Source organism: Agrobacterium sp. fls2-241-TYG-188a, assembly GCF_030209845.1.
This window is the reverse complement of the sequence record NZ_JARVRD010000008.1, coordinates 54855-111279: the sequence shown is the minus strand read 5'-3', so window position 1 is coordinate 111279 and position 56425 is coordinate 54855. Positions and strand designations below refer to the sequence as shown.

Sequence of the window (56425 nt, the reverse complement as noted above, 5' to 3'; positions counted from 1 at the left end):
GGTGGTGTCGTACCGCCCGGCGCGGTCTTTCTCCATTCCGAGTTCCCGGGTTCGTTCGACAGCCGGTACTTCGGTCCTCTGCCGATGGATTGCATCCTTGGATTGGCGCATGAGGTCTGGACCTATGCACTGTGATTTCTTCCGAACGGGTGTCCTCGTCGCATTATCTGCCAGCGCCGGATGGATCGGTTGGAGTGGTCATGCGCTCCTTCTGCCCGTCGCAGGTGCCTTCCCCGTGCTTTGGTCCCTTGCACGAACGCGACTTCAGGCGGCCTTGATCTCCGCAGCGTATTTCCTCGCTGCATCGCGTGGACTATCGCGGGGCGTGGCGAACTTCTATGGTCAGGATATCTGGCCGGCACTTCTGCTCTGGTTCGTCGCCTCTTCCGCGTATGTGGCAGTCCATGTGTTGCTCTGGACCAATCGCGAGGGCTGGCAGAAATCTTTGCGATACATCGCGGCGTGTCTGGTGATGGCGGTGCCACCTTTTGGCATTCTAGGATGGGCACATCCGATCACCGTTGCGGGTATTCTGTTTCCCGGCTGGGGATGGTGGGGTCTAGCCGTGATGGCAGCCGGCCTGGGCGTCATGACAACGCGATACAGGCCGGCTGCAGCCATGGCCATGATAGGCTTCTGGCTCTGGTCCGCCGCTCAGTGGACGCCGCCAAATCTACCTGCGTCGTGGACGGGTGTCGACCTCAAAATGGGCGCATCTCTAGGACGCGAAGCTGGTCTCAACCGGCAAAAGGAGCTGATCGACGTTGCTCTTGCCCAACCGACGGGCACAACCGTTGTGCTGCCGGAAAGTGCTCTCGGTTTCTGGACGCCGACGGCTGCTCGCTTCTGGCAGAAAGCGCTCACCGGGACCGATATCACGGTCATCGCTGGAGCGGCACTCATCGATGGTCGCGGCTACGACAACGTGCTCGTGACGATATCCGCTGAGAGGACAGAGATTCTCTACCGGGAGCGAATGCCGGTGCCCGGATCGATGTGGCAGCCTTGGAGAGCCTGGATTGGTGGTGATGGTGAAGCTGGCGCGCGGGCCCATTTCTTCGCCAATCCCGTCGTTGAGGTTGCCAGCGCAAAAGTCGCGCCGCTGATCTGCTACGAACAACTTCTCGTCTGGCCGGTTTTGCAATCGGCCTTTCACCGCCCCGACGTTATCATTGCAGTGGGAAACGGTTGGTGGACCGCGGGGACGTCGATCATCGACATTCAACGGGCAAGCAGCGAGGCCTGGACCCGCCTTTTTGATCTTCGTCTCGTCATCTCTTTTAACCTTTGAAACATGGAGCTCACATGCTTGATGCTGTGTTGATCAAAGAATGTACCGATCCTTCGTTGAAGCCTGCAATCGTTGAGCAGTTCGTCAAGGCGGTAGGGTCGGACGATCCGCTTGCCATAACGGTGAAGTCCGGTGGCCGTCTGATCCTCATTCCCAAGCCGAAAACACCCGAGGAAGCGATCGAGATCGTTCGTGAGAACATTGCTGGCTCTATCGTGCGGGTTGGTCTTACCCAGATCCCAGCGGGCATAGGGATTAAGGACGCGTCGGAGCTGAATTTGGATTTGGTCGATCCCTGCGCCAATCTGCGGATGGGCACAGGGATGTTCGCCAAGATCCTCCGCATCGTTGCGAAGTGGTATGGAAATCCGACAAGCGAAGAGGTTTTCCCACAGCTGTTCGATGACGCTGTCCACGCTTGGCGTACCGGCAAGTTCGAGGGTGGGGGTGTGTTTCAGGCTGAGGATCCGGGTGGGGCGGTCGTGCAGCGTTCGGAGGTGACGACCGAAAATACTGGCAAAGGCGAAGATTCACTGGCTAAGAAGCCGGAGGATGCCAGTATTCGGATCGATCTGAAGAGGATCGAGAATAGGATGCGACCATGATTAAGAATGGACGCGTGATGAATTAAAAATGGACGGAACACGACTTCAAAATTGACGCGATCGGTTGCGGGGCTCGGCAGCGGAGCCGATTCCTTAAGTGAGGCTACCTCTAGTTTCTGTAAGCCTTCGGAAAGACAATATCTTGATCTACCAGAACATTGAATTTGTAGCCTGGCCGGATCCTGACGGTAGGCTGGACATTGAGATTCTTTGAAATTGTCTGCTCGGCCACTCTTCCGAAACTTTCGGCAAAATTCCTGCGTGCCGCATCAGAGGCCGTATCCTGTGTGGCCAGTGTCGAGTTCTCCGGCATCGACATGTCGATCCCTGTGCCGATGATGGCGACAAGCGCGGCGGACCCAAAGGTGCGCCAAAAATGACGATCAACCTTGTCTTGAAAACCTCCATACCCCTCGGCATCCGTGCCGGACATGCCGCCGATCTTAAGTGTCGACCCGTTGGGGAAAATCAGGTCGGTCCAAACGACGAGTACGCGCTCCTGGCCGAATGATACCTTGGAGTCATAGCGACCAAAAAGCTTCGCCCCCTGCGGGATGAGCAGCCGGTAGCCTGTGGCACTGTCGTAGACATTCTGGCTGACTTGCGCCGAAATCCTGCCCGGAAGATCTGAATTCAAGCCGGTCATCATCGTGGCCGGGATCACCGATCCACGCTTTAACTCGTAAGGCGAGAGCTGCGGTACCATCTGGTTCGGCAGGTAGCCAAGAACCTTGATGTCCTGATTGAAAAAGTCTTCCTTCGAAGTCTGACCGTTCTGGTCAACGTGCTGACCGAGCAGTCCGGACTTCATCGCGGCGCTATAGAGGTCGGATGCACTGTTCGTCGTGGCGTTGAGTGGTTGGCGGGCGTCGGTCTTGGTTTCGGAAGCGCTCTTCTGGACCTCGGCAACGTCAACCTTGAGCGGAGAATCAAGCGCTGTCGCCCGGGCCTGGAGGCTTGCCATCCTCTGACGCTGCGCTTCGCGAATGACCTGCTCGTCCTGCTCGCGCTTCAGCCGCGCCCTCCACTCGGCTTCCGGCTCGAGCTGCGATCGCCGTTCCGTCCGGATCTCGTTTCGCCGCTCCACGACAGCATCTCTCACCGGCTCGCGTTCGACGATGACGGGCGTCGGCTGAAATACTTCTCGTTGCTCCGGTTCGCCTATGATCCCGTCCATCACGCCTCGTTTGAGCTGATCGCCAAACGTTGTCGCCGGCGACGCGGAGGTGGTGTCGACCTCGTTCCCACGGTTGAAGGAGAGACCGCGCCACGACAGGCCGACGATCACGACGCCGAAGAACAGAACGATGATGACGATCGCGACGATAATCGGCAGGCGATTGAGGCGTCGCATGCTCTGTTGATTGTCAGCATTGCCCATCGTTCCGAGCTGAAGTGATTGAACCATGATCTCCCCTCCCCTCAGTTTCGCTGCATGATCGAAAGCGGACTGGTGGGCGTCGCGCCCGCTGACGTCGCGGTATAGGCCCGGCCGAGCGCAATGACCGGCGTGCTGATCCGTGCAAGGACCTGCCCATCTAAGCTGTCGATCGACCACGCAACCTCGATCGGCTTCTGATCCTTGCCGACTTTTCCATCGGCGATAACCGTGTATCCCCATCCCTTCAGTGCAGCCTCAAGAGCAGCCGAATATTCAGAGGTGTCCTTGTCCATTTTGAGCGTTGTGGTACCGGCCGGGCCGACGTGTTCGGCAAGGCGGCTTGCCATGTCGCCGGCGATTGCACTTGCGGTGGCGCCGGTGACCGCAATCGGTGTGGTATTGGTGGTCAGGGTTTCATCCGCTGTCTGGCAACCGGGAAGGATGAAGGAGATGATAATAGCGGCGAGCGTCTTTCTCATAGGTCAGCCTCCCCGCCGGATCGTTATTTTCTGCTGGCGCCAACCGACCCCTGAGATGAGCACGGCCTTGTCGACGGCGTAGTCGACGATCATCATGTCGTTCTTCATGCGATAGTTGACGATACGGTTCTGGCCGCCGCTGACAACGAACAGCCCTGGCGCGTCTTGGCCGGAGATGGAGCGAGGAAACTGAATGTAGGTCTTGGCGCCGTCGGAATAGACGCGCTTCGGCCGCCATGAGGCGCCACCACTGATCGAGTAGGAGAAATTCAGCTTGTCGGGGGCGGTCCCCGGAATGCCCCCGGTCTCAAGCCGGGCGCTGATGTCGGCCAGCTTGGTCGACACCCCTTCCGGGTATTCGAAGCCGATCCGGGCCATGTATTGGCTGGGATGGGATTTGAGCTGGATATGGTAGGTCCGCCGGGACGTCGTCACGACCATAGACGTGATGAGGCCGGCCTCCGACGGCTTGACGATCAGATGGATCGCCTGCCCGCCAGTTGCACCCGACGTCGCCGGCTCGACTTTCCAACGGACGGTGTCACCGACAAGTACATCGCGGACGATCTCGCCGCCCTGCAGCTCGATATCGCAGACCTGAAGTGGCGAGCACACCACGGAGGGCTGGGTTTCGCCAAACAGAAAAATGACTTTGCCGTCTGGCCCGGTCGTCACCAGACCCGGCGTCCCCCGCCATTTCCGCGAGATATTAGTCCCCTTCACCTCGTTCGACGTCATGCTCTGCGCGACTGCGCAATCCGCAAAGACGAGGCCGGCCATGCAGCCGGCGGCCGCGATCAATCCTGTTCTGTGCATGTGATTTCCCCTGCCCTTAAAGCTGTGCGGTCCAGTCAAAGTCCTGGACATAAAGACCGATCGGGTTGAGGCGGATGATCGCCTCGTCCTGTGGTGCGGTCAGCGCGACCGTGGCGATGCCGCGAAACCGGCGCGTGCCGGTTTCCTTGCCCTTGCGGTCGCGTTCGTATTCGGTCCAGTCGATCTGGTAGGTCTGCTTGGAGAGCGCGACGATGTTGTTGACCTCGACGGCGACAGTCGATGTCTTGGCCTTCTCAAACGGCGAGTTGCCGCGAAACCAGGCATTGATTTTCTGGGTCGATGGATCGGATGTCCGGAGAAGCGCATAGGTCCGGTCGATATATTGCTTCTGCACTACCGCGTCGGGCGTGATCGACTTCAGGCTCGTGATGAAATTGCCCAGTGTCGCGCGCACGACGCGGGAATCGGCATACTCGATCTGCTGCGGGAAGCCGGCCGTTATCGACGTGCCGAGCTTGTCGACTTCGACGATGTAGGGCACGAGCTTGACCTGCGTACTGAGATACATGGCATAGGTGAAGCCGATCACGGCCATCAAAAATCCAAGAATGCCGACAGTCCGCCATGCCCGCGCGGACTGGACGTAGGATCCGTATCGTTCTGTCCATTCCTGCCGCGCGGCAAGGTAAGGGCTATCGGGCGGCCGGTGTGCTGCCATCGCTTTTTGCCTTCCTGTTGATTACTTGTCGTTTCGTTCCGGCGGCGTCTTCGGCCCGCTTTGTCCGGTTCGGCTCTGATCGAGCTTGGCGTTGGCGAGCCCCATGATCGAGCCCGCGTAAGCGCCGGGCGAACCGATCGCCTTCTCCTTGGCGGCTGAGCCAGCTGCTTTTCCGGCTGATCCGATCCCGGCTCCCATGCCGCGTAGTGCTGCGCCGGCAAATGAGGATCCAGCCGCGCGCGCTGACTGAGCCGCCGCGGCGCCGGCTCCGACGGCGCCGGCGGCTAGAGAGGCTGCTCCAATTGCAAATGATGCGGCCTGTCCACCGTGACGGATGGTCTCCATTCCACCTGTGGCCGATGCCCCTTGAACGACGCCCTGGATAATCGTTGGCACGTACATGGCGATAATGAAGACCACGACCGCTATCCCGGCGATCGCCAATGCGGTCTGAAACTGGTCCCCGACGTCCGGCCGGTTCGCCAACCCGATTAAGACCTCGGAACCGATCCGGGAAATCATGACCAGAGCCATGAGCTTCATTCCAACCGAAAATGCATAGATGAGGTAGCGGATGGCAAAGTCCTTGGTGAAGGACGAGCCTCCCAATCCGAGCATGATCATTCCCGCGAGCAGACCGAGATACATCTCGACCATCACAGATACAAAGATCGCAGCAACGAGCGAGAATGCGATCACTGTTACGACCATCGCGAAGGCCGCCGAGATGGCGAGCGCGTTGTCCTCAAACAGCCCGAATTGCACCTTCTCTGACATCTTGGTCGCAACTGCCAAGCCTGCATTGAAAACATCGGCTGGCGAAGCCGTGCCTCCGCCAGCGCCGATTTGAAACAGGCTATCGACGACCGCCTTCGCGAACGTCGGACCCTGCGCGAGAACGAATGCGAAGAATCCCACGAACATGATGCGCCTGACCAGTTCAGCAAACCAGCTGTCGAGTGACGCGGCCTGAAGCGCCAGCCAGACTGCGGCAATACCGATTTCGATCGTTGCGAGGATCCAGAATAGAGATCTCGCCGCATCCATGACGGTGGTTTCCCAACCCTTAGCGGCAGTGGTGATCTCGTTCTGGAGAGCTGTCAGGACCGACCCCTCCTGCGCTATAGCGGGCTGCACCGATACGACGATGAATGCGAAGAGCATCGCAATGCCACTGATCTTTTTGAGCTCAGAGGTCATGCGGTCACCACTCGATCTTCATCTTCTCGCCGCCCGACGTCGGATACTCCTTCGTCGACCCGAAGAACTTTTGGCGCCGCTCTTGAGCTTCCTGTCTCTCCGAGATCATGAGCCAGAGGCCTGTTGCGCCGGAGGTTATTAGTGTGGCGAGGATGGCCAGGATCAGTTTCGTTCTCACCATTCTACCTTCATCCTTTCGCCGCCGGACGTTGAGGGAGCAGTTGATTTGAAGAATTCCTCACGGCGGGCCTGCGCGAGGTCCTTGTCAGTCTGCTCGGTTTGCAGCCAGGTCCCCATCATCGTCATCTGCTGGGAAACCAGGCCACGCAGCTTCTGCATCTGCGAAACCTGCTGGGCTGCGATTTGGTGTCCGACCTGGAGCGCCTTCATCTGGCCGTTGGCTGACTCCGACATGGATCTCAGCGAACTCATTGTGCCTTCTTCCGTGTCGAACTGATCCGCTGTCAGGCTCGCTGCCTTCAGCGTGCTGCCGATCGTGTCCCGGTTCGTATCCGACCAGGATTGGTAGGTGCTCGAGAAGGATTCGGCATTTGGCAGGTTGATTTTGAGGTCCGCATAGCTCTTGAACCGCTGTTGAAGGACATCGTCGGCATTGCCCATCGAAAACGAGATGCTTTGCCCCTGGTCGACAATGCTGCGCAGACGGTTGAGATCGCTTTCGACCTGTCCCCAGACATGATCAGGGAGCTGCGCCGTGTTCTGGAGCATGTTCTCATAGATCTTCAGCTGATTCTGGATCTGCTCTGCCAATTGCGTGATCTGGGTCAGCTGGTTATCGACCTGGAGACCGGAGCTTTTGAGAAGGTCGATGAGCTGAGCATTGTTGGCAAGCTGCGTCCATTCGGTAGCAGCGCCCGTTGCAGATCCCGCTTGGGCGGACGCAACTGGGTATAGCGCGATTACCGCGGTCATTGTTGCGATGAGCCAGTTACTGGACGTTGAGGTGCGACGTGGCATCGTGAACTCCCCTCGATTCAAGCCAATGGGTAGGCCAGTCCTGGCCGTATTCCGCCTTCAGCGCGCGGATCCGCTTCAGGTCTTCCTTTCCAGATGCGCCGACAAAGCTTAGTGCCACCGGCCCAAGCGACATATCGAAGAGCCGCCGTCCGTCTGGCGTGGCGACGTAATATTCGCGCTTCGGGATAGCACCCGAGACGATCTCGATCTGGCGCTCGTTGAAACCGATCCGCTCATAGAATTCGCGGGTGCCCGGTTCTCGCGCCGCACCATTCGGCAAGCAGATCTTGGTTGGGCAGGATTCTTTCAGCACGTCGATGATGCCGGACCGTTCGGCGTCTGAGATCGATTGCGTCGCCAGAACAACAGCGCAATTGGCCTTGCGGAGAACCTTCAGCCACTCCCGGATCTTGTCACGGAACACGGGATGACCGAGCATCAGCCAAGCCTCATCCAGAAGTATCAGGCTCGGAGTGCCATCGAGCCGCTTCTCGATCCGGTGGAAGAGATAGGTGAGGACAGGTACGAGATTGCGCTCGCCCATGTTCATGAGCTGCTCGATCTCGAAGCATTGGAAGGCGCGAAGCGTGAGACCATCTTCCTCAGCATCTAGAAGCTGACCCATAAGACCGTCGACAGTGTAGTGGTGCAGCGCATCCTTAATCTCGCGCATCTGCACACCGCTGACGAAGTCCGAAAGCGATTTTCCCGGCGCGGTCGCCATCAGGCTGATCTGGCGTGAGATTGCATTGCGATGGTTTGGCGTGATGGTGACGCCCTGCAGGGCGACGAGCATTTCGATCCACTCGATCGCCCAAGCTCGGTCGCCATCCGTTGAAAGATCAAAGAGCGGGCAGAACGCTAGTGCTCTCCCCTCCCCGTTCTGGTCATTGCCGATGTCGTAGTGGTCGCCGCCGGCAGCAAGCGTCAAGGGAAGGAGCGAGTTGCCCTTGTCGAACGCGAAGATTTGCGCGAACTCGTAACGACGGAATTGCGCGGCGATCAGTGCGAGAAGCGTCGATTTACCCGAGCCCGTCGGCCCAAAGATCAGGGTGTGGCCGACGTCGTCGACATGTAGGTTGAGACGAAACGGCGTTGAGCCCGAGGCCACCTGCATCAACGGCGGTGAATTAGGCGGATAGAACGGGCATGGGGCCACCGTATTGCCCGACCATACCGAGTTCAGCGGAACGAGGTCCGCCAGATTGCTTGTGTTGATCAGCGGCTCACGGACATTGGCGTACCAGTTACCTGGCAGACTGCCGAGAAACGCATCCGTCGCGTTCAGGCTTTCAATGCGTGCGCCGAACCCCTCCGCCTGGATCAGTCGACGGATGGCTTCCGCCTTTTCCTGCAAGGTGTCGCGGTTTTCATCAAACAGAATCACGACAGGTGTGTAGTAGCCGTATGCTACAAGCTGCGACGAGGCGTGAGCGATGGCGTCCTCGGTCTCCGCGACCATCGTCATGGCATCCTGATCGACCGATCTGCTCTGCGTCTGGAAAAGCTGGTCGAAGAAAGGGCGAACCTTCTGCTGCCACTTCTTGCGCGTGCGCTCGAGCTTCTGGCGCGCCTCTTCCGCATCGAGGAAGATGAACCGCGACGACCATCGATAGGTCAGCGGCATCAGATCGAGATTGTCGAGAATGCCAGGCCAGCTTTCGGCCGGCAGGCCATCTATGGCAACCACCGCGAGGAACCGGTTCTCGACCTTTGGGGTCAGGCCGTGCTCCAGCTCTGCCGTCGCCAGCCAGTCGAGATACATCGGGACATCGGGCAAGCGAACCGGATGGCTCTCCCCCGTGATGCAAAACCGAACGAATTGCAGGAGGTCGTCGTAGCGCGCGACCCGCTCCCCTCCTCTCTCGCGGACCTCGCGGGTCTGCATGCGGGCAATCGAGAGGGTGTTGGCTAGATACTGTTCGATTTCCCGGATCGCGTTGAGGAACACGAACAGGACGGTATCGGCGTAGGATTTCTTCCGGCTCTCTTCGTCGGAATAGATGTACTTGCTGAGCGCCGTCTTCTTCGACTCGAGCGGCCGGTACGTAAGAATGATCGCATGTTTGCTCTCGAAATGCCCCTGCTCGCGCTGGAAATGGGTCCGGCGCTCGGCATCGATGGCGCGGGTGACGGGATCTGGAAAATGGCACTGGGCCGGCGGCGGATAATCAACCGTCGGCACCCGGACCGCTTCGACTTGGATCATCCAGCCTGTCCCCAGACGCGACAAAATCGCATTGATCTGCCGGGATAGCTCGTTGCGCTCGTGGTCGGTTGCGCTTTCGGAGTCCGGGCCTGCGAAGTACCATCCCGCCATAAGGCTTCCGTCCTTCAAGAGGAGAACGCCGTTGTCGACCAATCCGGCATAGGGAACGAGATCAGCGAACGAGGGGCCTGTCTCGCGGAAACGTTTGAGGGCAGCCATCGGGACACCTCTAGTACTTGCGCCACGGTGAAGCCGTTGGCCGGTAGCGCGGCTTGTAGGAAATGTGACGAGCGTAGACTTGTCGCATCAACGGATCGGATTTGGCCATCATGCGGAGTAAACCGACGATGACGATCCAGACGGCCACACCGAAGAGCGCCGAGTAGACGGTCAGCACGACGAAAATCAAAATCACGGCTGCAAGCCCGGTGATCAACACCAATTCGCGGTCGGCGCCCATCAGCAGGCTTGGACGCGACAGCGCGCGATGAATGCGATTGCGTTGGAGGCTCACAACGTCCCCTCCCCCGCTCCGTCCGAAACGACCTGCGTGACCCGCTCTTTTGGTACGCCGATCGACGCACCTGTGGCGCCAAAGAGGCCGACGATCGTCGTCGCACCCAGCAGAATGCCGGCGACCAGGACGACATAGACCAGCCTGCGAGCAAAATCGTTGAGCTCGCCCCCGAAGATCAGCATCCCGCCGGCAATCGCGACGGCTGCCAATGCGATATAGCCGGCGACCGGACCAGTGATTGACTCCTGAATCTGTTGAAGCGGCCCTTCCCATGGAAGACTTCCTCCGGAACTGGCAAAGGCGGGGGAAGTAGCGTAGGCAATAGACAAGGCCATGGCGGCAAGCGTCAGGAGTGATTTCTTATGCGGCATCTAAGCTCTCCTTTGCATAGGGTTCCGTCTGGTACTGGCCATCGGCAAACCGGGTTATGTGAAGAATTTCGCTGACGCGCCTTACTTTGGCGGCTCGCTCAATCGATATGACCAAATCGACCGCGTCTCCGATAACGGCCTGCATCGGCTGGTGACTGGCCTCGGCAGTCAGCTGCTCAAGGCGCTGAAGCGCGGAGCGTGCGCTGTTTGAGTGTATCGTTGCGACACCTCCCGGATGCCCTGTATTCCAGGCCTTCAGCATGGTCAGCGCTGCGCCATCACGGACCTCGCCAACGATGATCCGATCTGGTCGCAGGCGCATTGTGCTCTTCAGGAGACGTGACATGTCGACCGCGTCACTGGTGTGCAGGCTGACAGCATTGTCCGCAGCGCATTGGATCTCCGCGGTATCTTCAAGGATGACCAATCGGTCGTCTGGTGCTTGGTCCACGACTTCCGCGATGATCGCATTGGCAAGTGTCGTTTTGCCCGAGCCGGTCCCCCCCGACACAAGTATGTTCAGTCGAGATGTCACGGCGTGCCTAATAATTCTTGCCTGCGCAGACGTCATCACTTGGCTTGTTACATAAGCATCGAGCCTGATGAGCTGGGACGCGCGTCGTCGGATCGTGAAGGTCGGAGCAGAAACGACAGGGGGCAGCAGGCCTTCGAAGCGGTGTCCACCTATTGGCAGTTCGCCCGATACAATCGGACGCGCGTCATCGACTTCGGATCCGAGCAGATGCGTAATGCTGCAGATAACCGTTTCCGCGGCCTCTACGGTGATTTTGCCCGCTTGAAATATGCCGGATCCAAGACGCTCAATGAAGAGTCTACCATCGGGATTTGCCATTACCTCTACGACGCTGGGATCGCTCAATGCGTCGCACACCTGGCTACCGAGAGCGTCTTCCAATTTCCGGATGAGGCGCGGCAGTGAGGAAGCACGCGTCATTGCTGCGGCTCACTTGAAGAATGGGTCGTGCCTTTCGCGCGCCTGCTGCTCAAACCGATGTCCGTCATATGTCTTGCAAAGCTCCTCTAATGTGTTTGGAGAAGGTTGCGATATGATGTGTCGATCAATCCACTGGCAAAAGTGTCAGTCAGCAGCGTCGCTACGACGTTTGGGAATTGTTGGTCGTGCGCCTATTCCTGAGGAAATTGAATGTATTGACCCTGACCGGGCCGTAAGCTCAAGACTGGGCCGTGCCGATTTCCTGTCGTCGCGCAAGGATACGGCACCGACGATCATGACCGCCTGCGAGTAAGGAGCGCCTATTGCTGCTTTTGATTTTGGGCGAATCGTTTTCCAGCCTCTCGCCGAACGCTGGCGCTACAGACTGGCGTAAAATGGCGGCTTGCAGCGCAAATCACTAGCAAATGTGCTAGTAGCGGTTGCGTTACAAATTCTGGTTTAAGTGGACCTAAGTCGTTGAATCGGAACGACGATACTCGATTACAGCCACTCGCGTCATACTAGTGGATTAAGGTTTCGTTAACTCTATAACGCTGGACGACAACGCAGAATCGTGATGTATCTTTGGCGGGTTGAAGTCGGCAAACCGGCAATTGCCCGCCAAGAGGAAATTATGGCGATAGCGGAACGAGCAGAGATGACAGGTGGACAGAAGGAAGATGCCGGCAGCAAGATCGCGCGGCACGCAAGCCTTTTGTCACAGCAATTGCAGGAACTCCGCACGCGTATGTATCCTCCGAAGTCGGAGAAGAGCCTGCGTCCATTCCTCACAAATGAAGTTTCCAAGCTCACCTCCATACCTGATTCCACTCTCAAACTCATGTCGAGTGAGGGTCGCGGGCCTTTGCCGGGCCGCCTTGAAAACAACCACCGCGTTTACTCGCTTTCGCAGATCAATGAGCTTCGGGAGTTTTTTGCAGGCCAGAAGCCGTCTGAAGCGCTCCGCTTCTCGCCGAGGAGGCGCCCGGGCGAGCATCTCCAGGTTATCGCCATCGCAAACTTCAAAGGCGGTAGTGCGAAGACCACGACCTGTGTCCATCTAGCGCACTATCTTGCTCTGCAAGGATATCGCGTGCTTGCACTCGATCTCGATCCGCAGGCATCCCTCTCGTCTCTGTTTGGCGCGCAGCCAGAGTTTGACGTCGGTGCAAACGAGACCGTCTACGCCGCGCTGCGTTACGACGATGCAGAGCGGCGGCCGATCCGCGATATCATTCGCAAAACCTATTTCGATGGCATCGACCTGATCCCAGGCAACCTCGAGGTTATGGAATATGAACACGAAACTCCGCGGGTTCTGGCGCAAAAATCTGGGTCTGGCGCGATCTTCTTCGAGCGTCTGAAGCTTGCCCTCGCCGAGGTCGATGAGGATTACGACGTCGTCATTCTGGATACTCCGCCGTCTCTCGGCTTTCTCACGCTGAGCGCGATTTATGCTGCCACCAGCATGATTATTACCGTTCATCCGGCGATGCTCGACGTGGCATCCATGAGCCAGTTCCTTTTGATGATGGGCGACTTGATCAGTGTCTTGAATGAGAGTGGCGCCGAGCTCGACCAGGATTTCATTCGCTACCTGGTCACTCGCCACGATCCCAATGATGCGCCGCAGTCGCAGGTCGTTGCTATGATGCGTCACCTCTTTGGATCAGACGTGCTTCTCCCGACGCTGATCGAAAGCACTGCTGTAGAGGCAGCAGGACTCGCGAAACGGTCTATTTATGAGCTTGAGATGGGGCAGATCGGCCGTGATACGCATAAACGCGCTCGTGAGGCCGTGGATGCCGTCAATGAAGCGATCGTTAAACTTATCAACAATAGCTGGGGGCGCACATGACCTCTAAGTCGTCGCGTAAATCTATCGTTGCGAACTTTGGTTTGTTGTCGGCTGAGTTGGAAAATCGGCTTTCGACGAACGGAAGTGAGACGCAGCAGTCGCCGGCCGCACCGGCGCCCGCTCGCGTTGGTGCTGGCGTTATCGGCGCGGCCCACAGGGCAATTGATGACATCAAATCCGAGCGCGACCGCCTGAAGGCGTTGCTGGAATCGGGTGGCGGCGCCATTCGTGAGATAGATCCTTCGATGATCGATCCATCGCCGTTTCCCGATCGTCTACCCGATGACGAGGCGTCAGATTTCGAAACGTTTCGCAACTCGGTCAAATCTGAGGGACAGAAGGTCCCGATTCAGGTTCGCCGGTCGCCTTCGTCACCAGACCGATATCAGGTTATTTATGGCCATCGCCGTCTACGCGCAGCCAAGGAACTCGGAATTCCGGTCAAGGCGATCGAAGTCGAGATCTCCGATGTCGAGCTGGTCATATCTCAGGGCATCGAGAACGCCGATAGACAGGATCTGACCTGGATTGAGCGTGCGTTGTTTGCTTCTCGCATGGACGACGCAAACGTCAAGCCACGCGATATCAAGGCGGCGCTATCCATTGATGATCCTGAACTTGCGAGAATGCGCGCCGTTTACCGAACGGTTCCGCTAGACATTATCGAAGCCATCGGTCGAGCTCCGAAGGTTGGACGCCCGAGGTGGGCTGAGTTTGCCAAAGTCTTTTCTGAGCAAGCCGGGCTGCATGATCAACTGCGCTCAGCGCTTTCTGAAGCAACGGCTAAGCGCCAGGCTTCTGACCAGAAGTTCCTAGCGGCCTTCAACGCTCTACGCTCCTCGCATCCGGCTTCAAGCAACGGCAACACAATTGCAAGCGCTGCTGGGCAAGAGCTCGGTAGGTTCGTGCGTACCAAAAAAGATATGCGTATCTCTGCCAGCACCGCGGCCGGCGCAGAATTCCTCTCGTTTATCGAGGCGACGCTACCGGAACTGGCAGAACGCTTTGAGCGCGAGCGATCGAAAGATTAATCTGGTTGCCAGGCAACCAAGAAACTGACTTTAAAGAAAGGAAAACGCGCAAAAGAAAAAGGCCCCCGAAACGTTGCCGTCATGGAAGCCCTTCTCGATGTGTGACAACGAGAGAATCGCATTTCCCTGAATCCCAGTCAAGAGTATTCGGCACCGATTTGGTGAGCATTTTTCTTTTGCCTTTTTGATGGGGCGAAGGCATGGAAGACGGACAGGTATCGACGCCTTTTGGGCGGCGGCCGGTAACGCTTGCGCTTGTCAAGCGGCAAATAGCCACGACGAAAATCAAGCAAGGTAAAACAGCCGACAAATGGAAGGTCTTCCGAGACGCGTCGGAAGCGCGTGAAACGCTCGGGCTACAGGATCGCAGCCTCGCGGTCCTTGACGCGCTACTCAGTTTCTACCCGGAAAACGAATTGCGCCAGGACGCCCAACTTGTGGTTTTCCCATCGAACATTCAATTGTCCATTCGTGCCCATGGCATTGCAGGTGCAACGCTGCGCCGGCATCTGGCTCTCCTTGTCGAAACGGGCCTGATCATTCGTAAGGACAGCGCAAACGGTAAGCGATACGCGCGCAAGGACGAAGATGGTTCGATAGAGCACGCCTATGGCTTCGATATTTCACCGCTTTTGACACGCTCAGAGGAACTCGCTTTGCTCGCTCAACAGGTGGCGGCGGAGCGGTTGGCGTTTCGTCGAGAAAAAGAGGCGCTGACAATCTGCCGGCGCGACATCCGTAAGCTGATAACAGCGGCGTTTGACGAAGGTTCTCCCGGTGACTGGGTTCAGACCGAAGAGCGCTATCTCGACCTAGTGAGACGGATTCCGCGCAATCCTACGCTCCACGACCTGAGGAATATCGCCGCTGAGATGGGCGTTTTGCGCCAGGACGTACTCAAGCTCCTGAATTTCGAAGATATTTCTGCAAATACGAGCACCAATGATGCTCATAATGAGCGTCACATACAGAATTCAAATACCAAACCCCTAGATGAACTTGAACCTAGCTCTGAAAAAGAGCAGGGAGCGAAGCCGAGCGAGAAGAAGCGGGCCGAGAGTGTGCCGATCAAGGCTTTCCCTATCGGTCTTGTACTTCGGGCTTGCCCTGAAATTTCGAACTACGGTCCCGATGGCAGGATCAGTAACTGGCGCGAACTCATGACGGCCGCGGTCGTGGTGCGATCGATGTTGGGTGTCAGCCCGTCCGCATACCAGGAGGCATGTGAGGCGATGGGGCCGGAAAATGCGGCGGTCACAATCGCCTGTATCCTCGAGCGCGGCGGCCACATCAATTCGCCTGGCGGATATTTGCGAGATCTCACCAATAGGGCAAAGCGTGGCGAGTTTTCGCTAGGGCCCGTGCTCATGGCGCTGTTGCGTGCGGCAGGTCATTCGGAGAAGGCAACGGGATGACCGGGCGATCGTCATCAGTCGGGGGGCGTTTCGAGAATCGTGAGTCAGGCTGCAAAATGCTCGGCGAAACGGTCCGTGGATATGGCGCGCGGTGGGCGAGCGGTTCTCGTGATAATCATCGCTCGTGGCGGGGCTCGAAACGGCAGACATCATCAGTGATAGTTAGACGATCTCTTGCTGATGCACTGGCATCACAGCCCGGCATCAAAATTCTGTCTCCGACATTCGTTCTCTGCCGGTATTTGTTGACGCTTTGCGGGTTCTCCGGCAACCTCACGCCATGACCCTGACAAACAGTTTCATTGCCGAGCTTGTCGTCGACGCCAATCGCATCCACCTTCTCGATGGCTATCAGAGGCGGCGTACGCTTGAGAGGGCTATAGCCGCAGTACGGGACCTTCGCGAAACAATCGGAATGCCAGTAGGTCCAGGTCGTGACCGTCTGCTCGACATTCACACAATCGCTCTTTCTGTCGAACGGGGATGGCAAAGCGACAACGACGTGCGAGAGGCTTTTCTACAAGCTGCCGGGATGATCCGTGATCTTCACATCGTCCTCGCGAGTAAAACCAAGATTGGCTTCGTCGAAACAGCTGAATGAATAGACGTAACGCTCAATTGAGATCTCAGTGGCTGTCACAGCTGACGCCACCCACATGGGCAGTTTGTACCGCTAATTTCCTGTCGAGCGATATTAAGAGTTTGTTAACCATACGGGCACAGGCTTCTCGTACAGCAACGATGGAGGTTGGCTATGGAATATAGCTGGGATCGCAATGAACGCGACTAAGGGTTTGATGAACTGGGTGCGGTGGTAATTTTCTTCACGCCTGTTAGCCTGATTATTTCAGTAGCCTATTTGGTGACAAGCTTCGCCTCTTGAGCTGAAAAAACAACTGATTAAAGCGTGTTCGACGGTCGGTTGGCCGCATATTCCGTCGCGATGATAAATCACCTTGGGCAGCTATGCTGCTCTAAAAGGACCGTGCTGAATGCTTATGAGCTTCACCTGAAGGGCGGATTAGGGTCAGGGCGGTGAAACAGCTTGTTCCAGCATCTGGATATGCTCGTCACAAACGACCTTCACTAACTCTAGTAGATGCGCGGTCTGCTCGCCAAGCCAGACAAGTGCTTCATCGGTGATTTTAAAATGCTTTGAATACCGAGCTTTTACATATGCTTCGTTGATCGTATTGAACATGGCACGTTGTCTGTGGTGATCACGCGGAAACGCTTCAATCAGTCGTAGATCCTGCTCCTCGGCAAGAGAGCGAAGGAACTTGATGTTATGCGAGGCAGGCCCGTAGTTAGTGAGCGTCAACAGCACGCAGGAGTAGGCTTGCTCGATCGCCTGATGAAGTTCGAATGCCGCGACCTTCGCGTCCCCCTCGCTTTGGTAGAATTTGGATCCCTTGATGAAGGTGCCAGCAAGCTTATACCGCTCACTATAATGCTCCCTTGCGACCTCTAAACGCTCCGCTGCCGTTAGCAGCTTCGGCTCAGCCAACGGCTCGTCATCAAGCTCGTAGAGAACGATGCCTTCCTTGCGGATATCCGAGAAGAAATAGTGGCCCTTCTTGAGCTCTGTGTTCACCTCGCGCAGTGAGTGAACGATGAACTGCGTCGGTGTTTCGATGAAGCTGTCGCGGATGATCCGATCTGCTGCCTTGTACCAATAGGTCGCATGGTCCGTCAGCTTGCGATTGTTGACGATCACCAGCAAATCGAAATCCGAGCGATAGCCCTTCATCGTATGCGGTTCGTCGACAAACGTGCCGCGGGCATAGGAACCGAACAGAATGATCTTGAGAATGCGTCCGCGCTTCTTAAAGTCGGCAGTGCCATCGTTCAACGCATCCTCGAACTCCTCGTGCAGGATCTCCAGCGCACGGGCGAGCTCTCGCTGCTTTCTATGCGGGATATGATCTAGGGAGGATTTCATCATGGGAACGGGGGCTGACTGGCTTCCAATTATCGCTGCGATCTCATCGCGCTGGTGGTATTCCTCATCGCGCTGGTGGTATTCATGGACCTTATACGCTTCGCAACATTCATCAAATGGCAAAAGTGTTGGTGGATTTTTGATCAAGCTCTCTAAAGGGCTTGGTTCAGCGTGTGATGGCGTCGTGGCGCCGTTGGTTCGCCGTGGCGAGGGTTGACCGCAAATACCTTGCGACGTGGGTAGTCAACTGCGATCGCGCAAAGGCAACCGCTACAGGCAACCGCATTGAGTAAAGCGCAGGTAAAGCGCCACCAACAATGCCGATTGCCAGGGTTAGTAGACCTGCTGTCAGCATGACCTGACTATCCATTGTAAGCTGGAACGACATGCTTGCATTGTTGACACCGATAGTACCAGCTTGCCACCCGTTGAACACCATCCAAGACACTGCCAAGCCAATGGTGACCCCTAGTGCCGCAAGCACAACGGCCTCAACCCACGTAGCAATAAAAGCAGACAAGCGGCTGAAGCCGGGGGCACGCACAGTTGCGATTTCGGTCGTCCGATCCGATACCGAACTCATCATCGTATTGAGCGCGCCAGCCGTTGCGCCAAGCGCCATCAATATAGCGGTGGCCATTCGAACAGACGAATGAGATTGGCTGTTCCGACGGATTGCGCCGCATAGAGATCGGCTTCGGTTACGACATTCAAGGGGGCGCCAGAGATGGTTCCGACAGCTGCTCGCAGTTTTCCAGCGCATCGATCCCCTCGATCCAGCCGACTTTCGTGCGCCAACTGATGTCCATTGAGGCGACAGACGCTCTCATCGCTGTGGCTATCAGTGGTTTTCTCCGCGCAACGGAGGATAAGGTCAACTGGGCGGACAAGGGCAGTATCGTTGATAGCAGTCTGGAGGAACTCGACGAGTCTCTCGTACGCCATCACATGATGACCGCTGACGAGCTGTCCGATACGCATGTGCATTTGGACGCTCTCCAACGCGGGAGGCAACTATATCGCCGTTGCGCTGATCTAAAGATGCCATTGGAGGGTCAGGCGCTTCCAAGCTATTTCGTCGCTGGGGAGTTCAACTGCCTCGCTGATGATCGGCGGGTCGGATGGCATCCGGACTTCGAAAGTCTGTTTCCAAAGGGGGGATAATGACGACCACCAATTTGTCGACGGTGGCGCTGGTTCAGAACCCCGCGCTATCCGGGATCCTACGGTTCGCCCGTTTGGTACTTGGCTTCGACGCCTCGACGGTGACGACAATTTTGTCTGAGCGATGAGCCAAGGCGTGGGCGATCAGAAACGGATCCCGACCAACCTCGATGATCTCGGCATCATTGAGATCCGCGGCATATCGCTCGATGACAGTCTGCACCAGGCCTGGATCGACGCCATCATCGAGCTTCAGTGCCTCGTAATTGTCGCCTTCTTTCAGCCATTGCGCCAGTTCGGAGCCGTCAGTGATTTCTTCGAGAATTTCCACCGGGATCTTCAGCGCACCAATTTCGCCCATGTGCACGAGCCAGTCCCAGAATTCCGGTACACGCTGAATGGGATAGTAGAGGTTATGCGCCGCAATGAGGACGTTCGCGTCGAGAAGATGCACGCCGCCCCCTTACGCTACGCCGTCAGTCAGCGAGTAGACGTTATTCGCCTTCACGCCAAGGATCGCTGCAGCCTTGGAAGGCGACAGAGCTCCATCCGCCAGCATCCGCTTTGAAAGGCTCAAGAGGCGATTGCCAAGCCTATGGCGGCGCACAAGGTAGTAGCTTGGACCGCTGCTCTCGTTCTCACGGGCGCGTTCTCGCTGCGCCGCCTTGTTGTTCAGCCATTGCTGGCGGAACACAGCCGTCACAGACGACCACCTTGCATGGTCGATGATCCCCTCACGGAAGAGCTTGTAGGCAATCATCGAGTGACTGACCTGGCGCAGGTCCGAGATCTGGGCGATCCTCGCCATCACAAATTCCTGAGATGCACCGCGCAGCGCAACCTCACCGGCGATTTCTGCGGCAGGCAGCAGGATGCGACCCGCCACATCGTTGCAGAAGGTTTCGATGGCCGATGTTGGCCGGCCACCACTTACACCGGTCTGCCCGAGCCAGATATGGGCAAGCTCGTGAAGCAGCGTGAAGGACCAGGCCTGATCGCTGTCCTGGTCGTTGATGACCACGAAGGGGGCAACCTTGTCGGAAAGAGCAAAGCCCCTGAAAAGCTTGACATTGAGCGCGCTGTGGTGGCTACCGAGATTGCCGATCAACAGCGCGAATATGCCGGCCGCTTCAGCCTGGTCCCGCAGATAGGCGAAGCCGCGGGATGTGCCTCGGCCATTACCTGAACGGAAAGACCGAAGGCTGAAACCCAGCCGCTCGCTGATCGCGACGGCCAATCCTTCGGCGCCGCGCCGGTAGTCATAGGAGGCAACGAAATCGAGAGGCTGCGCCTCTTCCTCGCTCTCGAGCAATGACCTCACCATTTCCTGGCGAGCACGAACCTCGCGCAGCAGCGTGTCGACGAGCGCGGCGTCGCGCCGCGCATACTCGTCCGGCAAGGTGCGGAAGTCCTCACCGCGGGCAGCCGTAGCGGGGGGCTCGGCCAGGTAGAAGGTAAGGAGTGGCCGGCGATATTGTGTGGACATTTTGATCAGTTGGGGACGGCTCGGCTCGGTCTCGCCGTTTTCAAGCATGACAAGGCGATCGCTGCCCGCTATCCCGCGTGCATCGCCAATGCCGAGCTTTTCGGCAGCATCTTCAACACTCAGACCCGCGGTCTCGCGTGCCCAGCGCAGGATCGATGGGTTGACCTTTGGCACCATTCACCTCTGTTCGGGACACCTTTGTCCAAGGCAAGCCGATACTTGGTTTGATTTGATCATGCAATCGTTACGAAAGATATAGGCATGCTGCAGATGAGCGACTACCATAAACGCATCGGATACACCGCGCTTGGCGTTCCTGGATAGGTCCCTTCAGCTTCGCATGGCTGTTTGTGCAGCTTCCTGTAAAGCCGCCTCAAGCTTTAAAACGGCGCGTCGTGGCGGCTTACCACGTGACTGTTCCAGGTAATAGTTTCCGGGGCCGGCCGTCTTCGGCAGGATCGGACATACTACCAGGTCCAATGTCTCCGCCAGAGGACCGCAAACTGGAAGATGTCCGATCGCAAGTCCGAGTCCCTGTGCCACCATAACGAGAGCGAGAGGCGTGGTATCCACTGTCTCAAGGATCATAGTGCGTCCGGTCATCGGCCCTAGATTCTGGGAGAGAAGGACAGGCCATCCTACTGCATGTGCAGCGACGTCATAGAGCTTGTAAGAGAGTAGTGACTTCAGATCGACAATTTTCGGCAGGTCGATACGCCTGCACATCACGACATGCGCCATTCCCATAAGCCACAAAGGATGGCGAACAAGGTGTGGTTCCTCGCCGAAGCGGATTGAGATATCTGGTTCAATCGTTCTGGTCGTGCCTTCCATAAGGAGATCCACACGGATGTTCGGGTGGGCTTTTTCAAAGTCCGCGAGTACCCGTGGCAGCCAACTCATCGCCATCAGTTGGCTGGCAAACAGCGTCACGCGCTCAATCCGTTCTCGCGCGAACAGCGAACCTGCTTTGCTCTCGATAGCTCCTAAAGAGACTTGGATCGTCGGAAGAAAGTCGGCACCTTCGGGGGTAAGGCTAATGCGGTTTGCAGTCCTCAGGAAAAGCGCCTGGCCCAGGTGGGTTTCCAAGGCAAGGATCTGCTGGCTTATTGCCGCCGCAGACATATTAAGCTCTTTCCCTGCACGCGCAAAACTTTGGTTGCGGGCGGCCGCCTCGAAAATGCGCAACCAGTTTAAAGACGGAATCATCGAGCTAACCATAGCCTAGCATAAGTTAAGCTTATGCCTAGATCAATCAGATAGCATATCTACCTAAGCTAATTTTCATGCCAAGGTTTCACACGGTCACAAAGACCTAAAGATAATAAAGGGAACGACGATATGTTGAATAGACGCAGCTTAATCGCACTTGCCCTGACGCCATTCCTGGCCGTTTCGGCATTCGCTCAAACCTTGCCAGACCGTATCACGATAGCAACTGAGGGTGCATACCCTCCCTGGAACTACACGGCTCCAGACAACTCGTTGATTGGGTATGAAATCGATCTGATCAAAATCCTCTGTGAGCGCATGAAGATCAAATGTGATGTCATATCGCAGGAATGGAACGGGATCATTCCCGGCCTGACAGTCGGCAAATACGACGCCATCATCGCCTCGATGGGCGTAACGGAAGAGCGCAAAAAGGTCGTAGCATTTTCGAAGCCTTACGCGCGTGCCCCAAATGGATTCCTTACGTCTGGCGATAACGACCTCAAGGACCTGCCTGACGCCGGTAAGGGTTTTGATCTCTCGACCAATCCCGAAGATGCAGCTACGGGACTCGCTGCGATCAAGACTAAGCTCGAGGGCAAAGTCATTGGCATTCAGACTGGATCAACTGCAGCACCGTTCGCAGCGGAATACCTGAAGGGCCTCGATGTTCGAGAGTACCCAACTTTTGAACAGCTCGGCCTCGAACTGACGGCTGGACGTATCGATATTGCGATCGCGAACGTGACAGCGTTCAAAGCGATCATCGATGCCAACCCACCGGGCACCCTCGTCTTCACCGGTCCGACGTTCGCCGGAGGTTTACTTGGCCTTGGAACAACGAATGTTGCGCTTCGTCAGGCTGATGCGTCGCTGAAAACCGCATTCGACAAGGCGATCGATGAGGTCAACAAAGACGGCACCAACGCGACCTTGACCCAAAAGTGGTTCGGGACGGATATTTCGATCAAGGAATGATCGACAGCCCCCTCCCTTTGTTGGGAGGGGGCAAATCGGCTGCGCTTAGTCGCCGCCCAATTTTTCACATCGCACAGGTGTCAGAATGTTCACGCCGATCGGGTCCTCCGAGGCAACGCTAACCGTTTTCTTCGATGGACGACCATTGCAAGCGCGCGCCGGTGAAACGATTGCCGCATGCCTACTACGAGCTGGTGTAGCCGCGTTCCGTCATACGCCGGTCAGTGGCACCCCCCGTCTGCCGTATTGCATGATTGGCCATTGTTTCGACTGCCTCGTCGAAATCGAGGGTGTGGGAAGCCGCCAAGCCTGTCTCTGCCCGGTGGAGCCGGGGATGCGACTTCGTACTCAGAACGGCTCCGCGACGATCGAGGGGCTTGTATTGGGGGAGGACGACAGATGAGTCTGACAGTCCTCCATATGCCCGATCGTCAGAATGCCCCTCCGGCTTACGATACCGATGTCATCATCATCGGCGCCGGACCGGCCGGCATGTCCGCAGCAGTAGAACTGTCAGAAGCAGGTCGTCGTGTCATCGTTCTCGATATGCAGCCGACACCCGGAGGGCAAATCTTTCGCTCGCTCGAGACAAATCTTGCGGCTCGACCCGCCACAAACGAACTCCTCGATGCTCTCGGTTCGACCTACCTTGCGGGTGAAGCCCTGATTGCGAGATTTCGGGCCTTAACAGAGATTGACTATAGACCCGACACGACGGTCTGGGACCTGAGAACAGACGGAACTGTCGGCTGGTTAAGGGGTGATGCGGCCGGGTACATCCGTGCACCCGATGTGATCCTGGCAAATGGTGCGATGGAGCGCCCCGTGCCGTTTCCAGGCTGGACATTGCCGGGTGTGATGACCGCAGGCGCGGTGCAAACGCTCTTGAAAGCAGGCCGTTTGAAGCCCGATGGTCGTATCGTCCTTGCAGGGACCGGTCCACTGATCTTCCTTCTGGCGGAACAGCTTCGCTGTCTGGGCATCCGGCCCGCAATGGTGGCGCGAACAGACCGCCTCACCGATAGCATCGCCGCCTCTAGAGTGATCCGTCTAGCAGCCCTGCCTGCAATCTTGAAAGGTGCCGTCTGGTTAGGAAAGTTGAAGGTAGCCGGAATAGCCATGAAAACCGGAGTTTCCGCACTCCGGGCTCAAGGTAATGGACGCGTCGAGAGTGTCACTCTGACTGTTGCAAACAAGCAGGTCACGATACCTTGCGACCTGCTTGTTGTACATGATGGCATCGTTCCGTCGATCGACCTTGCCCACGGCGCGGGTTTGGCGCTTGAATGGCGAGACAACGATTCCAGCTGGCGACCGGAGACATCGCTGGATGGGACGGCGACAGTTGCACCGGGGCCCTTGATGAGCGATGGACCCTGCCGCATTCGCGTAAGCGGGGATGCTCGCGTTATCGGTGGCGGTGAAGCCGCAATTGCTCATGGGCGCCATGTCGCCACGGTCATTCTTGGTCAGGCCTGTGACCGGGAAAAAGAGGTCGTAAAGGCTGGTCGACGTGATGCGGCCAAGACGGCCGCTGCGGTGCACCGTGCTATGGCGTATCGGCCTTTCATAGAGTCTGCGTTTCCACTGGGAATCGCAAAAAATCTCCCTCCTGACGAAGCGATCATCTGTCGTTGTGAGGAGCTGTCAGCCGGAACATTGCGGGCTGCCATCGCAGAGGGCGCAACCGACATGAATCTCGTACGAGGGACCTCGCGCTGCGGGATGGGCCCATGCCAGGGACGGAGCTGTTCGGTGACCCTGGCGCGCCTCTTGAGCGAAGCGAATCCGCATTTACGTCCGTCGCCATTCCGTGCCCGACCCCCATTCAGGCCTCTGCCTCTGGGTGCTCTCGCAAAGCTGGAGGGTGTCGATCCCCAACTGTCGCAAATTGAATCGCTGGAAGACAAACCAGACGCTTCGACAGAGGGTGAACCCTATGCGTAAGGCCTGCGACGACTTTATAATTATTGGCGGCGGCCTGCAAGGTTGCGCTATCGGCATGTTTCTGGCCCGCGCTGGCAAGCAGGTCACTTTAATCGAAAAGAATCTCGCGGGACGCCATGCTTCCGGCGTAAACGCGGGTGGCCTGCGGTTGTTGATCAGAGATATCCGCGAGTACCCATTGTCTCTGCGGGCCATGGAAATGTGGAAATCCCTCGGCGACTATGTCGGAGATCAGGCCGCCAAGAGCTGCGAGGTGAAGCTCGATACATCGCAAATCGCACTTGCTATGGACGAGGCTGAGATGGACTGGGCGTTTGCACGCGCTCGTGACATGAATCGGCGCGGCATTGATACTGAGGAAGTAATTGGGCCGGAGGAACTTCATCGTCTCCTGCCGGGCCTTTCGAGATCGGCACTCGGAGGACTCATTTCTCGCGGTGACGGTCACGCAAACCCAGCGAATACGGCGCGTGCCGTTCGCAACGCTGCTGAAGTCGCCGGCGTCCGAATTGTCGAAAGGTGCGGATTACAAACGCTTACGCAGCGATCGTCTGGTGGATGGAGCGCGCGTACCGACAACGGCGTGATTGAAGCCGAACAGGTTATCAATTGTGCCGGCGCGTGGGGTTCTGAAATTGCTGCCTCGCTTGGAGAGACAATGCCGGTCAAGGTGATGGCCCTCACCATGATGGTAACAGCAAGAGTGAAGCACTTCGTCGATCCTGTGGTTATCGGCATCGATCAGCCGCTATCTTTCAAACAAAGCGCCGTCGGCTCCCTGGTGATCGGGGGTGGGATATCAGGCAAACCTTGCCTGACCGAGGGAACGTCATTCACGATCATGGATCGGATGGCGTCGAGTGCCGCAGCGACAACAGCGGCCTTTCCGGCGCTCGCCGGAGTTCCGGTCGTCAGAACCTGGACAGGTCTCGAGGCATCCACTCCTGATGGCGTGCCATATATCGGCCCTAGCCGTCGGCACGACGGCCTGTGGCATGTGTTCGGCTTTTGCGGGCACGGTTTTCAGATATCGCCAGCGGTTGGTGAGATAGTCGCGCAATCCATCCTGACTGGAACGCTTGATGAGAAACTCGTGCCGTTCGCAGTTGATCGACACGAACGTCATGTCATGGAGGCTTCACTATGACACCAGGCATTCTCGATTTGTTGAGCTTCGACAGGGGCTGGGGCTTACCCCTGCTGATTGCGGCGGGTGTCACGCTATCCGCGGCAACCTGTGGCTTTTTCCTGGGAAGCTTTCTGGGGCTCTGCGGGGCCTCGCTGAAACTATCGCGCGCAATGGTGCCTAGAAGCATCGGCCAGTTTTACACGACGGTATTTCGCGGCGTCCCGGAGATCCTTGTAGTATACCTTTTCTACTTCGGCGGAAGCGTGGTCGTTACAAAAACCATGAACCTGGGTGGGTTCCCCGGCTTCTATTCGATGCCTGCATTCGCAATCGGCGTCATTGCGGTCGGCATCGTGTCGGGCGCCTACCAAACCGAGGCATTTCGCGCCGCCTATCTTCGTCTCGACAGGGGGCAAATCGAAGCCGGCGCCGCCTGCGGCATGCCGAAGCTTCTACTGTTGCGTCGGATTATCGCCCCGCAAACACTTCGCTTCGCGCTGCCTGCTCTCGGAAATATCTGGCAATCTGCGTTGAAGGAGACATCGCTGCTCTCGGTGATTGGTCTCACTGAACTCCTCCGCCAGGCCGGGACCGCATCAGGTTCGAGCCGCCAACCACTATTATTTTACGCGGTCGCGGCCTCGATGTTCCTGATCATCGGTCGAGTGACGGGCTACGGGCTTGCCCGGCTGGAAAACCATCTCGCCAAGCCATGGAGACGCTGAGTATGGATTGGTCGTTTATGTTCGATGTTTTTCGTCAGCTCGTTTCAGGGATACCTCTCACCCTGCAACTCACGACGTTGGCACTAAGCGTAGGATTCGTCCTAGCGATTTCAATCGCGAGTGCTGTGAACAGTGGCATTGCGCCTTTGCGATGGATTGCCAAGAGCCATGTAGAAGTGTTCCGCGGGACACCGTTGCTGGTACAAATCTTCCTGATCTATTATGGGCTAGGACAGATTCCGGCTTTAAGGCACTCGTTTTTGTGGCCGTTTCTGCGGGAACCCTATTGGTGTGCTGTCCTTGCTCTTGCGCTGAATACCTCCGCATACACGGCAGAGATTATTCGCGGAGCAATTCAGGCCGTCCCGGCAGGAGAGGTCGAGGCTGCCCGTGCTTGTGGCATGTCCGGCTTTCTGCTTCGCCGCCGCATTGTCTGGCCCATCGCGGTTCGCCAAGGGCTGCCGGTCTACGGCAGCGAAATCATACTGATGGTCAAGGCGACCTCTCTGGCAAGTATCATCACGCTCACGGAAATGACGGGAATCGCCCACAAGCTTATTTCGTCCACCTATCGCGTGTTCGAAATCTTCATCGTCACCGGAGCGCTCTATCTCGCGCTTACTTTCGTGATCAGTGCCGCCATCTCAATGCTTGAGAAGCGCTTGCACGCACATCACGCGCATCGTCGTTCATGACCTTCCGCCGAACGGAGAAATCCATGTCCAATACAATCGCAGATGCTTCCAGCAAAGCAAAGACTGCTGTTGCTGTCGACGGTCTTCGCAAGAGCTACGGCATCCATGAAGTCCTGAAGGGCGTCGACTTTTCCGCCTGTGATGGCGAAGTGATCTCTATTTTGGGGGCATCAGGATCAGGCAAATCGACCTTCTTGAGGTGCCTTAATCTCCTGGAGCTTCCCTCTGCAGGGCGATTGCGGATCTTTGACGAAGAGGTTCGATTAAAATCCACCCACGGCGGATTGCGGATCGTGGATCAGAAGCAGGTCGACCGCCTTCGCACACAAGTGTCCATGGTCTTCCAGAACTTCAACCTGTGGCAACACATGACAGTACTCGACAATCTTATGGAAGCGCCAGTCCACGTCCAGCATCGGAGTCGCGCCGAAGTGCGCGACGAAGCCGAAGCCATGTTGGAACGTGTCGGCATGAAGGAGCGTAGCAAGGCATATCCAGCACAATTGTCTGGCGGTCAACAGCAGCGGGCTGCAATCGCCCGCGCCCTTGTTATGAAGCCTCGCGTCCTCTTGTTCGATGAGCCCACCTCCGCACTCGACCCTGAGCTTGTCGGCGAAGTCCTGAAGGTGATGCGTGATTTGGCGTCCGAAGGACGGACTATGCTGATCGTCACGCATGAGATGGGCTTCGCGCGCGATGTATCCACTAGAATCCTCTTTCTGGAGCAAGGGCGGATCGCCGCAGCAGGTGCACCACTCGACCTGTTCGGAGGTGGCCTAAACCAACGTTTCGACCAGTTTATCTCTCGCTTTAGTCAAGGTTGAACGAAAACGGTCACCGCCACGGGCAGGATTAGTGATGAAGTGTAAATTATTGGGTGCGCCACTACGGATTGGCGCTGGGCATCTGGGGTGCGAAATGGGGCCGAGTGCCCTGCGTCTCGCCGGACTTGACACCGCATTGGAAGATCTGGGGCACGAAGTTGAGGACCTTGGAAATCCCGCACCGCGTCATATCTATGAAATTGATCATCCAAATACCGCAGTTCATCATCTGGGTGAAATGGTCGCGTGGATTGAGACGCTTTCGGCTGCTGCGTACGAGCATAGCGACGATGCGCTTCCCATCTTCCTCGGCGGCGACCATGCGATTTCCGCTGGGACCGTAGCTGGGCTTGCAAAAAGAGCAGCGGAACGGGGTAAACCTCTGTTCGTGCTCTGGCTCGACGCGCATACCGATTTTCATTCGCTCGAAACCACGGTGAGTGGCAATCTCCATGGTACGCCGGTTGCTTACTACACAGGGCGAGAAGGATTCGCGGGCTATTTTCCTGATCTGCAGAACCCCATCCCTCCCCAGAATGTCTGCATGGTCGGAATCCGAAGTGTCGATCCCGCCGAGAGAGATGCCCTGCGAAAGTCGGCCATTACGGTTCATGACATGCGGGCAATTGATGAACATGGCGTAGTCAGTGTTATCGCATCGCCGCTCACCGGTGCGGCAATGGCCAGAATGACGGATCGTGGTCTGCAGTCACCGGCTTCTTGCACGACATGGTCGAAGGCGTCGTCGAAGCTCGGGAATTCCGATGTCTTGATCTGTACGACGTTCTCGACCTTGGATGTCGGCGCCAAGACGACGCAGAAACGAGCGTTCGTTCCCCCGATATCCCCGAGCAGAACGGGAAAGGGAAACGCTTCTGAATGATTGTCAGTCATGATGGTTAGCTCTTAGTTCTGAAGACCCGAGGTCGGGGATTCTGGGGCAGGGGGGAATTCGCGGTTGGTCAGACATTGACCGCGCGGAGGCGGCTTTCGCCGAGAAGACCTTGCTCATCCATGATCGGATGGGCCACCGATACAATGTGGGCATTGATCCGCTTCAGGTCCCGGAGAATGTCGAGGTGTAGCGAACTGGTTTGCAAACTATCCGCCCGACCATCCCGGAGGCGCTCAAGATGCCTTTCCGACGAATGTTTCTCCATGCGGCGAACCTCGATCTTCCGCTCCATCAGCTGCTTGGCAAGATTGATGTCACGGGTGATCAGGATTGTCTGCGAGACACGAAGATTGTCGATCGTGAGCTGGAAGAGCTGCTTGAGTTCGTCAAATCCGTCGTCTGAAAATTTAAGGCCCTGGGCGATCTTCTTTCGGACCTCGGGCAGCAAGCCTTTCTCGACGATGTCGCCGATATGCTCGAGGTTGATGGCGTAGTCTATGATGACGATCGAACGTCGTCCTTCTTCTTCGCTTAACCCCGTGCGACCGAGTTTTGACAAATAGACCTTGATCTCCTGTTGTAACCGGTCGACTTGAGCCTCGAGGATTGGAATTTCGCGCAAGCGTCCGTCGTTGTTCTGCTCGAACGCATCCGACACCCTCAAAAGCATTCTCTCGATGAGGTCTCCGACACCTAAGACCTCGCGCGCCGCGCTCGTAAGCGCCACAACCGGGGTGGATAGTTCTTCTAAGTCGAGGTATTTTGGATGGTCGTCGGCTTGGGAGGGCTCTGGAACAAGCCTCGTCATCAGACGCGCTAGTGACCGCGACAATGGCCACGCCAAGGCTGCCAGGGCCAAATTAAAGGCGAGATGGACGTCGACAGGCAGTTTTGACGCTGGGAGGGGCAGCGTCGAGAGACCATCGGCGAGCATCTGAGCGGCCGGAAGCGCGAGAAGACAGCCAACTCCGCGGACAACCAGATTTCCCAAAGTCAGGCGTCGAGCTGCGCTAGACCCTGAAAGGGAGGCGATCACCGGTGGCACTGCCCCACCGAGATTGGCGCCGAGCACGAGCGCGACGACGAGACCACCGGAAAGCATTCCGGTTGAGGATATCGACAGGATGAGGACAACCGCTGCAAGGCTCGACGACGAGAGAAAAGAGACCAGTGCAGCGAAGATCATTGCGACCAGCCATGCGTTATCGAGAAGTCCTATAAAGGACGTCAAGGCTGGCGAATGGCGCAATGGCTCGGTCGCACCGCTCAATAGGTGAAGAGACAATAACATCAGAGCGATGCCGATCAAAGCTGTCCCGGCACCTTGCCTGGCGGAGGAACTGCTTCGGTAGAGGACTATGCCGACGAAAAAGAGCGCAGGCGACAGCCACTCAATACCGGTGGCAACGATCCACGCCGTCACGGCAGTTCCGACGTTGGCGCCTAGCAAAACCATTTGTGCCATGCGCGGCTTGATGAGATCACGCTCGACAAACGACGAGGTCATCAGCGCGGTCGCCGTCGAGCTTTGGAGGGCAAGGGTTGCTAAGAAGCCCGACAAGAACGACCGCAACGATCCCTTCGTCCCGGTGGCAAGCCCGGTTCGCAGCTTCGCACCCAGGGCACGTGATGCCCCGTCTTTGACCTGCGCCAGGCCGAATAGCAGCAGAGCTACTGACCCAAGCAGATTTATCATGACAACAGTCGAATCCAATTCCCGAGCCTGCCTTGGTTAGATTTGAGGTCGCTAACAGCGCATTTGCGGCACTGGCAACGTCGAAGGTCGCAAGACCGCTGTGTTGTTGATGACGAAGGCCCTCCACGCACATCCCGATGCGCCGCATATCGCTTAAAACGTATGATCGATATCGCTCAAAAATTCAAGAGGCGAGTTGGTTTCGATCTTGATCAACAACACATCCAAACAAAATTTTTCTTCCAAATTGCTGCATAGCAACAAGTCTTGTCATAAATCCGTCATTTGACAAAGATAGATATCGCTCATACAAATGATCGAAATAGTTCACCAATAGCGAGAATCCCCGTGCTCACAGCTGCTCAGGAACGTCAGGCGAAAATTGCAGACTTGCTGCGTGAGCAGCAGTTTCTGGCAATCAACACGCTTACCGAACGTTTCCAGATCTCCGTCGCAACAGCGCGGCGCGACCTCGGCGACCTCGAACAGGCGGGTATACTTCGCCGCACGCACGGAGGTGCTGTCAGCGTTAATCAGGTCGGTCAGGACACGACGCACGCCGCCCGCGCGATCTCGCGCCAAATGGAAAAAGCCGCTATCGCGTCCGTCGCCGCAACGATGATTGCTGAAGGCGATGCGGTTTTTCTTGATGCAGGCACAACCGCCCTGGAAGTTGCGAAAATTCTGTCGGGTCGCAAGGGCCTGACCTTGATCTCCAACGGGCTTGATATCGTCGCCGAACTTTCTCGCGGCGAAGGAAACAGCATCTATTCTGTCGGTGGAGAGTTCACGGATACGAACCGTTCCTACCGTGGGCCGTTGGCCGAGAGCTTCATCCGACAGTTCAACGCCGACAAGCTCATCCTCAATGCCAGCTCGATCGACCTGGATCGCGGCACGATCTGCACATCGACCCCGATGAATGCAAGCATACAAAAAGCCATGATTGAAGTCTCGAGCCGAGTGATCGTCGTTGCCGACCACTCGAAGTTCACGAAATCGAGCCTGTCTGTCACGGCAAAGATCGAGGACGTCGGGGTGATCATCACCGACGTCGGCACCAAGTCGATCATCGATACGGTGCCAGAAAAATTGCGGAGGAAGTTCGTCTTCGCGAACTAGGGCTCGATGTCCCCGCCAGACAGCAACCAGCACAGAAAATTCTCTAAGTCCGGGAGAGGACCATGGTAAAGACTGATCGCAGAAATTTCCTTATAGGTGCCAGCGTTGCAATGCTGGCATCAACGACCAGCATGAAATTCGCCTTCGCGGCTGACCGCAAGGCACTCAGGATTGGCGTGAATGGCCTGCCGTCCACGCTTGAACCCATCAACGGCATCAGCAATACGGGTCCCCGTATCATCAATCAGATCTTCGATACCCTGATCCGTCGCGAGTATTTCGCTGACGGTGCGAAGGGTAACGGCATCAAGCTTGTACCGGCTCTCGCCGAAAGCTTCGAGCGTATCGATGACAAGTCGGTCCGCTTCAAACTCCGTCAGGGCGTCAAGTTCCACAACGGCGCCGAAATGACCGCCGAAGACGTTGCTTTCACCTTCTCGTCCGAGCGTCTGTGGGGCGACGAGGCAATCAAGACGGTCCCTAACGGTCGCAACTTCTCGCCCAATTGGGACGAGCCCGTTGTTGAAGACAAATACACGGTCGTACTGCGCACGAAAACATCGTCTTATCTCATCGAGAAATATCTCGGCTCCTGGCTCGGTCCTATCGTCCCGAAGGAATACTACAAAAGCCTGGGTGCCGTCGCATTCGGCAACAAGCCGATCGGAACCGGTCCTTACAAGTTCAAGGAACTTGTTGCCAACGATCATGTGACGCTCGAAGCCAACGATGGCTATTGGGGCGAAAAGCCGACCGCTTCGACCATCACATATCAGGTCGTTGCTGAACCGGCAACCCGCGTTGCCGGCCTTATCAGCGGCGAATACGATATCATCACGACGCTCACGCCGGACGATATGGCTCTGGTCGATGGCTATTCGGACCTCGAGACACGCGGGACGCTGATCGAGAACGTCCACATGTTCACGTTCAACTTCAACCAGCCGGTCTTCCAGAACAAGACGCTGCGTCGTGCCTTGGCTTTGGCCGTCAACCGTCCGCTGATGGTCGAGGCACTCTGGAAAAACCATGCCTCGATCCCAAATGGATTTAACTTCCCGCATTACGGCGCGAGCTTCGATCCGAACCGCAAGGCGATGGAATATAACATCGAGGAAGCCAAGCGGCTTGTAAAGGAAAGCGGGTACGACGGCACCCCGATCACCTATCACACCATGGGCAACTACTACGCCAATGCTGTCCCGGCTTTGATGATGATGATCGAGATGTGGAAGGCGATCGGTATCAACGTCGTTCCGAAGATCTACGCTCCCGGCACGACCCCGAAGGACTCTGACATCTTTATCCGCAACTGGTCAAACGGCCAGTGGCTCACCGATGGCCTGACGACGATGGTATCCGAGTTCGGCCCAGGCCGCGGTATCCAGAAGCGCTGGGGCTGGAAGGCACCGGCCGAGTTCAACGAACTGTGCGACAAGGTTGCTCAGCTCAAGGATGGTGAAGAGCGTTCGGCGGCATTCAATCGGCTCCGTGACATCTTCGAGGACGAGGCACCGGCCGTTCTTCTCTACCAGCCATATGACGTCTACGCGGCTCGCAAGGATGTCCAGTGGAGCCCGGTTTCGTTCGAGACGATGGAATTCCGAGGAAACCTCAAGTTCAAATAACAACAGCCCAACAAGAAGGCGGTGCGCATCCGTGCGCATCGCTCAATGGGAGGATGGAAATGCCCGCACTATTGAACGTACGCGACCTCGTGGTCGAGGTACCTGCACGAAATATCAAAATCATCGACGGCGTGAGCTTTTCGCTGGAGGCCGGTCAGACCCTTGGCCTGGTGGGCGAGTCTGGCTGCGGCAAGAGCATGACCTGTTACGCTGTGGGTAATATGCTCCCACGCGGCATTGCTCAGACCGGTGGATCGATCGAGTTCGGTGAAGGTGGCGTCAGGTCTGGTAAGGTCGGGAAGCCGACAATCGCCATGATTTTTCAGGATCCCACCAGCAGTCTGAACCCGGTCCACACGATCGGGTATTATCTGGAATCGGCGCTCTACCGCCATCAGGGCTTGAAAGGCAACGATGCCCGGCTGGAAGCGATGAGGCTTCTCGAGCGCGTTGGAATCGATCGGGCAAAGAGCCGGCTGCGTTCCTATCCACACCAATTTTCTGGCGGTATGAACCAGCGCGTGATGATCGCCCATGCGCTTGCTGCAAAGCCACAGCTCCTGATCGCAGATGAGCCCACGACAGCGTTGGATGTCACGATGCAGGCGCAAATTCTTCACTTGCTTGAAGAGCTCAAGGCCGAGACCGGCATGGCCCTGATCATCGTCTCGCACGATCTGGGCGTAATCGCCCGCCTCGCCGACAAGGCTGCAGTGATGTATTGCGGGAAGATCGTCGAAACAGCGCCGGTGACAGAACTTCTTGCACGTCCAGCGCACCCCTACGCGCGCGCGCTCATCGACTGTATGCCAAGCATCGATGCGGCAGATCTCGAGCCGCCGGTCCCGATCCCCGGATCTGTTCCACTCCTCGATAGCCTGCCGCAAGGCTGTTATTTCCATCCACGCTGTTCGCGCGCAAGCGCCGAGTGCTCGGCGCGCTTTCCCGCGCCGGCAAATTTCGGCCTGGCGCACGAAGCAGCCTGTTATCATCCGGTGGCAGCATGAGTACGCCTTTTCTCAAGACGCAGGATCTGTCGAGGGCCTTCGGTCAAAAGACCAGTCTTTTTTCCAAGTCCACCAGCTTTTTCGCTTCCAAATCCATCAATCTGGAACTCGCACCTCGCGAACGTCTCGGCGTCGTAGGGGAGTCTGGGAGTGGGAAGTCGACGCTGGGACGCCTCCTGCTTGGCTTAACACCGCCCACTTCCGGAGAGATATGGTTCGAAGGTGTCAATCACAAGGAACGGACCGCGCGTGACTGGCAACAGTTCCGCATCCGAACCGCCCTGGTCCAACAGAACCCACTTTCCGCCTTGAACCCGCAAATGACCATTGGCGAGCAGGTCGCTGAAGGGCTTCTCGTCCATCGCATCACCGATCGCGCGAACGCTTACGTGCGGGCTGCTGCGATGCTCGAACGGGTCGGCCTGTCAGCGGCAATGATGGATCGCTACCCTCACCAGATGTCTGGGGGACAAAGGCAGCGTGTCGTCATTGCCCGCGCCCTCATCCTCGATCCAAAGCTGGTCGTTTTCGATGAGGCGGTCTCGGCACTGGACGTATCCGTCCAGGCCCAGGTCGTAGCGCTGCTGCGCGAGCTCTGGCAGGAACTCGATCTCGCCTACGTCTTCATTACGCATGACTTGCGTATCGTTAGGCACCTCGTGGATCGCATCGCCGTCATGTATCTTGGCCGCGTTGTCGAGACCGGGGACATCAAGTCCGTCTATCAGTGGCCAAGGCACCCTTACACCCGCGCCCTCTTGGCCTCGGTTCCGACCATGGATCCGACAGTCCGAAATATCGAGCCTCCGATCAAAGGCGAGCTGGATGTCGGCAAGGCCTTGCACGGATGCCCATTCCGTTCTCGCTGTCCTTTCGCAATCGAACGGTGCTCGACGGAAACGCCGGTCCTTCGGCCGGTGGGAGGACAGCAGGTCGCCTGCCATCGTGCGGAGGAGTTTCCCCAGTCGATCGTTTCGCCTGTTCCAGGTTTGCAAAAGGAGATTGCGTGATGGGATCATTCATCCTTGCCCGTCTCGTGCGGGCGATCATTGTCCTGATATCCACTGTGACCGTCGTCTTCATCGTGCTGCGGCTCAGCGGCGACTCGGCGCAACAAATGCTCTCCGACACTGCAAGCCCCGAGGCTTTGGCCGCTTTTCGCGCCAAATGGGGCCTAGATCGGACAATCTTCGAGCAGTACCTGCTTTATGTCGGCAACGCACTACGCGGAGATTTCGGCACATCTTATGCAGATGGTCGTGAAGTTTTCGATGTCGTCAGCGAGCGTATCCCCAAGACACTACTTTTGACTGTATCCGCCTTCATCCTCAGCATCCTGATCGGCGTGCCTGCCGGGATCCTCGCGGCCGTTCGGCGAGAATCGGCTGTCGACAAGGGTGTCATGGCTGGCGCGGTACTCGGCTATAGTATTCCGAACTTTCTGCTCGGCCTTGTCTTTGTGTTTGTTTTCGCCGTCTGGCTGCGGGTTCTTCCAAGCTCTGGAAACACGACCTGGAACCACATGATCCTTCCTGTCGCAACGTTTGCGTTGTTCAACGCTGCGGCGATCGCAAGGTTCATGCGTTCGACGTTGATCGACGTGCTCGGTCAACCGTATATCGCAGCAGCAAGGGCCGACGGCATCCCGAACTGGGAGATCATCCTGCGGCATGCGCTGCCGAATGCTGCAATACCGATGGTAACGACGCTCGGCTTCACGGCCGGCGGCCTGCTCGGTGGAGCGGTTCTCATCGAGCCTGTTTTTGCATGGCCGGGACTTGGTAGCGGTTTCGTGGCTGCCACCAGCAGCGGTGATCTTTCGGTGGTCCAGGCAATGATCCTGCTGTTCACTGCATTCATGGTGACGATCAATCTGACCGTCGATGTTCTCTACGCGGTTCTCAACCCTAAAATCAGGAAGCACTGACATGACGACAGCGACAGCTTCTCGCTCGTTCAAAAGTGCCCTATGGGCACCGTTTCATCGCATGCCGATCAGCATCGGCCTCTGCTGCACATGGATCGCAATCGTTGTCATCATCGGCGTCACAGCGCGGTGGGCAGCACCATATGACTATCTGCACCAAGACCCGCTGGCTCGCTTCAGCAAGCCGTTCATCTCGGCAGCACATATGTTGGGTACCGACTATCTCGGCCGAGATGTCGTCAGCAACTTGCTTGTCGCAACTCAAACGACATTGATGATCGCAATTATCGGCTCGCTCATCTGTGCTCTAATCGGGACCAGCCTCGGTCTGCTTGCTGCGCATTTCGGTGGGTGGGTCGATAACCTGATCATGGGTTTTTCCGACGCCATGGCGTCTATACCCTTTATCATCGTTGCACTCGGCGTTCTCGCGATCTTCGGGTCGAGCCCGCTTCTGTTCGTCTTCCTGGTAGGGCTTGCGAATTGGGAACGCTACGCGCGATTGACCAGAGGCCTGGTACTGAGCGCCAAGGAAGAAGGATATGCAGAGGCAGCTCGCATCGTCGGTGTTCCGCCAATGCGCATCTATCTGCGGCATATGCTTCCGAACATCGCCGGGCCGCTCATTGTCCAGTTCACCGTCAACTTCCCGGAAATCATCTTGCTTGAAAGCGGATTGAGCTTCCTTGGTCTGGGGATTCAGCCTCCGGCTACAAGTCTCGGCCTCATGGTGGCCGATGGGCGCAATTATCTGGCCATCGCCTGGTGGCTGGCTGCATTTCCAGGGGCAGTGATCGTACTGACCACCCTGTCGATCAGCCTGCTCGGCGACTACCTCCGCGATCGTCTCGACGCGCGGCTCCGTTAAAAGAAAGGAAAAGAAATGAACCCGCTGAGAATGACGCCGCAGACAATGCGTCTCGCCGGCCATCGCGGCCATAGCGAAGGCGCCCCGGAGAATACTTATGCTGCGTTCCGCGCGGCCCGGGAATTTGCTGGACCAGGTGTAACCTGCGAGACCGACCTCCGTATCACCAGTGATGGGGAGCTTGTTCTCATCCATGATGAGACCGTCGACCGCACCACCGATGGACACGGCCTGATCCGTAACATGAGCTATGCTGAAATCTCCAAACTTAGCGCCGGCCGCTGGTTTGGCGAAGAGTTTGCAGATGAGCGAGTTCCCCTCTTGAAGGAAGCGCTGCAGTTTGCGCGCGAACACGACATCATCTATCAATTGGAGTTGAAGACATACGGTAAGGACGACGTGTTCTTTCCGAAGCTGAAGGCTTTGATCGAGGAGCTCGGCTACGCTGATCTTTTGCAATTTTCGTCCTTCGACTTCGTGCAGCTGCGAGCTCTGAAAAAGGCGATCCCGGAAGTTCCAACGGTCGGCCTGTCCCATTCTCGCCTGATCGACCCGGCATCGATTGCGATCGAAGCGAACGTTGACGCGATCAATCTGGAAATCCACCACTTCCCGAGTGGGGAAGCCAAACAGCTTCATGACGGCGGCATTGCGACCTTCCTGCATGTTCCACCGCCGAGCAAACTGAAGAACCTCAAGACCTATGGTGTCGATATCGAAGCAGACGTCATCGGCTGGATCAGGGATGGTCAGCTGGACCAGCTCATCAGTAATGACGTCTCTCAGGTCGCACGGCTCAAGGATGCAGCTAATGGCTGATGCACAGTCGCTGAAAGCGATGGAAGCCACCGTCGAAGGAATCGCTCGCAAGGCAGGGGAACTTGCCCTCGAACATTTCCGATCACTTGCGGATCTCCCGGTCGAGAAAAAGGGACATCTCGATCTGGTGACCAAGGCCGACAGGGAGGTTGAAGACTTTCTAATCGCGCAGCTGCGCGAAGCGTTCCCCGAAGACGGGCTGTATGGTGAAGAAGGCGGCGAAGTGCCGGGTACTTCTGGCCGTATCTGGGTGATCGACCCAATCGACGGGACATTCAATTTCGTACGGGGTGGCCAGAACTGGGCAATTTCGATTGGCCTTTATGAAAACCGCCGGCCGACCTTCGGGGTTATATTTGCGCCCGCACGCGATCTCATGCTTGTCGGGGGAGGTTCAGTACCGACAAGGCTGAATGGCAAGCCAATTCCGCCCCTCAAGCCTCTCGATATGTCGCAGGCGGCTATGAGCTTTGGGATACACCCCACTGTCGCCACCAAGGACCGACTGGAACTGATGAGGTTCATCTCAGACGAGTTGCAGATCAGCTTCCGCATCTGCGGTTCGGCAACAGCGTCATTCATTGAAGTCGCGCTCGGCGAGACGGATGGCTACGTATCACTCGGTGACTCCACCTGGGATGTCATGGCGGCCCTGCCCATCCTTGCCAATCTCGGGGTATCCCATACCATCGACTGGGACATAACAGAGCTACCGGAGAAGCTTCGCTTTGCCTGCGGAAGCGACGAGTTCGTCACGCGGCTGCGACCACTCCTGCAGACGGTTTCCAAAGCGGCTTAGCCGCTGCCAGAGCAAAATCATGGGTGCTGTAACAGCCGGTCTCAACGGCACCCATCCCGAACAAGGTCGACACAAGAACTCGAAAAATCCGATTCTGGAAATTTGACAGAACAAACCAAATCTAGGTTCCGCAATGTCTGGTGAACCTGCAAAACGAAATGCACTCTCGCAGATGGCGCTCGTAGCGGACAAGCTCTTCAGAGGAGATGTCCGGACCCAATATGCTGCGATCTGTTATCGCCACACCGGCCGCGATGACGGTTCCATCGAAGTTTTGTTGATCACCAGCCGGGAGAGTGGCCGCTGGGTCATCCCCAAGGGATGGCCAATGCGCAAGAAAAAACCCCACGAGGTCGCGAGCCGGGAAGCCTGGGAAGAGGCAGGGGTGCGCGGTCGCATCCGCAAAAAGGCTTGGGGTCACTACACCTATGTCAAAAAGCTGGAAGATGGCGAACTGGTACCGGCCATGGTTCAGGTCCACCTGATCGATGTGCAGGAGATGGAGACTGATTTTCCGGAACGTGATCAGCGGCGCCTGGAGTGGTTTGCACCTGCTGTCGAAGCATCGGCCGTCGGCGAGCCCGAGTTGCGTGGCCTGATTGCGAAGCTCGAACTGCGCTGCTGCCGTCGCGCAACATCGCCGGTCGCTTGAGAAGTATGTAAGCTCGCATCGCTGATCGCGAGCTCCCCAGACTTGAAATGGAAGTCATGATGGACATAGACCTTTTTAGACGGACAGGCGACCTGCGCGCCCTTGCCGACATTCGTCTGCTGACCTTGGAAGATGGACCGGGCAGGGGACAGCGTCTGCTGGTCGCCCGCAACGCGAACGGCATTTCCTTCGAGGTTGCCGTTGATCGCGGCTTCGATATCTCGGGACTTTTTTATAGCGGCGTGAATATCGGTTGGCATTCGCCCGCGCAGATGCCGTATCCCTTGCATGATCCAGTGTCGGAAGATGGTTGGGGTTTCCTCCGCAACTTCGACGGCTTCATGGTCACATGCGGCCTCGATCACTACAGCCGCCCGAACGACACGGATGTGAGCCAATATAATCATCCGCACATAAAGTCGAAGAAGATGCCGTTGCACGGACGGATATCGACCGAAAAGGCTCGCCTGATCAGCTATTGGGTTGATACTGAGACGCTCGAAATATCCTGCGAGGCAACTATCAGGCAGGCGAGCGTGTTCGGGGAAACGTTGGAGCTGCGCCGCAAGATCACATTGCCGGTTTTCGGAACCGAGCTGGTCGTCGAAGACGTCGTGACGAACCGCGGCTACCGTCCGACGGACCACGCCATCATGTACCACGTGAATTTTGGCTATCCGTTTCTCGATGAGGCGCTAAGCATTTCAGGAATCCCCGATCCGCTCCTATCTGAACTGAACTCCCTACCGGCTGCGCCCGCTGACGATTTCGGCGAAAAGGTCGACGTCGTTGACAGCCGTATCACGCCGCATCAGATACCGGTTGTTCTCCGTAACGAGCGGTGCGGGGTTGCGGTCTCCTTCAAATATAGCCAGGAAGCGCTGCCGAAACTGGCCATCTGGAGAGCTTATCAGTCAGGCATTTTTGCACTTGGCATTGAGCCAAGGACGGACCTTCGTCCTACGGACGGCGGAATACTCGCACCGGGAGAGAGCCGTGCGTACTCGTTGGGATTTGGTTTCTCATCGATTTGAAGGAAGTCACTTCGGCAACGCCTCGCCTGTGGCAAATTCCTTCAATAGGTGCGGTACGACGACGCTGAGACGAACACCGAGAAGAATTCTCTTCTTCTTCAACTCTATGACGATCCCTGCCAGAAGTAGCTGCGGGGTTTTGGAACCAACCAAGACCTCGAGATCGGCTGGCTTTCCAGCGTCGATTATCATTCCCCCACTCATTCCCTTTGGTGAGGCGGAATTGACCACTTTCCCATCCGTGTCACGCGATTGCTTACCGTAGGTCATAAAGATATGGTCCGCTCCCCCGTTCGGAAGCGTCTTCGCGATATCCAAATCCAAGACGTGAACGCTGGAATAGGGTAGAAGCCTTGGTTTCACCGTAAGTTTTTTCGGGTTGTATTTTCGATTTTTTGAGTTCGGATAGCCCAGGGCGGTGAACAGGCTTCCTCTGGCAGACGCGGGCGAAAGGGCCATTTCCGCGACGGTAATGAAATGTGTTCCACCGAGTTTTTCAGCCAAGGGCTCGGACAGCCGACAAAAGGCAAAGTCGTAATGATCTCTTTTCCGTCCCTTCGGGGCTTCGGTAATAGTAAACTCGCCTTTCGGATGAGCTCGAAGGCCTTTGCCATGCAGGTCAGCATGCCGAGTGCCAGGATACCGTCGAATACCTTAAGCGGATTGCGATCATTCGTGAGGTCACGCTCGCCTATCTCCGGCTTGCGTTCATGGACGACCGGGCCGCGTGGAAATCGGCGCGAGGAAATCTGGAAACACTGTCCGTGTCAGCGCGGTTGGAGGCGAAGAGCCCGCTAGACCGGGCCACGTGAGAATGAGGGGCAACGCTCGATCTGAGAGCCCTGTTTCAACCTGATCGCCTCCATCCTGCTCGTCTTGATCCCCTCGTAGGCTCGCCGGCTTCGGTCGAACCCGAACACGACCTATTAATGTGATCTCGCAAAATCCGGACCCTGCGACTTCATCACTACCTGCCAACGCAAGACCCTCGATAGATTGGTGCGGACTTTGCTTTTCACGCACCGTTCGACGCCTCGCGCGTTCCGGGCATCAACTCCACTGCAGTTGGCGATTGTCTCGCTGGCGATGAGCCTGCCCCGATGAAATGGATCCCTGGTCGAAACCATTATCAACGGCGTGGATTGTCGCCCATACGTTAAGTCGATTTCAAGTTGGCATTTCGCTTCCCTAGAGTGGCTGAATATCAGACCTGAAGGAGGCATATGCCATGGAGAATACAGTTATCGTCACAGGTGGATCGCGCGGGATCGGTCGCGCCACCTGCGTCCTCCTTGCAGCACAGGGTTGGAACGTCGTCGTCAACTACGCCAACAATCATGATGAAGCCGCATCTGTCGTCGCGGAGATTGGCGGCCGTGGCGGGCGTGCCGACGCGGTTCGCGCCGACGTTTCATCAGCGTCCGAAATGAAGGATCTTTTCGATCAGGCGGAGGATGCTTACGGACACGTCAACGCCTTTGTCAGCAGTGCGGGGGTCTTTAAACCGTCGCTGATCAAAGACCTCGACGACGCGGGGCTGTCGGAACAACTCGACATAAATCTTCGTGGCACAATCAACGGGTTGCGCGAAGCTGCGCGACGGATTGTCGACGGCGGCCGGATCGTCAGCATCTCCAGCACGACGCTTGCCCTCAACCCTCCAGGCTACGGCATCTACAACGCGACGAAAGCCGCCATCGAGGCTCTGACGCGCGTGCTTGCCAAGGAGCTTGGAAGTCGGCGGATTACCGTCAACGCCGTGGCTCCCGGTCCAGTCGAAACGGATTTGTTCGTCACGGGCAAGAGCCAGACCGAGATCGATCGCATGGCGGGCGCAGCACCTTTCAAACGCCTCGGGCAACCGCAGGACATAGCCGAAGTCGTCGCATTTCTTCTGTCTGACGCAGCAGGATGGGTCAATGGCCAAGTCGTGCGCGCCAATGGCGGCTTGGCTTAAGGAAAAATATTATGTCTCAGAAAGTCATCGTCGTCACCGGCGCGGGATCCGGTATCGGTCGCGCCGTCGCCGACGCGCTCGCCATCGCGGGCCACATTGTCTATGCTTCGATGCGATCTCTCAAGGAGCGAAACCGGGACCGTGTCGAGCAGATTGCGCGGTTTGCCGAGGAGAAGAAAATCGACCTGCGCGCGCTTGAGCTCGACGTCCTGTCGGAGGAGAGCATAAGAGCAGCGTTCGATCAGGTCTTGCTGGAGACCGGTCGTCTCGACGTGGTCGTCAACAATGCGGGCATGCTGATGGTCGGCATTGCCGAAGCCTTCACGCCTGCGCAAATGGCAAGGATTCTAGACACTAACGCGATCTCCTGGCTTCGGGTGAACCGGGCCGCGCTGCCGATCATGCGCCGGCAGAAAGAAGGCGTTCTGGTCTATATTGGGAGCACGACTTCGCGCATCCATGAGCCCTTCATCGGTCCCTATGTTGCCAGCAAAGCGGCGGGCGAGGCCCTGGCTGAAGCAATGAGCTTCGAAGCGGCACCTTTTGGCATCGAGAGTGTCATCGTCGTGCCCGGCGCGTTCGCGTCAGGAACAGAACATTTCGCGGACGCACACGGACCGGAGAGCCTTGCCGTCGTCAGCCAATACGGTGAGCTTCCGGATCGACTATGCGGCCTCGGCAAAGCGCTTGAGGCGCTGGATGCCGACAAAGGCCTCGGTCTGACAGTCGAATCCGTTGGCAAGGCGGTAAAGGATGTTCTCGAGCTTCCGTTCGGAGAGAAACCGTTCAGGATTTCGATCGACCCTCAGGCCAAAGGGACGGACGAGATCGAAGCCTTGATCGGCGCCAGGCAGCTTTCGTTCTTCGAGAGACTTGGGATAGCCGACCTGATGAGGCCCAAGCGTCCATAGTCTGAACCCGACCACGCAATCGCGAGCAGACCTTACTTTCCATAGGAACATACCCATGAGCGACATCCTCCAAACCGCCGGCTTGGTCATCGCGTTGGCAACGCCATCTCCTGCTACACAGGACAGTTTATCTGTCGAGCAGGCGATCGAGGTCGTGCGGCCTGTCTATAACGCACTCACCGCGGCGTCAGCCGCGGATGTGCGCGTTTATCTTGAAAGCGGCACGACAAAGGATTGGCAGAATTGCGATTCTACCAACGCCTGCGATGACCGCGAAGCGACGATCGCGAGATGGAGCGCCCGGATCGCCAAGGTACCGGATTTCAGGTTCGAAATCCGGGATGTTGTCACGATGGGGAACAGGATCGTTGTTCGCAGCGAAGCTCAGGGAACACCGGTCGGTGAGTTTCTCGGTGTCGCCCAGTCCGGCCACGCCTTCCGGATCATGACCATCGATGTCCACGAAGTTCAAGATGGCAGAGTTTCCCGAACATATCACGTCGAAGACTGGGCGCGCGCGGCGCGCCAGCTGCGCGACCAGGATTGAGGCGAGCTACCCCCGCGCATGTCTAACCTTTCTGGCAGAGGCCAGTCTAGGAGTCGGCCTTTTCAAAGAGTGACCCGATCACCTCACGCAGCCAGCGCTGTGCGGGGTGAACGTCGTTGCGCCTATGCCATGCCATGTCGAACTTTGCCGTTCCAAGTTCCAATGGCGGCTTCAGGACGTGAAGCTGTTCGCGATACCCGGAAGCTTCGACGACGCCCTTCATCAGCGTCGCTATCAGGTCGGACGACGCAACGAGCGGCGGCGCGGCGTACATTTGCGGGAGCGTCAGCGAAAGGCGCCGTCGCAGCCCCAGCTTGCAGAGCGCGGCATCGACCATCCCGAAACGCTCGTTTTCCGGAGAAACCAGAAGATGCGACATCTGGAGAAACGAGTCGAGCGTTAGCTTTGCGTCTGCTTGCGGATGGTCTTTGCGGAGGACGCAGACGAAACTCTCCTCGAACAGTCGTTCGCTCAGGATACGACCTGCCGTCGTGTGCGGCACGCCGACGGTTAGATCTGCCTCCCCAGAATCCAGAAGCGAGAGGACCGCGTCGCGATGGTCGAAGTTGCGGATCCGTAAAACGATACCCGGCGCCTGAGTTCGCAGGAGAGCAAGTAGTTTCGGCAGGACGATAAACGCCGCGTGCTCGGAAAGGCCGATCGAGAATGTGACGGTTGACTTAGAGGGGTCGAAGACCTGCGTGAACTCCAGAGTTCGTTGGATTTCTGCCAGCGCATGGCCGAGAGGTTCGGCGAGATCGAGCGCGCGCGGCGTCGGCTGCAACCCGTCTGGGCCACGAATAAACAGATCATCCCGCAAGAGAGCACGCAGACGGGAAAGTGCTGCACTCATCGCCGGCTGTGTGCGCCCGATCCTTACTCCTGCACGCGTCACGCTCCGCTCGGCCATAAGAGCGTCGAAGGCCACAAGGAGGTTCAGATCGATACCATGTAAATCCATGCGGTGGATGTTACAGCATACCTAATATCGATTTCAACGATGAAATCGCGTGACGTACGTTGCTCATCATCAACATGGAAAGATTGATATGAGCAACGAACAACCACCATACAGCGGGATAAGTACCGCAGATCTACAGACGCTTCGCACCTTCTACAAAGCGTTTGAAGGAAACCCTTCCCTTCTCGACGAAAGCGTCGTCGCGGACTGGCAGGACATTCCGCTTGCGCCGGGCCAAGCGGCGGGCCGGGATGGGTTCAAGCCTATGATCGCCGCTTTCTCCGAGGCGTTCGCTGAACTCAATATCGAGATCGTCGATGTGATCGGCGGGCCAGACAAGGCAGCGGTCCGCGCCGTGATATCCGGACGCCACGTCGGAGTTTGGTTTGGGGTTGCCCCGACCGGCCACGAATTCTCGCTCCCGATCCATGAGTTCCATGCCTTCGAGAACGGCCGGATTACCCATACCTGGCACATGGAAGACTGGATGGGCTGGTTTGCCCAGATGGGTGCCTGGCCTTTCAAGAACTAGGAGCTGACAATGCAACAGATCATTCTTTCAGACTATGAGCAAACCCCTGTTCTGCAGGACGCCGCTATCCCTGAGCCGAAAGACGGAGAGGTGCTGGTCCGCATTGCAGCCGCAGCCCTCAACCCGCTCGACGTCAAGCTGCGGCGCGGTCAGGTGCACGCCTACTTCCCGCTCACCTTCCCATCGGCCATGGGCACGGATCTCGCTGGCACGATCGAGAAAACGGGTTCACTGACCTCGCGGTGGCGGACAGGCGATCGGGTCATGGCGCGGCTCGATCCGACGAAGGGTGGCGCTTTCGCGGACTACGCCATCGTTCCCGAAGATCAACTGGCGCTTGTTCCTCAAGATCTGGACTTCAACAGCGCGGCCGGATTGCCGACCGCCGCAGGAACAGCCTGGCAGGCACTTGTCGAGATGGCGGATCTTCAGGCCGGCCAGACCGCCCTTGTGCATGCAGGTACCGGGGGTGTCGGTAGTTTCGCCATCCAGTTCGCCAGAGGGCTTGGCGCGCGGGTCATCGCCACCGCCTCGGGAGACGGTGTAGAGATCGCGCGCGACCTGGGTGCCGATAACGTCATCGACTATCGATCCGAGGATTTTACGCGCAAGGTTTCGGACATCGATGTGGTGCTGGACACGATCGGCGGGGAGACACAACAGCGCTCTTTCGAGGTGTTGCGCAGTGGCGGCAAGCTGCTTTCCACCGTGTCTCCGCCCGATCAGGCACTGGCGGCAGCTCACAAGGTCGAAGGTGCATTCGTGTTCCACACATCGAACGCAAAACGGCTCTCGGATCTGGGCAAGGCGATGGGCGCAAAGGGCCATTCAGCCCTGATCGACGCTGTCTTCCCCATCACCTCTTTCACAGAAGCTTTCGATCGCCAGGCATCTGGCAGAGCGCGTGGAAAGATCATCTTGAGTTTCTGATCGTCCTCGTTGGAGCAATGGAGCCGGGCGGCGGCTTTGCCCGGCTCTTTCTTTCTTAGCGCTCGACACTACTGAACGGTTTATACTTCGCCGAAATAATGCAATCCTTCTAGATCGTCGATCAATGCGGGGCCAACCGGCCGCCAGCCGAGTTCTTGCTGTGTCCGCTGGCTGTCAACGGGGTTATCGACTCCCACAAAGGGCGCCAGGAAGCCGAACTGGCGTTTGGCTTGCAGCGATGTTGCGGATCGGACTGGAAGACCGAGATCTTTGGCCATGATTTCAGCAATCTGCTTGTATGTGACCCCCTCCTCTGCTGCGCCGTGATAAACACCCCCCGCCCGTCCCTTTTCAAGCGCCAGCTCGAAGAGATAGACGGCATCGCCGATATGTACTCCACTCCATCGATTTGAGCCGTCTCCGACATAGAGCACCTCACCATTCTTACGGGCAGCTGTCGCGAGTTGCGGAATTAATCCGCTGTCGCCCCGACCGTGCACTGACGGCGCGAGCCGAACCAAGGATGCCCGCACGCCACGCTGCGCCCATTGCCTCACCAAGGCCTCGCTAACAGCACGAACGTGACCGGGCGAGCGGGGATCGGGCAAATCGGTTTCCACAGCAAGGCGTTCGGCGCGCGCGCCTGGGGGCCGGCCACGCCCATAGTAGCGAACGCCGTCACCATCGGGCGTGCGGATCCAGCCAACGCCGCGGCCAGAGCATCGATGGCTGCCTCGTTCGTGGCCGTTATCGCCTGCATCATTCTCGCGACGGTGTTGCCGGGCCATCCCCCGAGGAGAGCGCCAAACAAGCGCCGGCGCGGTAGGTCGCCCGGCGAAAAGCTGTAGGCGAGATGGACGACCGCATCGGCCTCGGCAGCCCCTCTACGGAGAATATCGAGATCGACGATACTCCCTGCAAGCGGACGCGCGCCCAGAGAGTTCAATCGACGCTCTGATGTCTTTGAACGGGCCAATCCGACGATCTCGTGGCCTTTTGCCGACAGATGCTCGATGAGCGCAGGGCCGATAAAACCGGTGGCCCCCGTGATGAAGATACGCATTTAGTTACCCCTTGGAAGGTGTCATGGAATGAGCGACCAGAACGCTTGTCGGACGACGCCAGAGATAGAGCTCCGCGAGCAGAAGGTTCGGCAGCCAACAGGCCCACGCGATGGTGCGATAGGCAATCAGAAATTCGATGTTAAAAACGTCCGAGAGCGGCAGGTAGATACGAAGCGTCACTGCTGAGAGCGTGAGCGCGAAGGACCGGATCATCCAGCGCCGGTGCGATACAATACGGCCGACAAGAACCTCGCGTACTGCAAGACCCGTCGTCATCAGCCACGCCAAGCCGAGGGCAGCGAAACCCGCACCAGCCACGGGACCCGAGGACAGTCCCGTCGCCAGCACCAGCGCTGCTAGGCCACCGCTGGCGCAGCCGGAGACGTAAAGGCGCCCGATACACCTGTGCAAAAATGGCCACCGCGCCCTCAGTCCCGGCCAAAATTGCCACGGTCCGAGAAGCAGTGCTGTAGCAGCGCCGGCCGCGTGCACAGCAATCCACGGATCGAACTGCCGGTTGGCAGCGATATTTTGGGGAACCGGCCCCTGGCCCGCAAGATAGCGATAGGAAAACAGCGCCACCACGGTTGAGATCGTTGCCGTGGACGCCCAGACGAACAGGCCCAAGCGCGATCTAGATACATGCACCGTTTTCATAGCTTTCCTAAGATGCAGCATTCCTGCAACCACAAAACGAGGGACGTAGGCATGGGATTTCCTTTGATTTTACATTTTCCAAAGACTACCCCTCCCTTTGCGAACCATCTATGCTCGTTCAGACTAGAAATCTTCGAGATCGTTCGAAACATGGATCCATTGTCCGACATCCTGACCATACTGAAGCCTCGTCGACTGGAGACCGGCGCCACCGATGTGGGAGGCGACCTTTCAATCCGGTTTCCACCGCATGAGGGGCTGTACTGCTATGCGGTGCTGGAAGGTGCGTGTTGGTTGACGCTGGAGGACGGCGCCACGCCGCTCCGACTCAAAGCCGGGGATTGCGTCTTGCTGCCGAGCGGTCGTCCGTTTCGCATTTGCAGCAAACAAGGCCTCACATCCGTGGATGCCGCTGTTTTCTTCGCTGGCCGAAGCAATGGCGAAGTCGTTATCTATGAGAAGGGAGGCACTTGCTTCGTCTGTGCCGCACATTTCGGTTTCGACACTCCGGATTCGAGTTTGCTGCTCGGCATGCTTCCACCGGTTGTCCATATCAACGACCAAACAGATCAGACCGCGATGCGCTGGGCGCTGGACCGGATGATGGCGGAGCTGCGTACACCTAGAGCAGGAAGCGATCTTCTCGTTGAGCACCTCTCCCATTTGATACTGATCCAGGCACTGCGCCAGCACCTCACAGCGCGGGACGGCACACGTGTTGGATGGCTTTCGGCGTTAGCTGACCCACCCGTCGCAGCGGTCATCGCAGCTCTGCATGCGAAACCAGCTGATCGATGGAGCGTCGCGGCAATGGCCAAGATCGCTGGCATGTCGCGCACTATCTTTGCGCTCCGCTTCAAGGCGAGCGTCGGCGCCAGTCCGATGGAATATCTGACGCGCTGGCGCATGATGTTAGCCGCCGATGCTCTAAGGCTGCCACACAGAACAATTGCCTCAGCCGCCGTGGCGGTCGGATACGACTCTGACAGCGCTTTCAGCACCGCCTTCAAGCGTATCATGGGCTGCTCGCCTCGTAGGTATCATGCAAGGATGAGCAATGAGAACGCTGTCTAGAGCTGCATCACGCATCAAAAATTGCTTGGAACTCGATACTTTGTTCGAGCAGAGCGAGCCCGTAATTGGGGTCAGACCTTTACGACGTGAAGGGTCGTTTTTAGATCGGCTAACAGCCGCTTACCCGGAGCATGTGTCGCCTTGAGCTGAATCGAACCGTCGGCCGACAGTACCCAATCGTAAATCATTGAAAGTTCCGCGCCTTCACCTTCAACGTTTCGATATGAAGATCCGGAATGAACATGTCCCGCGGGACAACGGGCTTTAGCCGATCGCGTGAATCCGGCCCGCCGCCGCCGTGGGCAAACTCATCGCCGCGACCAGCCGGCAGCCTGAACTCCGTATCTCGATCGGCAAGGCCAACCAGATCGCCTGAAAGATCGAATAGTTGCTGGGCGACGAGATGGACGACCTCCCCTTCCCGCTGAATCCGTCCGTTGATCGCCATCATCGAGGATCCCAGTACTACACGTCGTCGCTTTTCAAACAGTGATGGCCAGACAACGATGTTGGCCGGTCCCGTTTCGTCCTCGATGGTGATAAACATCACGCCCTTGGCCGATCCCGGCTTCTGCCGCACCAGCACGAGTCCAGCGGTGTAAACCCATCGGCCATCCCGGGCATTCATCGCCTCGGCACAGGTGATGATATTGCGTGCCGACAGGTCCTTGCGCAGAAAGGCGACCGGATGCTGGCGCAAAGTGAGCCCGATGTGGCTGTAGTCCTCGATGACGTTATGGCCGTCCGTCATCTGCCGAAGCACTACCTCCGGCTCCTGCTGCTCGGCAATTGCCATCGCCTCGCGTTCGGCGGCGGCTGCAAACAACGGTAACGGCTCGTCGCGCAGCGCCTTGATCGCCCAGAGCGCATCGCGTCGTTCGAGTTTGAGCGATGGCAGGAAGGCATCGGCCTCCGCCAGCTGGACAAGCGCTTCGGTTGGGACACTTGAACGCCGCCACATATCATCGACTGAGGCGAACGCATTGTTCATGCGCGCTGCAACGATCCGCGCCGCCTCCGCAACTGCCAGTCCCCTCACCTGCCGGAAACCCAGCCGGACAGCATGCCGATCAATGCTGCCGATCTTTTCCAGAGTGCAGTCCCAGCGCGAGCGGTTGACGCACACAGGTCGCACTTCGACGCCATGCTTGATCGCATCACCGACGATCTGGGCTGGAGCATAAAAACCCATCGGCTGACTGTTCAAAAGCGCCGCGCAAAAGACATCCGGATAATGGCATTTGATGTAGTTCGATGCATAGGCGATCAGCGCAAAAGATGCCGCGTGACTTTCCGGAAAACCGTAGCTGCCGAAACCTTCGAGCTGGGAAAAGGTCTTTTCGGCGAACTCCGCCGAATAACCGTTCTTGACCATGCCGGAGACGAGTTTTTCCTTGAAGCGGGAGACCCCGCCGGTGAACTTGAAGGTGGCCATCGACTTGCGCAGCTGGTCGGCCTCGCCACCGGTAAAACCGGCGCAGACCATGGCGACGCGCATGGCGCTCTCCTGAAACAGCGGCACGCCCAGCGTCCTGCCGAGCACGGCCTCAAGCTCGGGTGTGGGATACTCTACCGGCTCCTTGCCTTCGCGGCGGCGAAGATAGGGATGCACCATGTCGCCCTGGATAGGACCGGGCCGGACGATCGCCACCTGCACGACCAGATCGTAGAAGGTGCGGGGTTTCAGACGCGGCAACATCGCCATCTGCGCGCGGCTTTCGATCTGGAAGGTCCCAAGCGTATCGGCTTTTCGGATCATTGCGTAGGTGGCTGCGTCTTCCTGCTGGATCGTAGACAGATCGAGATCCTCCCCCTTATCCTCACGGATGAGATGAAACGCCTTTGCCATGCAGGTGAGCATGCCGAGTGCGAGCACATCCACCTTCATGAATTTCAGCGCCTCGACGTCATCCTTGTCCCATTCGATGATCTGGCGGTCCTTCATCGTCGCCGGCTCGATCGGTACGAGATCGTCCAGCCGGTCATGGGTGAGGACAAATCCTCCTGGATGCTGGCCAAGGTGGCGTGGCGCACCCATCAGCTGCTGCGCCAGTTTCAGGGTGAGCGCTAAGCGCCGGTCGTCCGGGTTGAGGTTGAGTTCCCGGATGTTTCTGTCGGGCACTTCCTCCGACCAGGACCACATGCCTGATGACAGCGCCTTGATGACGTCCTCCGGCAGTCCGAGCGCCTTGCCGACATCGCGGATTGCGCCCTTGGCCCGGTAGCGGGTGACGGTCGCGCAGAGTGCCGCCTTGTCCTTGGTATAGGTCTTGTAGATCCACTGTATGACCTCCTCGCGCCGTTCATGCTCGAAGTCGACATCGATATCCGGCGGCTCGTCGCGCTCCTGGCTGACGAAACGCTCGAACAGGAGGTCGTTGGTCGAGGGATCGATAGAGGTAATGCCGAGAATATAGCAGACGGCGCTGTTGGCCGCCGATCCCCTGCCCTGGCAGAGAATGCCCTGGCTTCTCGCAAAGCGCACGATCGAAAACACCGTCAGAAAATACGGCGCGTATTTCATGGTGCGGATAAGATCGAGCTCGTGCCGAACGGTCTTTAGAACATCCGGTGGCAGGCCTTCCGGATAACGGTCAGGCGCGCATTCCCAGACATAATGCTCCAGCGAGGCCTGCGCATCCTTGCCCGGCACAATGGCTTCCTCCGGGTACTGGTAGGTCAGTTCCTCAAGCGAGAACGTGCAGCGCCGCACGATCTCCATGCTTCGCGCCAGGGCATCCGGATAGCGCGGAAATAGGCGAGCCATTTCTTCCGGAGGCTTCAGATATCGATCGGCATGGCGTTCGCGCTCGAAGCCGACATCGTCGATCGTGGTGTTATGCCTGATGCAGGTAACGATGTCCTGCAACTGCCGCCGGCCCGGCTCATGAAACAGCACGTCATTGGTGACGACGGTTCTGACCTTGAACCGCGCCGCCATGTTGGAAATCTCATGCAGGCGCAATTGGTCGTTCGGTCGCCGACGCAGGTAGAGCGAAACATAGGCGCGATCGCCAAACGCTTCAGCCATCTTGCGAAGCTGGATCGCGCAGAGATCATCCGGCAGATCCGGTACGAGAATGCCGACCATGCCTTCCGAATAGGCGATGACATCGTCCCAATGTAAAATGCAGTTGTTCTTGCCGCCGCGCGACTTGCCGAGTGTGATCAGCCGCGTCAGACGTGAATAGGCGGGACGATCGATGGGATAGACCAGCAGAGACATGCCGTCAGCCAGATCGAGACGACAGCCGACGACAAGCCTGACGCCTGTCGCACGCGAGGCTTCTAGGGCCCTGACGATTCCGGCCAGCGAGTTGCGATCAACGACGCCGAGTGCCTCGATCCCCAAGATCTTGGCGGTCTGGAACAGTTCCTGCGCCGAGGATGCGCCGCGCAGAAAGGAAAAATGGGTCGTGACCTGCAGCTCCGCATAGCTCATGCGAAAATCCCGTGACAGAACCATCGGTGGCTCCCGGTCTCAGGATCCACCCCGTCGCCGGAGCGGAACACCCACAGGCGTTCACCTGCTTCGTCTTCGATGACAAAGTAGTCCCGCACCGCCTCCATCTCTGCATCGCGCTGCCACCACTCCCCAAAAATGCGTTCCGGTCCATCGGCACGCTTGACCTTGCGGCGCTTGCCGCGCCAGACGATCGAGACCGGCGGCCGGTCCGGCATCAGCGCGATCGCCTCGATCGGTTCTGGGCGTGGTAAAAGCCGAACCGGCCGGCGCCAATGGCTGACCCAGGCAACGGCGATCGGTTCAGCGACGGGGCTGATCCGTTGGACGGAGCGTTCCGGCACGTCGGAGGCAACAGGCGCTACGCGGTAGACCCTTTGCCCCCCGGTTTCCGTAGATGTCGATCAGCGGCGTCACATCGGTGATGTCATCCTCAATCAGAGCAGAGGCTCTCTGCACCTCCTCCATAGGCTCGGCCAGAACGGCCACGAGCGTCAGCTTCTCGATCCCAAAGCCCGGCTCGATCTTCTCCGTCCGGTCCCGAAACAGTTTTGTCAGCCAGGCGATGTCGCGCGCAGGCTTGGCAGTACCCGCCCGGATCGCCTGACGCGTACCATCGACTTTCTCGACGATAAGATCTGCACGGCGCACCCCAAGGGCGCGCTTCTGTAGCTCATCGACCAGTTGCACGACAAGCCGCCCGACATATTTGTCGATTGTCTCCGCCGCCCCGATCGGTTCGGCGAAAGCTTTCGAGACTTCGACCAGTTCCGGAGTACGGATGGGTTCAATCGGCTCGGCAATGCGGCCAAAGATATGGTCGAGACGACGTCCGACCTCTGGACCAAAGCGGAGTGTCAGTGGGGCGCGTGGTGTATTGGCGAGCTCACCGACCGTCTGGAAACCAAGGATACGCAGATCGCTCACGATTTTTGCCGGCAGGCGCAGAAGTGCAATCGGCAGCTTCTCGACGGCGCGGACGGTTTCACCGGGTGGAATGACGATCGTCTCGCGGTTGATCGCGCGGGCGCAGGCGTGGGCAGCACCCCAGCTATCGGCAACAGCCACACGGGCGGTAAGTTTTTTGGCAAGAAACTGGTTGGCAATTTTCGTGACCATGGGCAACTCACCACCCTGAAGATGGTCTGCACCCTCGGTGTCCATGACAATACCATCAACTCCATCAACAGCGACGATCGGCGAATAGACTGTCAGCGCCCAAAGCGTGATGCGTTCGAGTGCGGCTCGATCAGCTTCATCGTCTGCGTCCACCATCATCAGACCGCGAAACAGCGACTGTGCCTTTGCTGCTGCCATGCCGATATGCACGCCTGCCTTTCGGGCGTTTGCATCCGCAGACGAAACCCACCGTTTCGAACCGCTCTTTGCGATCACGGCGATGGGCCGTTCAGGCGGAATGGACGGATCGGCTCGACGAATGCGATCCGTCGGCAGATCCGGAAGATAAATGGATACGACCCTTGTCATCACACGCTCTCACGAGAAACTCAGCACACTCACCCGCTTTCACGCGCATCAATTCCAAAAACCACTGAGGCCTGCCCACCCCCGGTACCGGCAGCTCCTCGGACGGCATCACACTCACCCGCCATCTGGTTGTCGACGCCGTCGGCTGGCCAAAATCATTCGCCTCCGTCTGCCGCCGCCATCGCCGAACGCCAAGCGCCATCGTCCCGGTTCGCTCGGCGGCCAGTTGCAGGCGGCGGGAGCTGACCATCGGCAGGCGAACGAGCTCGCCGACGACAGCGCCGAGCCCACCGAAGGACAAGCCCTCCTCCTTGTCGGACTCGACGAAGATGACGCGGTCGGGATGGAGGCCGACCTGGGCAAGCGCCGGAAAGAACAGATCCGGCCTCGTCAGACACCAGATGACGGGGCCTTTGGTTCGCGCGGCAATGCCGGCCACAAGAAGCGCGGCTGCTGCACCATCGACCGTACCGGATCCGCCGCCCGCAAACTCATGCAGAGCTCCATAAGCAAGACCCCCGCCAGGCAGGGCCGCATCGATCTCGGGGACACCGAAAGCGAGCGTTCCGGCCCGCTTCGCGGCTGCGCCCTCCATAGAGGCGATGCGTTCACGCAAGTCGCAGATCACATCCAAGACCCCTCCAGGAGCCCTGGGGGAACGGGCAGCAGTCATCGTTCACGGCTCCCTTCAAGGTCGTGTTCAAAGGATCGACATCATGTCGCACGGGCTATTTGTTCATTGTTTGTTCTTGTGATGCAAAAGAGTCAAGCACCACAAGGTTGAGGAATATTATCCAACTATTAGCAAAACCGAAGATTCGAAAAGGATTCAAGGATTTATGGATAACAAGAATTTTTACCGAACTCCCCTCGTGTCGAGCTCCGAATCGTGGATAGCGGGGATAGATGAGCGGCGTCACAATCTTCTTAAGGTTTTCGTGCTGAACTCTCGGAATGACGAAGCCACCGAGATCAAAGCCGCTCCTTCGTGATATCGAAGCCCCGATCCGCTCAAAGCCGCATCGGAAGCGTAATCCTGCACAGCCACAGCTTCTGTTCGATCCGATGCCCGACCGCCTCGAGCCGACGCTTGCGCAATTGAAGGCCCATCCGCCACAAGGCGATCAATGGAGCTGGGAGCTGAAATGGGACGGCTATCGGCTGGCGGTCCACATCGAGCCGACAGGTGTGCGCATCCTTACCCGCGGGGGTCATGACTGGACGCACCGGTTTCCGGCGATCGAACAGGCTGCCCGAGCGCTTGGCCCGGCAACGATGATCATCGATGGCGAGGCGGTGGTGCTGGACGAGGAAGGGCGGCCGGATTTCGGCCTGCTGCAGAAGTCGTTGGGGGCTTCGGGCAAGGCGGCCGGAAATCGAGCATCTGAAGCCGTCCTCTACGCTTTTGATCTTATGTACCTCGACGGCCACGATCTGCGGGAGATGGAATACCGATCACGCCGGCATCTTCTCGAGGATACGATAAAGGCGAATGACGGCGCCGTCCGTCTATCGGAAACACTCGACGCTGACCCCAACGTCCTGTTGGAGCATGTCCGCAGCCTTGGTCTTGAAGGCATCGTTGGCAAGCATCTGGATCAGCCCTATCGTTCCGGTCGCACCGGCGACTGGGTGAAGATCAAATGCATCGAGAGCGAAGCGTTCATGGTCGTCGGCTATGAACCGTCGGCGGCATCGCCGGGTGGGTTTGGCTCACTGGTGCTTGCTGCCTACGGCGGCCACGATCTCGTCCATGTCGGGAGCGTCGGCACGGGATTCAAGGAAGCCGAGATGACCAGACTGCGCAAGATGCTGGACAGGCTGCGCTGGAAACGAAAGCAGCCGCCTTTACCCTTTCCCGAAAAATCAGACATTGTCTGGGTCGATCCGACCTTAATCGCCGAGATCGAGTTCCGGGCGTGGACCGGAGACGGCAAATTGCGGCATGCCTCCTACAAGGGCCTGCGGGAACGTCAGGACAATGCCGACGTTTACAGGCTCGACTAGCGTCTCAGGCGGAACTCAACCGTCAAACTGCATTCGGTCGCAACGGAGGAATTGCTGCCATGTGCAATCTTTATCGCGGGAAGACAAGGACTGGGTGTCGAAATGGGCCCAGGATGCCGAGAGCCTGATCAACCTGATGCCGGCGTATCAGATGAATCCCGACCAGCTGGGGCCTATCGTCCGCAACACGGCTGACGGAAAGACGCAGCTTGTGCATGCGCGCTGGGGCTTGCCCTCACCGATTTTCGTGCAGAAGAAGGCTGCGGAAGCTCGAGCGGAGAAACTGAAGGCCAAAGGCAAGGCCGTCGACATGGACGAACTCATTCGCATGGAGCCCGACCGTGGTGTGACCAATGTTCGCAAGCTCAACCTGCCTCACTGGACGAGATGGTTCGGCGTCGAGCACAGGTGTCTCGTGCCGGTCACCAGCTTCGCCGAGCCGGATCCGGCAAGCAAAGAGGACGGTGGCAATGTGCCCAATGCATGGTTTGCGCGCAACA

General features: G+C 57.7%; 56 protein-coding genes and 4 pseudogenes (2 of these 60 only partly in view). 34 read left to right on the top strand and 26 right to left on the bottom strand.

Features of this window, described 5'->3' with window-relative positions; translation table 11 throughout:
- The 3 genes in view from traF to QRN85_RS21055 are tightly spaced (at most 14 nt apart) and all read left to right on the top strand, a layout consistent with a single transcriptional unit that may run on beyond the window.
- Positions 1-135, top strand: partial view of a conjugative transfer signal peptidase TraF gene (gene traF / locus QRN85_RS21065; protein ID WP_350225086.1) — the 3' end only. 432 nt of this gene lie to the left of the window's left edge; only the last 135 of its 567 coding nucleotides appear in the window; its start codon lies beyond the left edge, outside the window; its stop codon occupies positions 133-135.
- Positions 125-1291: a conjugal transfer protein TraB gene (locus tag QRN85_RS21060; protein ID WP_284760071.1), complete on the top strand. Its 1167-nt coding sequence runs from the start codon at positions 125-127 to the stop codon at positions 1289-1291. Before traF ends, QRN85_RS21060 begins: the two co-directional genes overlap by 11 nt.
- A 14-nt stretch (positions 1292-1305) precedes the next feature.
- The gene (locus QRN85_RS21055; RefSeq protein WP_284759981.1) at positions 1306-1896 is read left to right on the top strand and encodes a TraH family protein; all 591 of its coding nucleotides are present in this window, start codon (positions 1306-1308) and stop codon (positions 1894-1896) included.
- 109 nt (positions 1897-2005) lie between these two features.
- Here the strand turns inward: QRN85_RS21055 and trbI are convergent, their stop codons facing one another.
- From trbI to trbB, 11 genes are read right to left on the bottom strand one after another with little or no spacing between them, the layout of a single operon-like run.
- Positions 2006-3304 (bottom strand): IncP-type conjugal transfer protein TrbI, encoded by a 1299-nt coding sequence (gene trbI, locus QRN85_RS21050; RefSeq protein ID WP_284759979.1) that lies wholly within the window; start codon positions 3302-3304, stop codon positions 2006-2008.
- A gap of 14 nt (positions 3305-3318) precedes the next feature.
- Positions 3319-3756, bottom strand: a complete 438-nt coding sequence (trbH, locus tag QRN85_RS21045; protein ID WP_112963876.1) for a conjugal transfer protein TrbH — start codon at positions 3754-3756, stop codon at positions 3319-3321.
- Positions 3757-3759: 3 nt separating this feature from the next.
- Positions 3760-4572, bottom strand: coding sequence for a P-type conjugative transfer protein TrbG (gene trbG, locus QRN85_RS21040; protein WP_284759978.1), 813 nt, complete (start codon positions 4570-4572; stop codon positions 3760-3762).
- A 16-nt stretch (positions 4573-4588) separates the two neighbouring features.
- Positions 4589-5251: a conjugal transfer protein TrbF gene (locus QRN85_RS21035; RefSeq protein WP_284759976.1), complete on the bottom strand. Its 663-nt coding sequence runs from the start codon at positions 5249-5251 to the stop codon at positions 4589-4591.
- 21 nt (positions 5252-5272) lie between these two features.
- On the bottom strand, positions 5273-6415 hold the full coding sequence (gene trbL, locus QRN85_RS21030; protein WP_284760070.1) for a P-type conjugative transfer protein TrbL: 1143 nt from the start codon (positions 6413-6415) through the stop codon (positions 5273-5275).
- Between the two features lie 40 nt (positions 6416-6455).
- Entirely contained in the window at positions 6456-6632 is a 177-nt protein-coding gene (gene trbK, locus QRN85_RS21025) for an entry exclusion protein TrbK (RefSeq protein ID WP_113093094.1), read from the bottom strand.
- Positions 6626-7429: a P-type conjugative transfer protein TrbJ gene (trbJ, locus tag QRN85_RS21020; protein ID WP_502870815.1), complete on the bottom strand. Its 804-nt coding sequence runs from the start codon at positions 7427-7429 to the stop codon at positions 6626-6628. Before trbJ ends, trbK begins: the two co-directional genes overlap by 7 nt.
- Positions 7401-9857 carry a conjugal transfer protein TrbE gene (locus tag QRN85_RS21015; protein ID WP_284759975.1) on the bottom strand — a complete coding sequence of 819 codons (2457 nt, stop codon included), beginning with the start codon at positions 9855-9857 and terminating at the stop codon, positions 7401-7403. The genes trbJ and QRN85_RS21015 overlap by 29 nt, the downstream gene beginning before the upstream one ends.
- A 10-nt stretch (positions 9858-9867) precedes the next feature.
- Positions 9868-10152, bottom strand: a complete 285-nt coding sequence (locus QRN85_RS21010; RefSeq protein ID WP_113093096.1) for a conjugal transfer protein TrbD — start codon at positions 10150-10152, stop codon at positions 9868-9870.
- Positions 10149-10526 (bottom strand): TrbC/VirB2 family protein, encoded by a 378-nt coding sequence (locus QRN85_RS21005; protein WP_284759974.1) that lies wholly within the window; start codon positions 10524-10526, stop codon positions 10149-10151. Before QRN85_RS21005 ends, QRN85_RS21010 begins: the two co-directional genes overlap by 4 nt.
- Entirely contained in the window at positions 10516-11481 is a 966-nt protein-coding gene (gene trbB, locus QRN85_RS21000; RefSeq protein ID WP_284759973.1) for a P-type conjugative transfer ATPase TrbB, read from the bottom strand. Before trbB ends, QRN85_RS21005 begins: the two co-directional genes overlap by 11 nt.
- Positions 11482-12115: 634 nt before the next feature.
- Between trbB and repA the strand changes: the two genes are divergently transcribed.
- The 4 genes from repA (at position 12116) to QRN85_RS20980 (ending at position 16386) form a co-directional block, all read left to right on the top strand.
- Positions 12116-13339, top strand: coding sequence for a plasmid partitioning protein RepA (repA, locus tag QRN85_RS20995; RefSeq protein WP_162723495.1), 1224 nt, complete (start codon positions 12116-12118; stop codon positions 13337-13339).
- Positions 13336-14370, top strand: a complete 1035-nt coding sequence (gene repB, locus QRN85_RS20990; protein WP_284759971.1) for a plasmid partitioning protein RepB — start codon at positions 13336-13338, stop codon at positions 14368-14370. Before repA ends, repB begins: the two co-directional genes overlap by 4 nt.
- A 200-nt stretch (positions 14371-14570) precedes the next feature.
- Positions 14571-15785, top strand: a complete 1215-nt coding sequence (repC, locus tag QRN85_RS20985; protein WP_284759970.1) for a plasmid replication protein RepC — start codon at positions 14571-14573, stop codon at positions 15783-15785.
- 280 nt (positions 15786-16065) lie between these two features.
- Positions 16066-16386, top strand: coding sequence for a hypothetical protein (locus QRN85_RS20980; protein WP_284759969.1), 321 nt, complete (start codon positions 16066-16068; stop codon positions 16384-16386).
- Positions 16387-16812: 426 nt separating this feature from the next.
- On the opposite strand, the gene QRN85_RS20975 is transcribed toward QRN85_RS20980, so the two are convergent.
- Positions 16813-17730: a nucleotidyltransferase and HEPN domain-containing protein gene (locus QRN85_RS20975; RefSeq protein WP_284760067.1), complete on the bottom strand. Its 918-nt coding sequence runs from the start codon at positions 17728-17730 to the stop codon at positions 16813-16815.
- 259 nt (positions 17731-17989) lie between these two features.
- Positions 17990-18477 (bottom strand): annotated as a pseudogene (locus tag QRN85_RS20970) (ABC transporter permease); the annotation flags it as partial.
- A 39-nt stretch (positions 18478-18516) separates the two neighbouring features.
- Here QRN85_RS20970 and QRN85_RS20965 point away from each other — a divergent pair.
- The gene (locus QRN85_RS20965) at positions 18517-18891 is read left to right on the top strand and encodes an ABC-three component system protein (protein WP_350225085.1); all 375 of its coding nucleotides are present in this window, start codon (positions 18517-18519) and stop codon (positions 18889-18891) included.
- 34 nt (positions 18892-18925) lie between these two features.
- Here QRN85_RS20965 and QRN85_RS20960 read toward each other — a convergent pair whose 3' ends face one another.
- From QRN85_RS20960 to QRN85_RS20950, 3 genes are all read right to left on the bottom strand, one after another.
- The gene (locus tag QRN85_RS20960) at positions 18926-19345 is read right to left on the bottom strand and encodes a DUF4411 family protein (RefSeq protein WP_284759968.1); all 420 of its coding nucleotides are present in this window, start codon (positions 19343-19345) and stop codon (positions 18926-18928) included.
- 9 nt (positions 19346-19354) lie between these two features.
- Positions 19355-20554, bottom strand: coding sequence for an ImmA/IrrE family metallo-endopeptidase (locus QRN85_RS20955; protein WP_350225084.1), 1200 nt, complete (start codon positions 20552-20554; stop codon positions 19355-19357).
- A 153-nt stretch (positions 20555-20707) separates the two neighbouring features.
- Positions 20708-21586 carry a LysR family transcriptional regulator gene (locus QRN85_RS20950; protein WP_113218820.1) on the bottom strand — a complete coding sequence of 293 codons (879 nt, stop codon included), beginning with the start codon at positions 21584-21586 and terminating at the stop codon, positions 20708-20710.
- Positions 21587-21718: 132 nt separating this feature from the next.
- Here QRN85_RS20950 and QRN85_RS20945 point away from each other — a divergent pair, with 132 nt between their 5' ends.
- From QRN85_RS20945 to QRN85_RS20910, 8 genes and pseudogenes are all read left to right on the top strand, one after another.
- Positions 21719-22567, top strand: a complete 849-nt coding sequence (locus QRN85_RS20945) for a transporter substrate-binding domain-containing protein (RefSeq protein WP_284759967.1) — start codon at positions 21719-21721, stop codon at positions 22565-22567.
- An 85-nt stretch (positions 22568-22652) separates the two neighbouring features.
- Positions 22653-22970: a (2Fe-2S)-binding protein gene (locus QRN85_RS20940; protein WP_113218649.1), complete on the top strand. Its 318-nt coding sequence runs from the start codon at positions 22653-22655 to the stop codon at positions 22968-22970.
- Positions 22967-24514 carry an NAD(P)/FAD-dependent oxidoreductase gene (locus QRN85_RS20935; protein WP_284759966.1) on the top strand — a complete coding sequence of 516 codons (1548 nt, stop codon included), beginning with the start codon at positions 22967-22969 and terminating at the stop codon, positions 24512-24514. The genes QRN85_RS20940 and QRN85_RS20935 overlap by 4 nt, the downstream gene beginning before the upstream one ends.
- Positions 24435-25661: an NAD(P)/FAD-dependent oxidoreductase gene (locus QRN85_RS20930; protein ID WP_284759965.1), complete on the top strand. Its 1227-nt coding sequence runs from the start codon at positions 24435-24437 to the stop codon at positions 25659-25661. The genes QRN85_RS20935 and QRN85_RS20930 overlap by 80 nt, the downstream gene beginning before the upstream one ends.
- A complete protein-coding gene (locus QRN85_RS20925; RefSeq protein ID WP_113218647.1) occupies positions 25658-26368 on the top strand; it encodes an ABC transporter permease in 711 nt (236 codons plus the stop codon). Before QRN85_RS20930 ends, QRN85_RS20925 begins: the two co-directional genes overlap by 4 nt.
- 2 nt (positions 26369-26370) lie before the next feature.
- Positions 26371-27063: an ABC transporter permease gene (locus tag QRN85_RS20920; RefSeq protein WP_284759964.1), complete on the top strand. Its 693-nt coding sequence runs from the start codon at positions 26371-26373 to the stop codon at positions 27061-27063.
- Positions 27064-27086: 23 nt separating this feature from the next.
- The gene (locus QRN85_RS20915; RefSeq protein WP_284759963.1) at positions 27087-27887 is read left to right on the top strand and encodes an ABC transporter ATP-binding protein; all 801 of its coding nucleotides are present in this window, start codon (positions 27087-27089) and stop codon (positions 27885-27887) included.
- A 34-nt stretch (positions 27888-27921) separates the two neighbouring features.
- Positions 27922-28542, top strand: a pseudogene (locus tag QRN85_RS20910) (arginase family protein); the annotation flags it as partial.
- Here QRN85_RS20910 and QRN85_RS24545 read toward each other — a convergent pair.
- Positions 28497-28781, bottom strand: coding sequence for a glucokinase (locus tag QRN85_RS24545; protein ID WP_350225087.1), 285 nt, complete (start codon positions 28779-28781; stop codon positions 28497-28499). The pseudogene QRN85_RS20910 and the gene QRN85_RS24545 overlap by 46 nt on opposite strands.
- 68 nt (positions 28782-28849) lie before the next feature.
- Positions 28850-30496, bottom strand: a complete 1647-nt coding sequence (locus QRN85_RS20905; protein ID WP_284759962.1) for a Na/Pi cotransporter family protein — start codon at positions 30494-30496, stop codon at positions 28850-28852.
- Positions 30497-30826: 330 nt separating this feature from the next.
- Between QRN85_RS20905 and QRN85_RS20900 the strand changes: the two genes are divergently transcribed.
- The 10 genes from QRN85_RS20900 (at position 30827) to QRN85_RS20855 (ending at position 40334) form a co-directional block, all read left to right on the top strand.
- Positions 30827-31600 carry a DeoR/GlpR family DNA-binding transcription regulator gene (locus QRN85_RS20900; protein ID WP_284759961.1) on the top strand — a complete coding sequence of 258 codons (774 nt, stop codon included), beginning with the start codon at positions 30827-30829 and terminating at the stop codon, positions 31598-31600.
- Positions 31601-31662: 62 nt separating this feature from the next.
- Positions 31663-33228, top strand: a complete 1566-nt coding sequence (locus QRN85_RS20895; RefSeq protein WP_284759960.1) for an ABC transporter substrate-binding protein — start codon at positions 31663-31665, stop codon at positions 33226-33228.
- A 59-nt stretch (positions 33229-33287) separates the two neighbouring features.
- On the top strand, positions 33288-34235 hold the full coding sequence (locus tag QRN85_RS20890; protein WP_284759959.1) for an ABC transporter ATP-binding protein: 948 nt from the start codon (positions 33288-33290) through the stop codon (positions 34233-34235).
- Positions 34232-35245 (top strand): oligopeptide/dipeptide ABC transporter ATP-binding protein, encoded by a 1014-nt coding sequence (locus QRN85_RS20885; protein WP_113221627.1) that lies wholly within the window; start codon positions 34232-34234, stop codon positions 35243-35245. Before QRN85_RS20890 ends, QRN85_RS20885 begins: the two co-directional genes overlap by 4 nt.
- Positions 35245-36162: an ABC transporter permease gene (locus tag QRN85_RS20880; RefSeq protein ID WP_284759958.1), complete on the top strand. Its 918-nt coding sequence runs from the start codon at positions 35245-35247 to the stop codon at positions 36160-36162. The genes QRN85_RS20885 and QRN85_RS20880 overlap by 1 nt, the downstream gene beginning before the upstream one ends.
- A gap of 1 nt (position 36163) precedes the next feature.
- Positions 36164-37030, top strand: a complete 867-nt coding sequence (locus tag QRN85_RS20875; protein ID WP_113221625.1) for an ABC transporter permease — start codon at positions 36164-36166, stop codon at positions 37028-37030.
- Positions 37031-37045: 15 nt separating this feature from the next.
- Entirely contained in the window at positions 37046-37849 is an 804-nt protein-coding gene (locus QRN85_RS20870) for a glycerophosphodiester phosphodiesterase (protein WP_113218639.1), read from the top strand.
- Positions 37842-38648 (top strand): inositol monophosphatase family protein, encoded by an 807-nt coding sequence (locus QRN85_RS20865; protein WP_113218815.1) that lies wholly within the window; start codon positions 37842-37844, stop codon positions 38646-38648. The genes QRN85_RS20870 and QRN85_RS20865 overlap by 8 nt, the downstream gene beginning before the upstream one ends.
- Positions 38649-38781: 133 nt before the next feature.
- Complete coding sequence (locus tag QRN85_RS20860) at positions 38782-39300, top strand: NUDIX hydrolase (RefSeq protein ID WP_284759954.1); 519 nt, start codon at positions 38782-38784, stop codon at positions 39298-39300.
- Positions 39301-39359: 59 nt separating this feature from the next.
- On the top strand, positions 39360-40334 hold the full coding sequence (locus QRN85_RS20855; protein ID WP_284759953.1) for a DUF4432 family protein: 975 nt from the start codon (positions 39360-39362) through the stop codon (positions 40332-40334).
- A 6-nt stretch (positions 40335-40340) separates the two neighbouring features.
- Here QRN85_RS20855 and QRN85_RS20850 read toward each other — a convergent pair whose 3' ends face one another.
- A complete protein-coding gene (locus tag QRN85_RS20850) occupies positions 40341-40838 on the bottom strand; it encodes a hypothetical protein (RefSeq protein ID WP_162734699.1) in 498 nt (165 codons plus the stop codon).
- Between the two features lie 724 nt (positions 40839-41562).
- Here QRN85_RS20850 and QRN85_RS20845 point away from each other — a divergent pair.
- The 3 genes from QRN85_RS20845 to QRN85_RS20835 are packed head-to-tail and all read left to right on the top strand — an operon-like array spanning position 41563 to position 43749.
- The gene (locus tag QRN85_RS20845; RefSeq protein ID WP_113218636.1) at positions 41563-42291 is read left to right on the top strand and encodes an SDR family oxidoreductase; all 729 of its coding nucleotides are present in this window, start codon (positions 41563-41565) and stop codon (positions 42289-42291) included.
- Between the two features lie 11 nt (positions 42292-42302).
- Positions 42303-43202 (top strand): SDR family oxidoreductase, encoded by a 900-nt coding sequence (locus tag QRN85_RS20840; protein WP_284759952.1) that lies wholly within the window; start codon positions 42303-42305, stop codon positions 43200-43202.
- Positions 43203-43257: 55 nt separating this feature from the next.
- Positions 43258-43749: an ester cyclase gene (locus QRN85_RS20835; protein ID WP_113218634.1), complete on the top strand. Its 492-nt coding sequence runs from the start codon at positions 43258-43260 to the stop codon at positions 43747-43749.
- A 46-nt stretch (positions 43750-43795) separates the two neighbouring features.
- Here QRN85_RS20835 and QRN85_RS20830 read toward each other — a convergent pair whose 3' ends face one another.
- Complete coding sequence (locus QRN85_RS20830) at positions 43796-44710, bottom strand: LysR family transcriptional regulator (RefSeq protein ID WP_284759951.1); 915 nt, start codon at positions 44708-44710, stop codon at positions 43796-43798.
- 88 nt (positions 44711-44798) lie between these two features.
- On the opposite strand from QRN85_RS20830, the gene QRN85_RS20825 reads away from it, so the two are divergent.
- Together QRN85_RS20825 and QRN85_RS20820 are read left to right on the top strand one after the other, a co-directional pair.
- Complete coding sequence (locus QRN85_RS20825) at positions 44799-45242, top strand: ester cyclase (protein ID WP_284759950.1); 444 nt, start codon at positions 44799-44801, stop codon at positions 45240-45242.
- Between the two features lie 9 nt (positions 45243-45251).
- Positions 45252-46172, top strand: coding sequence for an NADP-dependent oxidoreductase (locus QRN85_RS20820; RefSeq protein WP_284759949.1), 921 nt, complete (start codon positions 45252-45254; stop codon positions 46170-46172).
- Positions 46173-46252: 80 nt separating this feature from the next.
- Here the strand turns inward: QRN85_RS20820 and QRN85_RS20815 are convergent, their stop codons facing one another.
- The 3 genes from QRN85_RS20815 to QRN85_RS20805 are packed head-to-tail and all read right to left on the bottom strand — an operon-like array spanning position 46253 to position 47893.
- Complete coding sequence (locus tag QRN85_RS20815) at positions 46253-46729, bottom strand: NAD-dependent epimerase/dehydratase family protein (RefSeq protein WP_284760065.1); 477 nt, start codon at positions 46727-46729, stop codon at positions 46253-46255.
- The gene (locus tag QRN85_RS20810) at positions 46726-47235 is read right to left on the bottom strand and encodes an NAD-dependent epimerase/dehydratase family protein (RefSeq protein ID WP_284759948.1); all 510 of its coding nucleotides are present in this window, start codon (positions 47233-47235) and stop codon (positions 46726-46728) included. Before QRN85_RS20810 ends, QRN85_RS20815 begins: the two co-directional genes overlap by 4 nt.
- A gap of 4 nt (positions 47236-47239) precedes the next feature.
- Positions 47240-47893, bottom strand: coding sequence for a DUF2306 domain-containing protein (locus tag QRN85_RS20805; RefSeq protein WP_284759947.1), 654 nt, complete (start codon positions 47891-47893; stop codon positions 47240-47242).
- A gap of 150 nt (positions 47894-48043) precedes the next feature.
- Here QRN85_RS20805 and QRN85_RS20800 point away from each other — a divergent pair, with 150 nt between their 5' ends.
- Positions 48044-48967 carry an AraC family transcriptional regulator gene (locus QRN85_RS20800; protein WP_502870820.1) on the top strand — a complete coding sequence of 308 codons (924 nt, stop codon included), beginning with the start codon at positions 48044-48046 and terminating at the stop codon, positions 48965-48967.
- Positions 48968-49151: 184 nt separating this feature from the next.
- On the opposite strand, the gene QRN85_RS20795 is transcribed toward QRN85_RS20800, so the two are convergent.
- From QRN85_RS20795 to QRN85_RS20785, 3 genes and pseudogenes are all read right to left on the bottom strand, one after another.
- On the bottom strand, positions 49152-52409 hold the full coding sequence (locus tag QRN85_RS20795; RefSeq protein WP_284760064.1) for an error-prone DNA polymerase: 3258 nt from the start codon (positions 52407-52409) through the stop codon (positions 49152-49154).
- Positions 52406-53918: pseudogene (locus QRN85_RS20790) on the bottom strand (Y-family DNA polymerase). The gene QRN85_RS20795 and the pseudogene QRN85_RS20790 overlap by 4 nt, the downstream one beginning before the upstream one ends.
- Positions 53839-54591: an ImuA family protein gene (locus QRN85_RS20785; protein ID WP_284759945.1), complete on the bottom strand. Its 753-nt coding sequence runs from the start codon at positions 54589-54591 to the stop codon at positions 53839-53841. The pseudogene QRN85_RS20790 and the gene QRN85_RS20785 overlap by 80 nt, the downstream one beginning before the upstream one ends.
- Positions 54592-54872: 281 nt before the next feature.
- On the opposite strand from QRN85_RS20785, the gene ligD reads away from it, so the two are divergent.
- Together ligD and QRN85_RS20775 are read left to right on the top strand one after the other, a co-directional pair.
- Positions 54873-55925 carry a non-homologous end-joining DNA ligase gene (gene ligD, locus QRN85_RS20780; protein WP_113327666.1) on the top strand — a complete coding sequence of 351 codons (1053 nt, stop codon included), beginning with the start codon at positions 54873-54875 and terminating at the stop codon, positions 55923-55925.
- Between the two features lie 59 nt (positions 55926-55984).
- A pseudogene (locus tag QRN85_RS20775) lies at positions 55985-56425 on the top strand (SOS response-associated peptidase family protein) (it continues 332 nt past the right edge of the window).

Excerpts from the sequence above, each read along its gene's own strand:
- QRN85_RS21060 (WP_284760071.1), top strand. The coding sequence starts at position 125 with ATGCACTGTGATTTCTTCCGAACGGGTGTCCTCGTCGCATTATCTGCC.
- QRN85_RS21055 (WP_284759981.1), top strand. The coding sequence starts at position 1,306 with ATGCTTGATGCTGTGTTGATCAAAGAATGTACCGATCCTTCGTTGAAG.
- trbI (WP_284759979.1), bottom strand. The coding sequence starts at position 3,304 with ATGGTTCAATCACTTCAGCTCGGAACGATGGGCAATGCTGACAATCAA.
- trbH (WP_112963876.1), bottom strand. The coding sequence starts at position 3,756 with ATGAGAAAGACGCTCGCCGCTATTATCATCTCCTTCATCCTTCCCGGT.
- trbG (WP_284759978.1), bottom strand. The coding sequence starts at position 4,572 with ATGCACAGAACAGGATTGATCGCGGCCGCCGGCTGCATGGCCGGCCTC.
- QRN85_RS21035 (WP_284759976.1), bottom strand. The coding sequence starts at position 5,251 with ATGGCAGCACACCGGCCGCCCGATAGCCCTTACCTTGCCGCGCGGCAG.
- trbL (WP_284760070.1), bottom strand. The coding sequence starts at position 6,415 with ATGCTCTTCGCATTCATCGTCGTATCGGTGCAGCCCGCTATAGCGCAG.
- trbK (WP_113093094.1), bottom strand. The coding sequence starts at position 6,632 with ATGGTGAGAACGAAACTGATCCTGGCCATCCTCGCCACACTAATAACC.
- trbJ (WP_502870815.1), bottom strand. The coding sequence starts at position 7,429 with ATGCCACGTCGCACCTCAACGTCCAGTAACTGGCTCATCGCAACAATG.
- QRN85_RS21015 (WP_284759975.1), bottom strand. The coding sequence starts at position 9,857 with ATGGCTGCCCTCAAACGTTTCCGCGAGACAGGCCCCTCGTTCGCTGAT.
- QRN85_RS21005 (WP_284759974.1), bottom strand. The coding sequence starts at position 10,526 with ATGCCGCATAAGAAATCACTCCTGACGCTTGCCGCCATGGCCTTGTCT.
- trbB (WP_284759973.1), bottom strand. The coding sequence starts at position 11,481 with ATGACGCGTGCTTCCTCACTGCCGCGCCTCATCCGGAAATTGGAAGAC.
- repA (WP_162723495.1), top strand. The coding sequence starts at position 12,116 with ATGGCGATAGCGGAACGAGCAGAGATGACAGGTGGACAGAAGGAAGAT.
- repB (WP_284759971.1), top strand. The coding sequence starts at position 13,336 with ATGACCTCTAAGTCGTCGCGTAAATCTATCGTTGCGAACTTTGGTTTG.
- repC (WP_284759970.1), top strand. The coding sequence starts at position 14,571 with ATGGAAGACGGACAGGTATCGACGCCTTTTGGGCGGCGGCCGGTAACG.
- QRN85_RS20980 (WP_284759969.1), top strand. The coding sequence starts at position 16,066 with ATGACCCTGACAAACAGTTTCATTGCCGAGCTTGTCGTCGACGCCAAT.
- QRN85_RS20975 (WP_284760067.1), bottom strand. The coding sequence starts at position 17,730 with ATGATGAAATCCTCCCTAGATCATATCCCGCATAGAAAGCAGCGAGAG.
- QRN85_RS20955 (WP_350225084.1), bottom strand. The coding sequence starts at position 20,554 with ATGGTGCCAAAGGTCAACCCATCGATCCTGCGCTGGGCACGCGAGACC.
- QRN85_RS20950 (WP_113218820.1), bottom strand. The coding sequence starts at position 21,586 with ATGATTCCGTCTTTAAACTGGTTGCGCATTTTCGAGGCGGCCGCCCGC.
- QRN85_RS20945 (WP_284759967.1), top strand. The coding sequence starts at position 21,719 with ATGTTGAATAGACGCAGCTTAATCGCACTTGCCCTGACGCCATTCCTG.
- QRN85_RS20940 (WP_113218649.1), top strand. The coding sequence starts at position 22,653 with ATGTTCACGCCGATCGGGTCCTCCGAGGCAACGCTAACCGTTTTCTTC.
- QRN85_RS20935 (WP_284759966.1), top strand. The coding sequence starts at position 22,967 with ATGAGTCTGACAGTCCTCCATATGCCCGATCGTCAGAATGCCCCTCCG.
- QRN85_RS20925 (WP_113218647.1), top strand. The coding sequence starts at position 25,658 with ATGACACCAGGCATTCTCGATTTGTTGAGCTTCGACAGGGGCTGGGGC.
- QRN85_RS20920 (WP_284759964.1), top strand. The coding sequence starts at position 26,371 with ATGGATTGGTCGTTTATGTTCGATGTTTTTCGTCAGCTCGTTTCAGGG.
- QRN85_RS20915 (WP_284759963.1), top strand. The coding sequence starts at position 27,087 with ATGTCCAATACAATCGCAGATGCTTCCAGCAAAGCAAAGACTGCTGTT.
- QRN85_RS24545 (WP_350225087.1), bottom strand. The coding sequence starts at position 28,781 with ATGACTGACAATCATTCAGAAGCGTTTCCCTTTCCCGTTCTGCTCGGG.
- QRN85_RS20895 (WP_284759960.1), top strand. The coding sequence starts at position 31,663 with ATGGTAAAGACTGATCGCAGAAATTTCCTTATAGGTGCCAGCGTTGCA.
- QRN85_RS20890 (WP_284759959.1), top strand. The coding sequence starts at position 33,288 with ATGCCCGCACTATTGAACGTACGCGACCTCGTGGTCGAGGTACCTGCA.
- QRN85_RS20885 (WP_113221627.1), top strand. The coding sequence starts at position 34,232 with ATGAGTACGCCTTTTCTCAAGACGCAGGATCTGTCGAGGGCCTTCGGT.
- QRN85_RS20880 (WP_284759958.1), top strand. The coding sequence starts at position 35,245 with ATGGGATCATTCATCCTTGCCCGTCTCGTGCGGGCGATCATTGTCCTG.
- QRN85_RS20875 (WP_113221625.1), top strand. The coding sequence starts at position 36,164 with ATGACGACAGCGACAGCTTCTCGCTCGTTCAAAAGTGCCCTATGGGCA.
- QRN85_RS20870 (WP_113218639.1), top strand. The coding sequence starts at position 37,046 with ATGAACCCGCTGAGAATGACGCCGCAGACAATGCGTCTCGCCGGCCAT.
- QRN85_RS20865 (WP_113218815.1), top strand. The coding sequence starts at position 37,842 with ATGGCTGATGCACAGTCGCTGAAAGCGATGGAAGCCACCGTCGAAGGA.
- QRN85_RS20860 (WP_284759954.1), top strand. The coding sequence starts at position 38,782 with ATGTCTGGTGAACCTGCAAAACGAAATGCACTCTCGCAGATGGCGCTC.
- QRN85_RS20855 (WP_284759953.1), top strand. The coding sequence starts at position 39,360 with ATGGACATAGACCTTTTTAGACGGACAGGCGACCTGCGCGCCCTTGCC.
- QRN85_RS20845 (WP_113218636.1), top strand. The coding sequence starts at position 41,563 with ATGGAGAATACAGTTATCGTCACAGGTGGATCGCGCGGGATCGGTCGC.
- QRN85_RS20840 (WP_284759952.1), top strand. The coding sequence starts at position 42,303 with ATGTCTCAGAAAGTCATCGTCGTCACCGGCGCGGGATCCGGTATCGGT.
- QRN85_RS20835 (WP_113218634.1), top strand. The coding sequence starts at position 43,258 with ATGAGCGACATCCTCCAAACCGCCGGCTTGGTCATCGCGTTGGCAACG.
- QRN85_RS20830 (WP_284759951.1), bottom strand. The coding sequence starts at position 44,710 with ATGGATTTACATGGTATCGATCTGAACCTCCTTGTGGCCTTCGACGCT.
- QRN85_RS20825 (WP_284759950.1), top strand. The coding sequence starts at position 44,799 with ATGAGCAACGAACAACCACCATACAGCGGGATAAGTACCGCAGATCTA.
- QRN85_RS20820 (WP_284759949.1), top strand. The coding sequence starts at position 45,252 with ATGCAACAGATCATTCTTTCAGACTATGAGCAAACCCCTGTTCTGCAG.
- QRN85_RS20810 (WP_284759948.1), bottom strand. The coding sequence starts at position 47,235 with ATGCGTATCTTCATCACGGGGGCCACCGGTTTTATCGGCCCTGCGCTC.
- QRN85_RS20805 (WP_284759947.1), bottom strand. The coding sequence starts at position 47,893 with ATGAAAACGGTGCATGTATCTAGATCGCGCTTGGGCCTGTTCGTCTGG.
- QRN85_RS20800 (WP_502870820.1), top strand. The coding sequence starts at position 48,044 with ATGGATCCATTGTCCGACATCCTGACCATACTGAAGCCTCGTCGACTG.
- QRN85_RS20795 (WP_284760064.1), bottom strand. The coding sequence starts at position 52,409 with ATGAGCTATGCGGAGCTGCAGGTCACGACCCATTTTTCCTTTCTGCGC.
- QRN85_RS20785 (WP_284759945.1), bottom strand. The coding sequence starts at position 54,591 with ATGACTGCTGCCCGTTCCCCCAGGGCTCCTGGAGGGGTCTTGGATGTG.
- ligD (WP_113327666.1), top strand. The coding sequence starts at position 54,873 with ATGACGAAGCCACCGAGATCAAAGCCGCTCCTTCGTGATATCGAAGCC.